This is a genomic window from Dongia sp. agr-C8 (assembly GCF_054658695.1).
The window spans coordinates 112938-168039 of the sequence record NZ_BAAGHZ010000005.1; the positions used below are offsets into that span (position 1 = coordinate 112938).

The 55102-nt window shown below is 65.9% G+C and carries 54 protein-coding genes (2 of these 54 only partly in view); 28 read left to right on the forward strand and 26 right to left on the reverse strand.

Annotation, left to right across the window (positions count from 1 at the left end):
• The 3 genes in view from rbbA to ACYQ4T_RS24840 are tightly spaced (at most 21 nt apart) and all read left to right on the forward strand, a layout consistent with a single transcriptional unit that may run on beyond the window.
• Positions 1-1916, forward strand: the 3' portion of a protein-coding gene (gene rbbA, locus ACYQ4T_RS24830) for a ribosome-associated ATPase/putative transporter RbbA (protein ID WP_459859313.1). Its footprint begins 808 nt before the window's first position; 1916 of the gene's 2724 nt are visible here — the last part of the coding sequence; its start codon lies beyond the left edge, outside the window; the stop codon is at positions 1914-1916.
• Positions 1917-1919: 3 nt separating this feature from the next.
• Positions 1920-3053 carry an ABC transporter permease gene (locus tag ACYQ4T_RS24835; RefSeq protein ID WP_459859314.1) on the forward strand — a complete coding sequence of 378 codons (1134 nt, stop codon included), beginning with the start codon at positions 1920-1922 and terminating at the stop codon, positions 3051-3053.
• Between the two features lie 21 nt (positions 3054-3074).
• Positions 3075-4382 (forward strand): MgtC/SapB family protein, encoded by a 1308-nt coding sequence (locus tag ACYQ4T_RS24840; RefSeq protein WP_459859315.1) that lies wholly within the window; start codon positions 3075-3077, stop codon positions 4380-4382.
• Here the strand turns inward: ACYQ4T_RS24840 and ACYQ4T_RS24845 are convergent.
• From ACYQ4T_RS24845 to ACYQ4T_RS24860, 4 genes are all read right to left on the reverse strand, one after another.
• Complete coding sequence (locus ACYQ4T_RS24845) at positions 4367-4735, reverse strand: VOC family protein (protein ID WP_459859316.1); 369 nt, start codon at positions 4733-4735, stop codon at positions 4367-4369. The two genes, ACYQ4T_RS24840 and ACYQ4T_RS24845, sit on opposite strands and share 16 nt — an antisense overlap.
• Before the next feature lies 1 nt (position 4736).
• Positions 4737-6830, reverse strand: coding sequence for an excinuclease ABC subunit UvrB (gene uvrB / locus ACYQ4T_RS24850; RefSeq protein WP_459859696.1), 2094 nt, complete (start codon positions 6828-6830; stop codon positions 4737-4739).
• 176 nt (positions 6831-7006) lie between these two features.
• On the reverse strand, positions 7007-7213 hold the full coding sequence (locus ACYQ4T_RS24855; protein WP_459859317.1) for a hypothetical protein: 207 nt from the start codon (positions 7211-7213) through the stop codon (positions 7007-7009).
• A gap of 77 nt (positions 7214-7290) precedes the next feature.
• The gene (locus tag ACYQ4T_RS24860) at positions 7291-7566 is read right to left on the reverse strand and encodes a metal-sensitive transcriptional regulator (RefSeq protein WP_459859318.1); all 276 of its coding nucleotides are present in this window, start codon (positions 7564-7566) and stop codon (positions 7291-7293) included.
• Positions 7567-7649: 83 nt separating this feature from the next.
• On the opposite strand from ACYQ4T_RS24860, the gene ACYQ4T_RS24865 reads away from it, so the two are divergent.
• Together ACYQ4T_RS24865 and ACYQ4T_RS24870 are read left to right on the forward strand one after the other, a co-directional pair.
• Positions 7650-10229, forward strand: coding sequence for a heavy metal translocating P-type ATPase (locus tag ACYQ4T_RS24865; RefSeq protein WP_459859319.1), 2580 nt, complete (start codon positions 7650-7652; stop codon positions 10227-10229).
• A gap of 78 nt (positions 10230-10307) precedes the next feature.
• The gene (locus ACYQ4T_RS24870) at positions 10308-11252 is read left to right on the forward strand and encodes a Gfo/Idh/MocA family protein (protein WP_459859320.1); all 945 of its coding nucleotides are present in this window, start codon (positions 10308-10310) and stop codon (positions 11250-11252) included.
• Positions 11253-11445: 193 nt separating this feature from the next.
• Here ACYQ4T_RS24870 and ACYQ4T_RS24875 read toward each other — a convergent pair whose 3' ends face one another.
• The 3 genes from ACYQ4T_RS24875 to ACYQ4T_RS24885 form a co-directional block, all read right to left on the reverse strand.
• Positions 11446-13254, reverse strand: a complete 1809-nt coding sequence (locus ACYQ4T_RS24875; protein WP_459859321.1) for an ABC transporter ATP-binding protein — start codon at positions 13252-13254, stop codon at positions 11446-11448.
• Positions 13255-13441: 187 nt separating this feature from the next.
• On the reverse strand, positions 13442-13579 hold the full coding sequence (locus ACYQ4T_RS24880) for a hypothetical protein (protein WP_459859322.1): 138 nt from the start codon (positions 13577-13579) through the stop codon (positions 13442-13444).
• 121 nt (positions 13580-13700) lie between these two features.
• Positions 13701-15122 carry an aminotransferase-like domain-containing protein gene (locus tag ACYQ4T_RS24885; protein WP_459859323.1) on the reverse strand — a complete coding sequence of 474 codons (1422 nt, stop codon included), beginning with the start codon at positions 15120-15122 and terminating at the stop codon, positions 13701-13703.
• Positions 15123-15210: 88 nt separating this feature from the next.
• Between ACYQ4T_RS24885 and ACYQ4T_RS24890 the strand changes: the two genes are divergently transcribed.
• The 7 genes from ACYQ4T_RS24890 to ACYQ4T_RS24920 all read left to right on the forward strand — a co-directional run bounded on the left by ACYQ4T_RS24890 (position 15211) and on the right by ACYQ4T_RS24920 (position 21141).
• On the forward strand, positions 15211-16101 hold the full coding sequence (locus tag ACYQ4T_RS24890; RefSeq protein WP_459859324.1) for a DMT family transporter: 891 nt from the start codon (positions 15211-15213) through the stop codon (positions 16099-16101).
• Positions 16102-16211: 110 nt separating this feature from the next.
• Entirely contained in the window at positions 16212-17822 is a 1611-nt protein-coding gene (locus ACYQ4T_RS24895; protein ID WP_459859325.1) for a GMC family oxidoreductase, read from the forward strand.
• 31 nt (positions 17823-17853) lie between these two features.
• Positions 17854-19077: a mandelate racemase/muconate lactonizing enzyme family protein gene (locus ACYQ4T_RS24900; RefSeq protein WP_459859326.1), complete on the forward strand. Its 1224-nt coding sequence runs from the start codon at positions 17854-17856 to the stop codon at positions 19075-19077.
• A gap of 100 nt (positions 19078-19177) precedes the next feature.
• On the forward strand, positions 19178-20083 hold the full coding sequence (locus tag ACYQ4T_RS24905; protein WP_459859327.1) for an NAD(P)-dependent oxidoreductase: 906 nt from the start codon (positions 19178-19180) through the stop codon (positions 20081-20083).
• Between the two features lie 22 nt (positions 20084-20105).
• Entirely contained in the window at positions 20106-20288 is a 183-nt protein-coding gene (locus ACYQ4T_RS24910; RefSeq protein WP_459859328.1) for a hypothetical protein, read from the forward strand.
• Complete coding sequence (locus tag ACYQ4T_RS24915) at positions 20288-20635, forward strand: cupin domain-containing protein (RefSeq protein ID WP_459859329.1); 348 nt, start codon at positions 20288-20290, stop codon at positions 20633-20635. Before ACYQ4T_RS24910 ends, ACYQ4T_RS24915 begins: the two co-directional genes overlap by 1 nt.
• On the forward strand, positions 20620-21141 hold the full coding sequence (locus ACYQ4T_RS24920; protein WP_459859330.1) for an O-acetyl-ADP-ribose deacetylase: 522 nt from the start codon (positions 20620-20622) through the stop codon (positions 21139-21141). The genes ACYQ4T_RS24915 and ACYQ4T_RS24920 overlap by 16 nt, the downstream gene beginning before the upstream one ends.
• Here ACYQ4T_RS24920 and ACYQ4T_RS24925 read toward each other — a convergent pair.
• Entirely contained in the window at positions 21134-21877 is a 744-nt protein-coding gene (locus ACYQ4T_RS24925; protein ID WP_459859331.1) for a sulfotransferase family protein, read from the reverse strand. The genes ACYQ4T_RS24920 and ACYQ4T_RS24925 overlap by 8 nt on opposite strands.
• A gap of 180 nt (positions 21878-22057) precedes the next feature.
• Between ACYQ4T_RS24925 and ACYQ4T_RS24930 the strand changes: the two genes are divergently transcribed.
• The 4 genes from ACYQ4T_RS24930 to msrP all read left to right on the forward strand — a co-directional run bounded on the left by ACYQ4T_RS24930 (position 22058) and on the right by msrP (position 26596).
• Positions 22058-23263: an aspartate transaminase gene (locus ACYQ4T_RS24930; RefSeq protein ID WP_459859332.1), complete on the forward strand. Its 1206-nt coding sequence runs from the start codon at positions 22058-22060 to the stop codon at positions 23261-23263.
• 178 nt (positions 23264-23441) lie between these two features.
• Positions 23442-24728: a M24 family metallopeptidase gene (locus ACYQ4T_RS24935; protein ID WP_459859333.1), complete on the forward strand. Its 1287-nt coding sequence runs from the start codon at positions 23442-23444 to the stop codon at positions 24726-24728.
• 247 nt (positions 24729-24975) lie between these two features.
• The gene (locus ACYQ4T_RS24940) at positions 24976-25443 is read left to right on the forward strand and encodes a Dps family protein (RefSeq protein ID WP_459859334.1); all 468 of its coding nucleotides are present in this window, start codon (positions 24976-24978) and stop codon (positions 25441-25443) included.
• 184 nt (positions 25444-25627) lie between these two features.
• Positions 25628-26596 carry a protein-methionine-sulfoxide reductase catalytic subunit MsrP gene (gene msrP, locus ACYQ4T_RS24945; protein ID WP_459859335.1) on the forward strand — a complete coding sequence of 323 codons (969 nt, stop codon included), beginning with the start codon at positions 25628-25630 and terminating at the stop codon, positions 26594-26596.
• Positions 26597-27229: 633 nt separating this feature from the next.
• Here the strand turns inward: msrP and ACYQ4T_RS24950 are convergent.
• A complete protein-coding gene (locus ACYQ4T_RS24950; protein ID WP_395017151.1) occupies positions 27230-28126 on the reverse strand; it encodes a LysR family transcriptional regulator in 897 nt (298 codons plus the stop codon).
• A gap of 54 nt (positions 28127-28180) precedes the next feature.
• Positions 28181-29146 carry a thioredoxin-disulfide reductase gene (gene trxB / locus ACYQ4T_RS24955; protein ID WP_459859336.1) on the reverse strand — a complete coding sequence of 322 codons (966 nt, stop codon included), beginning with the start codon at positions 29144-29146 and terminating at the stop codon, positions 28181-28183.
• A 202-nt stretch (positions 29147-29348) separates the two neighbouring features.
• On the opposite strand from trxB, the gene ACYQ4T_RS24960 reads away from it, so the two are divergent.
• Positions 29349-30917, forward strand: coding sequence for an EF-hand domain-containing protein (locus ACYQ4T_RS24960; RefSeq protein WP_459859337.1), 1569 nt, complete (start codon positions 29349-29351; stop codon positions 30915-30917).
• Between the two features lie 27 nt (positions 30918-30944).
• On the opposite strand, the gene ACYQ4T_RS24965 is transcribed toward ACYQ4T_RS24960, so the two are convergent.
• A complete protein-coding gene (locus tag ACYQ4T_RS24965; protein WP_459859338.1) occupies positions 30945-31781 on the reverse strand; it encodes a sensor histidine kinase in 837 nt (278 codons plus the stop codon).
• A gap of 171 nt (positions 31782-31952) precedes the next feature.
• Between ACYQ4T_RS24965 and ACYQ4T_RS24970 the strand changes: the two genes are divergently transcribed.
• Entirely contained in the window at positions 31953-32468 is a 516-nt protein-coding gene (locus ACYQ4T_RS24970) for an Lrp/AsnC family transcriptional regulator (protein ID WP_459859339.1), read from the forward strand.
• A gap of 106 nt (positions 32469-32574) precedes the next feature.
• Here the strand turns inward: ACYQ4T_RS24970 and ACYQ4T_RS24975 are convergent, their stop codons facing one another.
• The 7 genes from ACYQ4T_RS24975 to ACYQ4T_RS25005 all read right to left on the reverse strand — a co-directional run bounded on the left by ACYQ4T_RS24975 (position 32575) and on the right by ACYQ4T_RS25005 (position 40951).
• The gene (locus ACYQ4T_RS24975) at positions 32575-32832 is read right to left on the reverse strand and encodes a hypothetical protein (protein WP_459859340.1); all 258 of its coding nucleotides are present in this window, start codon (positions 32830-32832) and stop codon (positions 32575-32577) included.
• A 175-nt stretch (positions 32833-33007) separates the two neighbouring features.
• Positions 33008-34090, reverse strand: coding sequence for a calcium-binding protein (locus ACYQ4T_RS24980; protein ID WP_459859341.1), 1083 nt, complete (start codon positions 34088-34090; stop codon positions 33008-33010).
• A gap of 196 nt (positions 34091-34286) precedes the next feature.
• Positions 34287-35057, reverse strand: a complete 771-nt coding sequence (locus ACYQ4T_RS24985; RefSeq protein WP_459859342.1) for a ribonuclease T2 family protein — start codon at positions 35055-35057, stop codon at positions 34287-34289.
• A 9-nt stretch (positions 35058-35066) separates the two neighbouring features.
• On the reverse strand, positions 35067-35540 hold the full coding sequence (gene greA, locus ACYQ4T_RS24990) for a transcription elongation factor GreA (RefSeq protein ID WP_459859343.1): 474 nt from the start codon (positions 35538-35540) through the stop codon (positions 35067-35069).
• A 103-nt stretch (positions 35541-35643) separates the two neighbouring features.
• Complete coding sequence (gene carB, locus ACYQ4T_RS24995; protein ID WP_459859344.1) at positions 35644-38886, reverse strand: carbamoyl-phosphate synthase large subunit; 3243 nt, start codon at positions 38884-38886, stop codon at positions 35644-35646.
• 80 nt (positions 38887-38966) lie between these two features.
• Complete coding sequence (locus ACYQ4T_RS25000; RefSeq protein ID WP_459859345.1) at positions 38967-40298, reverse strand: PQQ-like beta-propeller repeat protein; 1332 nt, start codon at positions 40296-40298, stop codon at positions 38967-38969.
• Between the two features lie 5 nt (positions 40299-40303).
• Complete coding sequence (locus ACYQ4T_RS25005) at positions 40304-40951, reverse strand: tetratricopeptide repeat protein (RefSeq protein ID WP_459859346.1); 648 nt, start codon at positions 40949-40951, stop codon at positions 40304-40306.
• Positions 40952-41169: 218 nt separating this feature from the next.
• Between ACYQ4T_RS25005 and ACYQ4T_RS25010 the strand changes: the two genes are divergently transcribed.
• The 3 genes from ACYQ4T_RS25010 to ACYQ4T_RS25020 all read left to right on the forward strand — a co-directional run bounded on the left by ACYQ4T_RS25010 (position 41170) and on the right by ACYQ4T_RS25020 (position 42933).
• A complete protein-coding gene (locus ACYQ4T_RS25010; protein WP_459859347.1) occupies positions 41170-41565 on the forward strand; it encodes a hypothetical protein in 396 nt (131 codons plus the stop codon).
• 119 nt (positions 41566-41684) lie between these two features.
• Entirely contained in the window at positions 41685-42023 is a 339-nt protein-coding gene (locus ACYQ4T_RS25015) for a DUF2794 domain-containing protein (protein WP_459859348.1), read from the forward strand.
• 40 nt (positions 42024-42063) lie between these two features.
• Positions 42064-42933, forward strand: a complete 870-nt coding sequence (locus ACYQ4T_RS25020) for a hypothetical protein (protein ID WP_459859349.1) — start codon at positions 42064-42066, stop codon at positions 42931-42933.
• 8 nt (positions 42934-42941) lie between these two features.
• Here the strand turns inward: ACYQ4T_RS25020 and ACYQ4T_RS25025 are convergent, their stop codons facing one another.
• Positions 42942-43556, reverse strand: coding sequence for a histidine phosphatase family protein (locus ACYQ4T_RS25025; RefSeq protein WP_459859350.1), 615 nt, complete (start codon positions 43554-43556; stop codon positions 42942-42944).
• Positions 43553-44404, reverse strand: a complete 852-nt coding sequence (cobS, locus tag ACYQ4T_RS25030; RefSeq protein ID WP_459859351.1) for an adenosylcobinamide-GDP ribazoletransferase — start codon at positions 44402-44404, stop codon at positions 43553-43555. The genes ACYQ4T_RS25025 and cobS overlap by 4 nt, the downstream gene beginning before the upstream one ends.
• Before the next feature lie 129 nt (positions 44405-44533).
• On the opposite strand from cobS, the gene cobT reads away from it, so the two are divergent.
• From cobT to ACYQ4T_RS25045, 3 genes are all read left to right on the forward strand, one after another.
• A complete protein-coding gene (gene cobT, locus ACYQ4T_RS25035; protein ID WP_459859352.1) occupies positions 44534-45571 on the forward strand; it encodes a nicotinate-nucleotide--dimethylbenzimidazole phosphoribosyltransferase in 1038 nt (345 codons plus the stop codon).
• A 5-nt stretch (positions 45572-45576) separates the two neighbouring features.
• Complete coding sequence (locus tag ACYQ4T_RS25040; RefSeq protein WP_459859353.1) at positions 45577-46779, forward strand: DNA glycosylase AlkZ-like family protein; 1203 nt, start codon at positions 45577-45579, stop codon at positions 46777-46779.
• Positions 46780-46850: 71 nt separating this feature from the next.
• Positions 46851-47129: a hypothetical protein gene (locus tag ACYQ4T_RS25045; protein ID WP_459859354.1), complete on the forward strand. Its 279-nt coding sequence runs from the start codon at positions 46851-46853 to the stop codon at positions 47127-47129.
• On the opposite strand, the gene ACYQ4T_RS25050 is transcribed toward ACYQ4T_RS25045, so the two are convergent.
• From ACYQ4T_RS25050 to ACYQ4T_RS25060, 3 genes are read right to left on the reverse strand one after another with little or no spacing between them, the layout of a single operon-like run.
• Positions 47126-47413, reverse strand: coding sequence for a GIY-YIG nuclease family protein (locus tag ACYQ4T_RS25050; RefSeq protein ID WP_459859355.1), 288 nt, complete (start codon positions 47411-47413; stop codon positions 47126-47128). The two genes, ACYQ4T_RS25045 and ACYQ4T_RS25050, sit on opposite strands and share 4 nt — an antisense overlap.
• Positions 47410-47877, reverse strand: a complete 468-nt coding sequence (locus ACYQ4T_RS25055; protein ID WP_459859356.1) for a hypothetical protein — start codon at positions 47875-47877, stop codon at positions 47410-47412. The genes ACYQ4T_RS25050 and ACYQ4T_RS25055 overlap by 4 nt, the downstream gene beginning before the upstream one ends.
• Positions 47878-47893: 16 nt before the next feature.
• A complete protein-coding gene (locus tag ACYQ4T_RS25060; protein ID WP_459859357.1) occupies positions 47894-49219 on the reverse strand; it encodes a tyrosinase family protein in 1326 nt (441 codons plus the stop codon).
• Between the two features lie 214 nt (positions 49220-49433).
• Between ACYQ4T_RS25060 and ACYQ4T_RS25065 the strand changes: the two genes are divergently transcribed.
• Together ACYQ4T_RS25065 and ACYQ4T_RS25070 are read left to right on the forward strand one after the other, a co-directional pair.
• Positions 49434-49937, forward strand: a complete 504-nt coding sequence (locus ACYQ4T_RS25065) for a GNAT family N-acetyltransferase (protein ID WP_459859358.1) — start codon at positions 49434-49436, stop codon at positions 49935-49937.
• A gap of 157 nt (positions 49938-50094) precedes the next feature.
• Entirely contained in the window at positions 50095-51333 is a 1239-nt protein-coding gene (locus ACYQ4T_RS25070) for an ATP-binding protein (protein ID WP_459859359.1), read from the forward strand.
• A 21-nt stretch (positions 51334-51354) separates the two neighbouring features.
• On the opposite strand, the gene ACYQ4T_RS25075 is transcribed toward ACYQ4T_RS25070, so the two are convergent.
• Both ACYQ4T_RS25075 and ACYQ4T_RS25080 read right to left on the reverse strand, forming a co-directional pair.
• A complete protein-coding gene (locus ACYQ4T_RS25075) occupies positions 51355-52152 on the reverse strand; it encodes an ABC transporter permease (protein WP_459859360.1) in 798 nt (265 codons plus the stop codon).
• On the reverse strand, positions 52152-52883 hold the full coding sequence (locus ACYQ4T_RS25080) for an ABC transporter ATP-binding protein (RefSeq protein WP_459859361.1): 732 nt from the start codon (positions 52881-52883) through the stop codon (positions 52152-52154). Before ACYQ4T_RS25080 ends, ACYQ4T_RS25075 begins: the two co-directional genes overlap by 1 nt.
• Positions 52884-53093: 210 nt before the next feature.
• Here ACYQ4T_RS25080 and ACYQ4T_RS25085 point away from each other — a divergent pair, with 210 nt between their 5' ends.
• Both ACYQ4T_RS25085 and ACYQ4T_RS25090 read left to right on the forward strand, forming a co-directional pair.
• Positions 53094-54401, forward strand: coding sequence for an ActS/PrrB/RegB family redox-sensitive histidine kinase (locus ACYQ4T_RS25085; protein ID WP_459859362.1), 1308 nt, complete (start codon positions 53094-53096; stop codon positions 54399-54401).
• A complete protein-coding gene (locus tag ACYQ4T_RS25090) occupies positions 54394-54945 on the forward strand; it encodes an ActR/PrrA/RegA family redox response regulator transcription factor (protein ID WP_459859363.1) in 552 nt (183 codons plus the stop codon). The genes ACYQ4T_RS25085 and ACYQ4T_RS25090 overlap by 8 nt, the downstream gene beginning before the upstream one ends.
• A 110-nt stretch (positions 54946-55055) precedes the next feature.
• Here ACYQ4T_RS25090 and ACYQ4T_RS25095 read toward each other — a convergent pair whose 3' ends face one another.
• A protein-coding gene (locus tag ACYQ4T_RS25095; protein ID WP_459859364.1) for a transglutaminase-like cysteine peptidase crosses the window boundary here: on the reverse strand, positions 55056-55102 show its end. Its footprint extends 601 nt past the window's final position; the window shows 47 of its 648 coding nt (coding positions 602-648); its start codon lies off the right edge, out of view — the gene reads right to left on this strand; it ends in the stop codon at positions 55056-55058.

Consider the following 55102-nt stretch of genomic DNA (forward strand, 5'->3'; position numbering starts at 1 on the left):
ATGACGGTGCCCCGGCCATCGTCGCGGAGGGACTGACCCGGCGCTTCGGTGACTTCGTCGCGGTGGATCATGCGAGTTTCCGGATCGAGCGCGGCGAGATCTTCGGCTTCCTCGGCTCCAACGGCTCCGGCAAGACCACCACGATGAAGATGCTGACCGGCCTGCTCGCCGCCAGCGAAGGCAAAGCCGAGCTGCTCGGCCATCCGGTCCAGGCACAGGACATCGCGACCCGGCTCAAGATCGGCTACATGTCGCAAGGCTTCTCGCTCTATGAGGAGCTGACCGTGCGCGCCAACCTCGCGCTGCATGCCCGGCTCTATCGCATTCCCGCCGCCGCGGTGAAGCCGCGCATCGATGCGGCGCTGCAGCGCTTCAAGCTCGAAGACGTGGCGGATTCGCTGCCCGGCAAGCTGCCGCTCGGTCTCCGGCAGCGGCTCCAGCTCGCGGCGGCCTGCCTGCACCGGCCGGAGATCCTGATCCTCGACGAGCCGACTTCGGGCGTCGACCCTGAAGCGCGCGACGACTTCTGGCGCCTGATCCTGGAACTCTCGCGCAACGAGGCGGTCACCATCTTCATCTCCACCCATTTCATGAACGAGGCCGAGCGCTGCGACCGCATCTCCCTGATGCATCGCGGCCGCACCCTGGCGGTCGGAACGCCGGCGGAGATCGTCGCCGCGGAGGGCGCCGACAGCCTGGAACAGGCCTTCATCCAGCAGATCGCCCGCGCCGATCCGGAGGCCGCCGGCGCGACGGCGGCGCCGGCGGTCACGCGCAAGCCGGCACGTTTCCCGCTGCCGGCTTTCCTGCAACGACCGTTGGCCTTCGCCCGGCGCGAACTGATTGAGCTGATCCGCGACCCGGTGCGCCTCGCCTTCGCCTTTCTCGGGCCGATCTTCCTGATGATCACCTTCGGCTTCGGAGTCTCGTTCGACGTCGATCGCCTCACCTACGCCGTGCTCGACCGCGACCGCTCGCTGGAGAGCCGGACCCTGCTGGAGAACTTCCAGGGCTCGCGCTACTTCCTCGAGCAGCCGCCGCTCTACGCCGAGACTGAGATCGACCGGCGGCTCAGATCCGGCGAGTTGAAGATGGCGCTGGAAATCCCGCCGGATTTCGGCCGCGACCTGCTGGCCGGGCGCCAGCCGGAGATCGGCGTCTATCTCGACGGCAGCATGCCGTTCCGCGCCGAGACCATCCGCGGCTATGTCGAGGGCATCGCCGTCGATTATGTCGAAACCCGTCTCGCCGCCAGCACGGCCGCCGTGATGCCGGTCTCGATCCAGCCGCGCTTCCGCTACAACCAGGATTTCAAGAGCGTGGTGGCGATCGTGCCGGGCGTGATCATGCTGCTGCTGATGCTGATCCCCGCCATGCTGACCGCGGTCGGCGTGGTCCGGGAGAAGGAATTGGGCACGATCGCCAATCTCTACGTCTCCCCCGCCGGGATCGGCGAATTCCTGATCGGCAAGCAGCTGCCCTACCTGCTGCTCGGCTTCATCGCCTTCCTGCTGCTGGCCGGGCTGGCCGCGCCGGTCTTCGGCCTGCTGCCTAAGGGCAGCCTGGCGGCGCTGGCGCTGGGCGCGCTGCTCTATGTCGGCGCGTCGACCTCGTTCGGCCTGCTGGTCTCGGCCTTCGTCCGCACTCAGGTCGCGGCGATCTTCGCCGCCTCGATCCTCTGCATGATTCCCACGGTCAACTTCTCCGGCCTGTTCTACCCGACCTCGACCCTGGAGGGGACCGGCCGGATTTTCGGCATGCTGTTCCCGGCCTCCTGGTTCCAGACCGTGAGTCTCGGCGTGTTCGACAAGGGCCTCGGCTTCGCGCATTTCCTGCCGCAGCTCGCCGCTTTGGCCGGCTTCTTTCTCGGCTTTCTCGGGCTGGCGCGCTTGCTGGTCCGGAAGCAGGAGCGCTGACCGATGGACCTCGGCCGGCATGCCATCAACATCTTCCGCCTCGGCCTGAAGGAGATCGCCAGCCTGTCGCGCGACGTGGTGATGATGGTGCTGATCCTCTACACCTTCACCATGGCGGTCTACGACGTGGCCAAGGGCGTCCGCACCGAGGTGCAGAACGCCGCGGTCGCAATCGTCGATGACGACGGCTCGGATTTCTCGCGCCGGCTGTCCGACGCGATCCAGCCGCCCTATTTCCAGCATCCGGTCCGGGTCGGCCGGGACCAGGTCGAGGACCTGCTGAACCATGGCCGCGTCACCTTCGTGCTTCACCTGCCGCCGAAGCTGCAGGCCGATCTGCTGTCCGGCCGCCGGCCGGAGATCGCTATCGAGGTCGATGCCACCGCCATGACCCAGGCCGGCGTCGGCACCGCCTATCTGCAGAACATCGTGATCCGCACCGCGCGCGAGTTCCTGGACGACCAGGACGGCGATGCCGGCCTGCCGGCGACCGTGGTGACGCGCGCGCTGTTCAACCCCAACCTGGAATCGCTGCGCTTCAACGCGGTCATGCAGGTGCTGGAGAACATCACCATCCTGGCGATCATCCTGGTCGGCGCTGCCGTGATGCGCGAGCGCGAGCGCGGCACCATCGAGCACCTGATGGTCATGCCGGTCACTGCGGCGGAGATCGCACTGGCCAAGATCTGGGCCAACGGCCTGGTGATCCTGGTGGCGGTCGCGCTTTCCCTGGTCTTCGTGGTGGGCTGGGCGCTCGGCGTGCCGGTCTCAGGTTCGCTGCCGCTCTTCCTCTGCGGCGCGGCACTCTATCTCTTTGCGGCGACGTCGCTCGGCATCCTGCTGGCGACCGTCGCCAATTCCATGCCGCAGCTGGGCCTGCTGGCGATCCCGATCTTCGTGGTGATGAACCTGCTGTCCGGCACCACCACGCCGATGGAGGCGATGCCGGAATGGCTCGGCATAGCGATGCAGGTCTCGCCGTCGACCCATTTTGTCGCGCTGTCCCAGGCGATTCTCTACCGCGGCGCCGGAATTGAGACCGTCTGGCCGCAAATGGCAGGGATCTTTGGGCTGGGCTTGGCCTTTCTCCTGGTGGCCCTGCTGCGCTTTCGGGCCATGCTCGCCCGGCAGGCCTGACGATAGCGACCAAGGGACCCCATGAGAGAACTGGATCTGGACTGGGAGACTCTCTCCCATCCGCTTGAGCTGCTGGTGGCGCTGGCGGTCGGCCTGCTGATCGGCATGGAGCGCGAGTGGCGCCAGCAGCGCGATGCGGATGAACCCGAGGAGCATGCCGGGCTCCGTACTTTCGGCCTTTTCGGGCTGCTGGGCGGTATCGCCGGCCTGTTCGAGCAGAACGCCGCATGGCTGGTGGCGGCCGCCCTGCTCGCCGTCGCCGCGGTGCTGATCGCGCAGCGGCGCAAAGGCGACCGGAACCTGCCGCTGGAGGACGTGACCACCTTGGCCGCCGCCTTGGTGACCACCATGCTCGGCGCGCTCGCCACCATCGGCATGCCGCAGCTCGCCGCCACCGCGGCGGTGGTGATCGTCGTGCTGCTGCACCTGAAGCCGACCCTGCACCGCTGGATCGGCGCGCTGAGCAAGGACGAGCTCCGTGCCGTGCTGCGCCTGCTGGTGATTTCGCTGGTGATCCTGCCGGTGCTGCCCGATCGGGGCTACGGGCCCTATGAGGCGCTCAACCCGCGCAAGATCTGGTTCTACGTGGTGCTGATCTCGACGCTTTCCTTCGCGGGCTATCTCGCGATCCGGGTGCTGGGACCGAAGCGCGGCTACCTGGCGACCGGCTTGTTCGGCGGCATGGTGTCATCGACGGCGACCACGGCGGCGCTGGCGCGGCTGGCCAAGCAGGACCAGAAGTCGGTGGCACCGCTGGCCGCCGGCATCGCGCTGGCCAACGGCGTCAGCGTCCTGCGCATGCTGGTGATCGTCGTGGCGATCTACCCGCCCCTCGCCGTCGCGGCGGCCTGGCCGCTCGGCTGCTTCGCGCTGGTCGCCCTCGCCTGTGCGCTTCTGCTGTGGCGCTTCCAGAGCGGACGCGGCGAGGGCAAGGCGATGGAAATCGCCAATCCCTTCGGCATCGGGCCGGCGATCAAGCTCGCCGCGATCCTGACCACGGTCCAGCTGCTCGCGGCCTTCCTGGAGGACCGCTACGGCCAGGCGGGGCTGCAGGGCCTGGCGGCGATCGCCGGCCTGGTCGATGCCGATGCCATCAGCCTGACCGTGGCACGCAGCGCTGCCGGCGGCGCCGAGATCGCCCCGGCGCTCACCGCCTTGCTGATCGCGGTGCTGGCCAACGCCGTGTTCAAGTCGGTGGTGCTGTTCTCGGCCGGCGGCAAGATCGCGCTTTGGGGCGTCGGCGCGCTGGCGCTGATGTGCAGCGCCGCCGGGGTCGCCTGGCTGATCCCGATGCCGTTCGAACTGGAGGCCGATCAGCCTTCGGGCTGATGGCAGACCGCCTCGATATTGTGGCCGTCGGGGTCGAAGACGAAGGCGCCGTAGTAGTTCGGGTGATAATGCCCGCGGATGCCCGGGCCGCCGTTGTCGCGGCCGCCGGCGGCCAGTGCCGCGGCATGGAAGGCGCGCACCGCTTCCCGGGTCTTGGCGACGAAGGCGAAATGGATCGTGCCCGGCGCATCGCCAACCCCGAGCCAGAATTCCGGGCGTCCATCGGTGCCGAGCAAGGCCCAGCCCTCGCCCTCCTCGACGATGCTCATGCCGAGCGGCGTCAGGGCGGCGAGATAGAAGGCTTTGCTTTTCGGGAAGTCGGCGACGGTGAAACCGATGTGATCGATCGCCACGCTAGTACTTCCCCTTGCGTTGCCGGAATTTCGGCTTCATCCCCGCCTTGCCCGCGGTCGAGCGCGCCGAGGGCGACAGCGGCTTGCCGTCGAGCCCCATGCCGGCGCGGCCGGCCGCGGTGTTCGGGATCTCGAGGTCGATCGATTCCAGGCGCTTGATCTCGTCGCGGTAGCGCGCCGCCGCCTCGAACTCGAGGTTGGCCGCCGCGTCGCGCATCTTCTTCTCGAGATCGGCGACCGTGGCCTTGAGGTTGTGGCCGACCCGGTGCAGGTCACCGATGACGCCGGTATCCACCGTCACATGGTCGCTCTCGTAGACCGAGCTCATGATGTCGGCGATGCCCTTCTTCACCGATTCCGGCGTGATGCCGTGGGCGGCGTTGTAGGCCTGCTGCTTCTCGCGCCGCCGGGTGGTCTCGTTCAGCGCATATTGCAGGCTGTCGGTCATGTTGTCGGCGTAGAGGATGACCCGGCCCTCGACGTTGCGCGCGGCGCGGCCGATGGTCTGCACCAGCGAGGTGCGCGAGCGCAGGAAGCCTTCCTTGTCCGCGTCGAGGATGCAGACCAGGGCGCATTCCGGGATGTCCAGGCCTTCGCGCAGCAGGTTGATGCCGACCAGCACGTCGAAGGCCCCCAAGCGCAGATCGCGGATGATCTCGATCCGCTCCAGGGTCTCGACGTCGGAATGGATGTAGCGGACCCGCACGCCGGCATCGTGCAGGTATTCGGTGAGGTCCTCGGCCATGCGCTTGGTCAGGGTGGTGATCAGGACCCGCTGGCCCTTCTTCGCCACCTCCTGGCATTCGGCGACGACGTCATCGACCTGAGTCTCGGTCGGCCGGATGATGCAAACCGGATCGATGAGGCCGGTCGGGCGGATCACCTGCTCGGCGAAGACGCCGGAGGTCTGCTTCATCTCCCAGGCGCCGGGCGTCGCCGAGACGCAGATGGTCTGCGGCCGCATCCGCTCCCATTCCTCGAACTTCAAGGGCCGGTTGTCGATGCAGGAGGGCAGGCGGAAGCCGTATTCCGCCAGGGTCGATTTCCGCGCGAAGTCGCCTTTATACATGCCGCCGATCTGCGGGATCGTGACATGGCTCTCATCGACGAAGATCAGCGCGTCTTCCGGCAGGTATTCGAACAGGGTCGGCGGCGGCTCTCCCGCCTTGCGGCCAGTGAGATAGCGAGAGTAGTTCTCGATCCCGGCGCAGGACCCGGTCGCCTCCATCATCTCCATGTCGAAGGTGACGCGCTGCTCCAGCCGCTGCGCCTCCAGCAGCTTGTTCTCGGCGTTCAACTCGGCCAGCCGCAGCTTCAGGTCCTCTTTGATATGCTTCACCGCCTGGTGCAAGGTCGGCTTCGGCGTCACGTAATGGCTGTTGGCGTAGATCTTGATCTCGTCGAGATCGGCGCTGCGCTCGCCGGTCAGCGGGTCGAACTCATAGATCGCCTCGATCTCGTCGCCGAACATGGAGAGGCGCCAGGCGCGGTCCTCCAAATGGGCCGGGAAGATCTCCAGGCTGTCGCCCTTGACCCGGAAGGTGCCGCGGAAGAAGGCCGCCTCGTTGCGCTTGTACTGGATCTCGACCAGAGCGCGGAGCAGCTCCTTCTGGTCGATGCTGTCGCCGCGCTTCAGGGTGATGGTCATCGCCGAATAGGTCTCCGGCGAGCCGATGCCGTAGATGCAGGAGACCGAGGCGACGATCACCACGTCGCGCCGCTCGAACAGGGCCCGGGTCGCCGAGTGGCGCATCCGGTCGATCTGCTCGTTCAGCGAGCTTTCCTTCTCGATATAGGTGTCGGTGCGCGGGACATAGGCTTCCGGCTGGTAGTAGTCGTAATAGGAGACGAAATACTCGACCGAGTTCTCCGGGAAGAAGCTCTTCATCTCGCCGTAGAGCTGCGCCGCCAGGGTCTTGTTCGGCGCCAGAATCAGCGCCGGCCGCTGCACCTGCTGGATCGCATGCGCCATGGTGAAGGTCTTGCCCGAGCCGGTGACGCCGAGCAGCACCTGGTCGCGCTCGCCGGCCCGAATCCCGGCGACGATATCGGCGATCGCCTGCGGCTGGTCGCCCGCCGGCTGGAACTCGGACATGAGCTGGAACGGCCGGCCGGAGGTGGGACCGACCGGCAGGCGCTGCTCGACGATGACGGGTTCGGACTGAAGCGGCTTCTGCATGCGCCCTATATAGTACGGGCGGATTGCAGCGAAAAGGCAGCGGCGGCGGTTCCGGGGCCGCGCGCGCCACGCTGCTGACAGCAGGGTGGCAATTACCCCTTGCGTTGCTCCGGGGTTCTGATCGCCTTCAGGCATTCGGCATAGGTGTCGAGGATCCACTGGCGGTCGGCGTTGACCCGGTCCTTGGCCGGATTGCCGTGCAGCGTGCGGTTCTCCAGGTCGGCGACCAGCAGCATCAGGCGATAGGCCACGCTTTCCGGCGATTCGTCGGTGGGGTGCTCGGTTCCGTTCTCGGACATGCGGCTTTCCTTCGGCTGCGGGGCCTGAGTGTTAGCCGCCGAGGCCGAGCCCGTCTCTGATCCAAATCAAAGGCCGTTCAGCGGTCGGCGCGGCCCAATACCTCGATCAGCTCGGCGATCTTGGCCCGCTGCTCCTTGGGATCGCCGCTGGCGATGGCATGCTCGACGCAATGGCCGACATGGTCTTTCAGCACCAGTTCCTCGATGCGGCGCAGGGCGGCGCGCACCGCGGCGATCTGCGTCACCACGTCGATGCAATAGCGGTCCTCCTCCACCATCCGGGAGAGGCCGCGCACCTGGCCCTCGACGCGGTTCAAGCGTTTCAGGCAGTCGGTCTTGGTTTCTTTCTGCATGCCTTGACATATACCCCTACCGGGTATATTTGACAAGGGGACAGATACCCCCCAGGGGTTATTCGATGCATCAGGAGCTTCCGATGAGCGACCCGCAGGCCGGCCATGACCATACCCACGGCGAAAAGCCGGCAGCCGCGCAGCAAGGCTGCGGCGGTTGCGGCTGCGGCGGCGGTGCCGCCGGCACAGCCCAGCAAGGCGCGCCGGACCAGGCGGCGCCCGCGAAGGCCAAGGATCCCGTCTGCGGCATGGACGTCGATCCCGCCACCGCGAAGCACCGGCACGAACACGCGGGCAAGGCCTATTACTTCTGTTCGGCGGGCTGCCGGGTGAAGTTCGAATCCGATCCGCAGAAATATCTCGCGGCCAAGGATCCGGTCTGCGGCATGTCGGTCGACAAGGCGACCGCGCAGCACAAGGCGGAATACGCGGGCCAGACCTATTACTTCTGCTGCAACGGCTGCCGCAGCAAGTTCGAAGTCGATCCGCAGAAATATCTGGCGCCCCCCTCTGGTTTACTGGGGCCGGCGGTCGCCGCGGCGCCGGCGAACAAGGACGCGATCTTCACCTGCCCGATGCATCCGGAGATCCGCCAGGTCGGCCCCGGCTCCTGCCCGATCTGCGGCATGGCGCTGGAGCCGCTCGACGCCACCGCCGACGCCGGTCCGAACCACGAGCTGATCGACTTCACGCGCCGGTTCTGGATCGGCCTCGCGCTGAGCCTGCCGGTGGTGGCGCTGGAGATGGCCGGGCATGTCTTCGATCTCGCCCATGTCGTGCCGCCGCAGGTCTCCAACTGGATTCAACTGGTGCTCGCCACCCCGGTGGTGCTCTGGGCCGGCTGGCCGTTCTTCCAGCGCGGCTGGGCTTCGGTCGTCTCACGCCATCTCAATATGTTCACCCTGATCGCGATCGGCACCGGCATCGCCTGGATCTACAGCCTGGTCGCGACGATCGCGCCGCAGCTCTTTCCCGCCGCCTATCGCGGCCATGCGGGAACGGTCGCGGTCTATTTCGAGGCGGCGGCGGTCATCACCGTGCTGGTCCTGCTCGGTCAAGTGCTGGAGCTGCGCGCCCGCGAGCGCACCGGTGGTGCCATCCGCGCGCTGCTCGATCTGGCGCCGAAGACCGCGCGCCGCATCGAGGGCGAGACGGAGCTTGAAGTGCCGCTGGATCAGATCGCGGCCGGCGACAAGCTTCGTGTCCGCCCCGGCGAGAAGGTGCCGGTCGACGGCGAGGTGCTCGAAGGCCGGAGCACGATCGACGAATCCATGGTGACCGGCGAATCCATGCCGGTGACGAAAAGTCCCGGCGACAAGCTGATCGGCGGCACGCTCAACACCACCGGCAGCCTGATCCTGCGCGCCGACAAGGTCGGCGCTGAGACCATGCTCGCCCGCATCGTGCAGATGGTGGCGGAAGCGCAGCGTAGCCGCGCGCCGATCCAGCGCCTGGCCGACCAGGTCGCCGGCTGGTTCGTGCCGGCGGTGCTCGCGGTCGCGGTGCTGGCTTTTGCCGCCTGGAGTCTCTGGGGGCCGGAGCCGGCCTATACCTACGGCCTGGTCGCCGCGGTCGCGGTGCTGATCATCGCCTGCCCCTGTGCGCTCGGCCTGGCCACGCCGATGTCGATCATGGTCGGCGTCGGGCGCGGCGCCCAGGCCGGCGTGCTGATCAAGAACGCGGAATCGCTGGAGCGCATGGAGCGGATCGACACCCTGGTGGTGGACAAGACCGGCACCCTGACCGAAGGCAAGCCGCGGGTGATCGAGATCGTCCCGGCCGAGGGCGTGGACGAAGCGCAGCTGCTGCGCCTCGCGGCCGGCGTCGAGCGGGCCAGCGAGCATCCACTCGCCCATGCCATCGTCGCCGCGGCGCAAGACCGCAAGCTCGAGATCCCCAAGGTGCGCGGCTTCGACTCCCCCGCCGGGCGCGGCGCCTATGGCTTGGTCGAAGGCAAGGTGGTCGCGCTGGGCAGCGCCGCCTTCATGGCCGAGCGCAAGATCGACACAGCGCCGCTGGCCGCGGCCGCCGACCGGCTGCGGCAGGACGGCGCCAGCGTGATCTTCGCCGCGATCGGCAACGCGCTCGGCGGCGCGATCGCCATCGCCGATGCGGTGAAGGCGACGACGCCGGAGGCGCTGCGGGCGCTGCGGGCCGAAGGGATCCGCATCGTCATGCTGACCGGCGACAACCGGGCCACCGCCGAGGCCGTCGCACGCAAGCTCGGCATCGACGCGGTCGAGGCCGAGGTGCTGCCCGAGCACAAGCGCGACACGGTCGAGAAGCTCAAGCGGGAAGGCCGCGTGGTTGCCATGGCCGGCGATGGCGTCAACGATGCACCGGCCCTGGCGGCGGCGGAGATCGGCATCGCCATGGGTACCGGCACCGATGTCGCGATCGAAAGCGCCGGCATGACCCTGCTGGGTGGCGACCTGGGCGGCATCGTCCGCGCCCGGAAACTGTCGCGCGCGGTGATGGCGAACATCCGGCAGAACCTGTTCTTCGCCTTCGCCTATAACGCGATCGGCGTGCCGGTGGCGGCGGGCGTGCTCTATCCCAGCTTCGGCCTGGTGCTCTCGCCGATCATCGCCGCCGCCGCCATGGCGCTCTCCTCGGTCAGCGTGATCGGCAATGCGCTGCGGCTGCGGGTGACCGAGCTCTGAGCTTGCGCGGGCGTCGCGTTTGCGTAGACTGCCCGCGCTTTTCACTCTCCCGGGACTTTGCTCCCCTAGGATTCAAGAATGGCCAAGACCTACGCGATCGCCGTCGTCGGCATCGGCAAGATCACCGAGGACCAACACCTCCCCTGCATCGCCAAGAATCCGCGCTTCAAGCTCACCGGCCTGGTGAGCCAGCGCGGCGTGGCGCGCGACGGCGTGCCGACGTTCAAGACCCTGGGCGAATTGCTGAAGTCCGGCGTGGCCGTCGATGCGGTCGCGGTCTGCACCCCGCCCAATGCCCGCCACGCGATCGCGGTCGAGGCGATGGACGCCGGCAAGCATGTCCTGCTGGAGAAGCCAACCACCGCGACCACGCTGGAAACGGCCGACCTGGTCGCGCATGCGGCGAAGACCAAGCGCGTCGCCTATGCGACCTGGCATTCGCAGCACAATGCCGCCGTCGATGAGGCCAAGCGGCTGCTGGCCGGCCAGCGCTTGAAGCGCCTGCATGTCGAATGGAAAGAGGACGTGCGGCGCTGGCATCCGGGGCAGGAATGGATCTGGGCGCCGGGCGGCTTCGGCGTGTTCGACCCCACCATCAACGCGCTCTCGATATTGACCAAGATTCTCCCCGGCCCGCTGTTCGTGACCTCGGCCGAGCTGATCACGCCAAGCAACCGCGAGACGCCGATCGCCGGCAAGGTCACCTTCCGCAGCCCGGCGGCGGGCGCGAGTGCATCTTTGACCGCCGAGGTCGATTGGCGCCAGACCGGCCCGCAGAGCTGGAACATCGACATCGAGACCGAGAGCGGCACCAAGCTGGAGCTCCGCGAAGGCGGCACCAAGCTGAGCGTGGACGGCAAGCAGACCGTCGCCGCGCCGATGGAAGAATACGAGCGCATCTACGAGCATTTCGCCGACTTGCTGGACCAGGGCCAGAGCGACATGCACTACACCCCGCTGCAACTGGTCGCCGACGCCTTCTTCGTCGGCAAGCGCGTGCCGACCGACGCGTTTCATTGGTAAAGGTAGACGGATAGACCCGTCGACCCCTCACCCCAGCCCTCTCCCGCAAGGGGAGAGGGGGACGTGGTCCGCGCTCCGCGCGTAAGCGAGTAAGTCCCTCTCTCGACGCAGCGAATAGAAACCCCCTCTCCCCTTGCGGGAGAGGGCGGGGTGAGGGGTCGATGACTCTAACCAACGACCACTCACCACTGCCTCATGCCTCCACCAGGCCCAGCACCTGGCGGTCGAACAGCTTGCGGTAGACGCCATCCGGTCGCTTGGTGAGCGCCCGGTGGTCGCCTTCCTCGATGATGCGGCCGCGGTCGAAGACCAGGATCCGCTTCAGCGCCCGCACGGTCGAGAGCCGGTGCGCGATGACGATCGCCGTCCTTCCCTCGATCAGCCGCTCGGTCGCCTCGTGGATCAGTGCCTCCGATTCCGAATCCAGGCTCGAGGTCGCCTCGTCCAGGATCAGGATCGGCGCGTCCGCGAGGAAGGCGCGCGCCAAAGCGACGCGCTGGCGTTCGCCGCCCGAGAGCTTCACGCCGCGCTCGCCCACCAGGGTGCCGTAACCCTTCGGCAGGCGCTCGATGAAGACATGCGCATTGGCGAGACGCGCCGCTTCCTCGATCTCCGCCATCGTCGCCTGCGGCCGGCCATAGGCGATGTTCTCCGCCAGCGAGCGGTGGAACAGGATCGGCTCCTGCTGCACGATGGCGATCTGCGACCGCAGCTCGGACTGCGGCACCAGGGCGATGTCCTGGCCGTCGATCAGGATCCGGCCGCCGTTCACGTCGTGCAGGCGCTGGATCAGCTTCACGAAGGTGGTCTTGCCGGAGCCGGAGAGCCCCACCAGGCCGACTTTCTCGCCCGCCGCGATCGTGACGTTGAGGTCGTCATAGAGCGGCTTGTCGTGGCCGGTGTAGTGGAAGCGGACATTCTCGAACGCGATCCGCCCGTCGGTGATGGCGATCGGCCGCGCGTCGCGGCGGTCGGCGATGCCATAGGGCTCGACGCCGATCGCCACCAGCTCCTCCATCTCGTTCACCGCATGCTGCAGGTCGCGGATATACCAGCCCACGTCCCGCAGATAGCCGTGGATGACGAGATAGGCGGTCAGCACATAGCCGAGATCGCCCGGCGTCGCCTCGCCGTTCCACCAGAGCCAGAGCGCGAAGCCGATGATCGCCGCGCGCAAGGCCAGCAGGGCAATGAGCTGCGCCGAGCCGTTGTTGGTGCCGCGGGTCCAGGTGCGGCGCGTGCGCTTGGCCCATTTCGCCGTCAGCCCCGCCAGCCGCATCTCCTCGCGCTGCTCGGCGCCGAAGGCCTTCACCACGGGATTGCAGGAGATCGCATCGGCCAGCGCGCCGCCGACCTTGGTGTCCCACTGGTTGGAAAGCCGCGCCGAGGGTCCGACATAGGCGACCGAACCGAGGCAGGCCAGCACCACAAAGAGCACCGCGCCGACGAAGACGATGGCGCCCATCAGCGGCCAGCGCGCGCCGAGAAGCACGGTGGTGCCGAGCAGCACGACCGCCGATGGCAGCAGGGCCACCAGCAGGGTATCGTTCAGCAAGTCGAGCGCCCAGATGCCGCGGGTGATCTTCCGCACCGTCGAGCCGGAGAAGGTGTTGGCGTGCCAGTCGGTGGCGAAACGCTGCACCCGGTGAAAGGCCTCGCGCATCGCATCCGACATGATGCCGAGCGTCATGCGCACCACGCCGAGGAAGCCCAGATGCCGGAACAGCACCAGCATCGCGCCCAGCGCGATCATCAGCCCGAGCGCTTCCAGCGCCTCGTTCAGCGCCGCGTCGCGATCTGCGAGCGCCAGCGCGTCGATCAGCCGCCCGGCATAGAGCGGCACCAGCACATCGGCCAGGGTCGAGAGCAGCACGCAGGTGCCGATCCAGAACGCCAGCAGCGGCCGGCGCCGCCAATGGCCGAAGGTGAAGCCGAGCACGTTCTTGAACGGTGCAGCGCGGTGGCGCAGTTCGGCGAGGACGGAAAGAAGATTGGTCTTCATGGTCTTGATCCGGCGCCGCCCTTCCGGGGCCGGCAGCCGCTCCACTCCAATGGGTTCGACAAGACGCAGATGCGGGATCAACCACGCATCGGCGCAGGGTCGGCCTGAATCTCAGGAATTTGGTGCGGGGCGGTGGTATTGGCCCCGCGACACCCGACCGTTCCGGTCGGGGCCTGCTCTCTAGGACCTAGTCCCGAGCAGGCATTCGAGATTCCGCGGCATCGAGCGACCCCGGCTTGACCTTCAGCCGACCCATTTCAGCGGTATGGATCGCCAAGGCATACGGGATCTGGCCGAAGTTCACGGACATGATAGCGATACTCATGCTGATCCTCCGGCCACGCGTTGGGTGAAGAGGCCGGAATGTACCGAAATCGCGCGGGATTTGCAACCCAGGCGGTCGCAGGGCTGGCGCTCAGCAGCCGAGCCATCCGGCCGCCGGTGCGTCATGGCTTCGTCTTCATCTCGGATGCCAGCACTTCGGTCAGGCGCGCCGGAATGCTCTGCGCGATGTTGATCCTGAGGAAGCGTTTCCATTGCCGCGACGGGCTGAACACGCTGCCCGGCGCCAGCACCACGCCGCGCGCGATCACCCGCGCCGCCAAGACCTCGGCGTCCGGCGCGTGCTTCGGCAACTCCATCCAGAGGAACATGCCCTGCTCCGCCTCGGTCCAAAGCTTCAGGCCCAGCGCCTCCAGCTTTCGGCGCAGCGGGGGCGTCGCCTTTCGGAGCTTCTCGCGCAAGGCCGCCACATGCTTGCGGTAGCTGCCGTCCTCCAGCAGCCGGTGCACGACCTGGGCCGCGCCCTGGTTGTTGCCGAAAGTGGTGGCGAGCTTCAGGTCGGCGAGATGCCGGATCGTCTCCTCCGGCCCGGCGATGAAGCCGACCCGGAGTGCCGCCGAGATGGTCTTGGAGAAACCGCCGAGATGCAGCACGCGATCGAACCCACCCAAGGCGGCGAGCCGCGGCGTCGGCACCGCCTGGAAGTCGCGGAACACATCGTCCTCGACGATCCGAAAATCATGGCGCTGCGCCAGGTTCAGCAGCCGATGCGCCTGTCCGGGCGCGAGGCTGAGGCCGGTCGGATTCTGCATCGCCTGGTTGGCGAGGTAGAGCTTCGGATGCTCGGTCGCCGCGAGCCGCTCCAGCGCCGCGAGATCGACGCCGTCCTTCGTCATCGGCACCGGCAAAGCCCGCGCCCGATGCGCCCGCAGCACCGCGTGGTAGTTGAAGTAGCCGGGATCATCGACCAGCACCGCATCGCCCGGCTGCAAGAGATGCCGGCAAACCAGATCGACCGCCTGCGAGGCGCCGTCGGTCAGGAGGATGGAGTCGGGGGCCGCGGTGATGTCGAGCTCCGCCAGCCGCATCCTGATCTGCTGCCTAAGCGGCAGATAGCCGAGCGGATGGCCGTATTGCAGCAGCTGCGCGCCCGGCATCGCGGCGATACCCCGTAGCGCGCGACGAATGCCCGCCTCCGGCAGCCATGAGTCGGGGAGCCAGCCGCAAGCCGAATGCACGACGCGATCGTCGAGCGACAGCGACTGCCGCATCATCCAGACCGGATCGACCGCTTCCGGCGCCGCTTGGCCCGGACGGGCCACGCGATCGATCAAGGTGAGCGGTGCTTCGCGTCCGGCGACGAAAAATCCGGATTTCGGCTTGGCGACGATCAGTCCCTGGGCGGCCAGCCGGTCATAGGCCTCGACCGCGGTGAAGGGCGAGATGCGGTTGGCCGCCGCCAGCTTGCGGATCGAGGGCAGCTTCTCCCCCGGCAGCAGGGTCTTGGCCGCAATCGCCGCCCGCAGCGCCGCCACCACCTGCTCCTGCAGCGGCGCGGGCGCGGCGGACTGGAGCTGAAGATCCATCTGTATAGGCCTCTGTAACGGTACAGAATAGACAACTATACCGCATCTGTGGCTGGAGGGGCCAGCCTTGCGGCCGCATCTTCACGCCATGACGATGCAGCTCACCGCCCCGCGCACCGCCGACCACCGCCTCGCCGGCATGATCCACGGCGCGATCGGCATGGCGATCTTCGCCGGCTCGCTGCCCGCGACCCGCGTCGCGGTCATGGGCCTCGACGCGATCTTCCTGACCTCCGGCCGCGCGGCGGGCGCCGGCATCCTGGCGGCTCTGCTGCTGGCCGCCACGCGCCAGAAGCTCCTGGCGCGCGGCGACATCGTCCCGCTGCTGGTGGTGGCCGGTGGCGTCGTGCTCGGCTTTCCGCTGCTGACGGCGCTGGCGCTCAAATCCGTGCCCTCGGCCCACGCCATCGTCTTCGTCGGCCTGCTGCCGCTGGTGACCGCGCTCTTCGCGGTGATGCGCGCCGCGGAGAAGCCGCGGGCAGCCTTCTGGCTCTGGGCGATGGCCGGAAGCGCTGCGGTCTGCCTCTACGCGCTTTGGCACAGCACGGGTGGTTTCGCCGCAGCCGACCTGCTCATGCTGGGTGCAATCGTGGTCTGCGGCCTCGGCTATGCCGAGGGCAGCCGGCTTTCGAAGCGAATCGGCAGCTGGCAGACCATCTGCTGGGCGCTGGTCCTCTCGCTGCCGGTCAGCCTGCCGGCGACACTCGCGACGCTGCCCGGCGACCTCGACAAGGTCGTGCTGCCGGCCTGGCTCGGCTTCGGCTACGTGACCCTGTTCAGCATGTTCATCGGCTTCTTCTTCTGGTACCGCGGCCTGCTCCTGGGCGGTATCGCCCGGGTCAGCCAGATCCAGCTGTTCCAGCCCTTCCTCGGCCTCGCCCTGGCCGCCCTGGTGCTCGGCGAGACCGTGTCGCCGGACATCGCCGTCGTGGCCCTGGTGATCGGCGTCTGCGTCTGGCAGGCCCGGAAGCACGCTTAGCTTTACAAGAACCGCCCGAAACTCATTCCCCGCCCGCCCAAAAACGCATTTCCAAACCCCCGGTCCGGCGATGGATTTTGCTCCCGACCAGCTCGGGATCGCACATCTTCATGGAAACTTTCGACACCATCATCGTCGGCGCCGGTTCCGCCGGCTGCGTGCTTGCGGACAGGCTCTCGGCCGCGGGCCTTTCCGTGCTGCTGCTGGAGGCCGGCGGCAGCGACCGCCGGTTCTGGATCAAGCTGCCGATCGGCTATGGGCGGCTGTTTTATGACGAGACCCTGAACTGGGCCTATCAGACCGAGCCTTGCCCCGAGCTCAATGGCCGCAGCCTCTACTGGCCGCGCGGGAAAGTGGTCGGCGGCTCGAGCTCGATCAACGCCCTGGTCTATTACCGCGGCCTGCCGCACGATTATGACGACTGGGCGCAGATGGGCGCCGCCGGCTGGAGCTGGAACGACGTCCGCCCGGTCTTCGAGGCCAACGAGCGGCGCATGAGCGAATCCGGGATCGCGATCGGCAGCGGCCCCTTGAGCGTCTCGCGGATCGACGCCGACGCGCACCCCTTGAAGGAGCGCTACTTCCAGGCCGCGCGCGAGCTGCAGCTGCCGCTGACCGGCGACATGGTGAACCAACCGGAAGGCGCCGGCCTCTACCAGATCACCACGAAGAAAGGCTTCCGCTGCTCCGCCGCCGATGCCTTCCTGCGGCCGGCGCTGAAGCGCGGCCTGGTGAAGCTCGAGACCGATGCGATGGCGACGCGGATCCTGTTCGAGGGCAAGCGCGCGGTCGGGATCGAATACCGCCGCTACGGCCATCTGTTCCAGGCGCGCGCCAACTTTTCGGTGATCCTCTCCGGCGGCGCGGTGAACTCGCCGCAGCTGCTGCAGCTCTCCGGCATCGGCCCGGGCGCGCTGCTGCAGAGCCAAGGCATCGCGCCGGTGCTGGACAACACCAATGTCGGCGCGCATCTGCAGGACCATCTCGCCGTCACCTATTACTACAAGTCCAAAGTCCCGACGCTGAACGACGAATTGAACTCGATGTGGGGCCAGTTCAAGGCGGCCCTGCATTACGTGCTGACCCGCCGCGGCACCTTGAGCCTCAGCGTCAACCAATGCGGCGGCTTCGTGCGTTCCTCGGCGACGGCGAAGCGGGTCGATATGCAGCTCTATTTCAACCCGATCACCTATCCGTCGCCCAAGCCCGGCGAGGTGCGACGCATCGATCCCGATCCATTCTCGGGTTTCATCCTGTCCTTCCAGCCTTGCCGGCCGACCAGTCGCGGCACGATTTCGATCCGGGACAACGGCATCGACACACCGCCGAAGATCGCGCCCAACTACATGTCGACCGACCAGGACATCGCTGAGGCAATCGCCGGCGGCAAGCTGCTGCAACGCCTGGAAGCCGCGCCGGCGATCAAGGAGATCATCCAGGAGACCATCCCCCCGGTCCTCGGGCCGATGTCGGATGCGGAGCTGCTCGCCGATTTCCGCGCCCGCTGCAGCACCGTCTTCCACCCGACCTCGACCTGCAAGATGGGCGCGAGCGAAGCGGATTCCGTGGTCGACAGCCGCGCCCGTGTCTTCGGCATCGAAGGATTGCGGGTCTGCGACGCCTCGATCTTCCCGACCGTCACCTCCGGCAACACCAACGCAGCCACCATCATGGTCGCGCGCAAGATGAGCGACGCCATCGTCGCCGACAGCAAGTCCTGATATAACCGCCAGATCCAGCGGGGAGCCGATTATGAAAATCAAAGACCTGAAGACCTTCATCGTCGGCAATCCGCCGCCGGGCTTCGGCGGGCGCTATTTCGTGTTCGTGAAGCTGATCACCGACAACGGCATCGAGGGGATCGGCGAGGTCTATGCCGCGACCTTCGGCCCCAAGGTGGTCGAGGCGATGATCAGGGACGTGTTCGAGCGTCACGTGCTGGGCCGCGAGCCGTTCCGGATCGAGGCGATCTGGCGCGAGGTCTATTCCCGCGGCTATTCCCAGCGCCCGGACATCTCGCTGATGGGCGTGCTCTCGGCGATCGAGATGGCGCTCTGGGACATCATCGGCAAGGCGACTATGAAGCCGGTGCATGCGCTGATGGGCGGCAAGATCCATGAACGCTTGCGCAGCTACACCTATCTCTATCCGGACGATAAGCAGGACGCGACCGACTTCTACAACAATCCGGATGCCTCGGCGAAGCGCGCGGCGGAATATGTCGCCATGGGCTTCACCGGCATCAAGTTCGATCCGGCCGGTCCCTACACGATCTACGACCCGCACCAGCCGTCGCTGTTCGACATGGACCAGTCGGAGCTGTTCTGCAAACGCCTGCGCGAGGCGGTCGGCAGCAAGGCCGACCTGCTGTTCGGGACCCACGGCCAGTTCACCACCTCTGGCGCGATCCGCCTCGGCCGCCGGATCGAGGCCTATGACCCGCTCTGGTACGAAGAACCGACGCCGCCGGAAATGCCGGAGGAGATGGCCAAGGTCGCCCGTGCCTGCAAGGTGCCGATCGCAACCGGCGAGCGCCTGACCACCAAATACGAGTTCGCCCGGGTGCTGGAACTCGGTGCCGCCTCGATCCTGCAACCGGCGTTGGGCCGCGTCGGCGGAATCTTCGAGGCGAAGAAGATCGCGGCCATGGCGGAGACGCATTACGCCGTCGTGGCGCCGCATCTCTATGCCGGCCCGATCGAGGGCGCGGCGAACATTCAGTTCGCCGCCACCCTGCCGAATTTTCTCATTCTCGAGAGCATCCAGACCTGGGGCGGCTTCCACGCAGAGATCCTGAAGAAGCCGATCAAGTGGGAAGACGGCTACGTCATCGTCCCCGACGAGCCCGGCCTCGGCGTTGAGCTCGATGAAGCCGTGGCGCTGGCGCATCCCTATACCGGTGACAGGCTGCATCTCGAGGTGCAGACCACCCCGGTCAACTACTCGACGGCCAGCAAGTTCGGCGGCGGGTCTTAGGATAGAGTCGTCATCCGCGGGCTTGACCCGCGGATCTCGCTCCGTCACGGCACCAGATGCCCGGATCAAGTCCGGGCATGACGAAAAGGGAAATTGGAGAATGCGTTACGGATTCATCGGCCTTGGTCATCTCGGCAAGCATCTCGCCTCCAGCCTGGCCCGCGGCGGGTTCCAGGTCACTGTCCACGACCGTGACCGTGCCGCCGCCGAGCCGGTGCTGAAGCTCGGCGCGACCTGGGCCGCCACGCCCGCCGAAGCGGCGAAGGATGCCGACGGCTTGATCACCTGCCTGCCCTCGCCCAAGGCGAGCGAGAGTGTGATCACCGCCGCATTGCCGGGCTTCAAGCCGGGGGCCACATGGATCGAGATGAGCACGGTCGATGAGGACACGCTCGCCCGCCTCGCCGCGCCGCTCTCGGCCCGCAAGGTCGAGGTGCTGGCCTGCCCGGTGACCGGTGGCGTGCACCGCGCGGAGGCCGGCGAGATCACCGTTCTGGTCGGCGGCGAGAAGGCCTTGTTCGAGAGGCATCGCGGCGCCCTCCAGGCGATGGGCGGCGAGGTGATCCATCTCGGCGGCCATCAGCAGGCTTCGGTCACCAAGGTCGTCACCAACATGCTGGCCTTCATCCACCTGATCGCCGCCGGCGAGGCGCTGATGCTGTGCAAGAAGGGCGGCGTCGATCTCGGCACCGCCTTCCGGGCGATCAAGGCCAGCTCCGGCAACAGCTTCGTGCACGAGACCGAGAGCCAGGTGATCCTGAACGGCTCCTACGACATCGGTTTTACCATGGACCTCGCCTGCAAGGATGCCGGCTTCGCCCTGGAGATGGGCCGCCGCTTCGGCGTGCCGCTGAAGCTCGCCGGCCTCATGGAGCAGACCTTCGTCGAAGGCCGCGCGAAATACGGCGGCGGCGCCTGGAGCTCGATGATCGTGAAGCTGCTGGAAGATTCGGTCGGCGAGGATTTGCGCGCCCCGGGCTTCCCGGCACGGCTGGAGGCGAGCTAGGATCAACAACAAGAGGCAGTCGTTGGGCGGACCGAAGAGCTACGTTCTTTCAGGCGGCGACGTGATCTTGTGGACCGAGGACGCGACGATCATGCTGAAGGCCGCTGACACTAACGACGAGCCCGTCACGCTCAGCCGGGAGGAGGCCAAGGCGCTCTCGCAGGCGCTGCTGGCGCTCGCCGCAGGAAATCTGGAGCCAGAGTGATGCAGCGCCCGATCGACATCCCAACGGTCATCAAGACGGATCCCAGCTCTTTCGAGGACTACACGCTCGACGGGCCGGATTATCCAGGGCTGCGCTGGAAGCCGATCACCTTCGACCAGAAGACCAGCCGCGGCAGCTATTACTTCCACATGCTGCCGGGATCGGTCACCAAGCCGCACACCCATCCCAATTACGAAGAGTTCTTTGTGATCGAGGGCGAGGCGATCGAGAGCGATGGCCGGATCTTGAAGACCGGCGACTTCGTCTCGTTCAAGCCCGGCTCGTTCCACAACACCCGCAGCGAGACCGGCTGCCTGATGATCGTGTTCGAATGGGCGCCGGCCTGATGGCGGCGATCACGGCGGTCCGCGCCAACATCGTGACGCTCGAAGTCGACGCCATCGTCAATGCGGCCAACGAAAGCCTGCTCGGCGGCGGCGGAGTCGATGGCGCCATCCATCGCGCGGCCGGGCCGGAGCTCCTGGAGGAATGCCGGACCTTGCATGGCTGCAGGACCGGCGATGCCAAGATCACGCGGGGTTACAGACTGCCGGCGAAGCATGTGATCCACACGGTCGGCCCGGTTTATCGGGACGGCAGGTCGGGCGAGCCGGCGCTGCTTGCTTCCTGCTATCGCCGCTCCTTGGATCTCGCCGCACAACATCATCTGAAGTCGATCGCCTTCCCGGCGATCAGCACCGGCATCTACGGCTATCCGATCGAGGACGCGGCGCGGATTGCGGTCGAGACCGTGCGCGCATCGCTCGATGCCGCGCCGAGTGTCAAAGAGGTGATCTTCTGCTGCTTCTCGGAGAGCGACCTGGCTGTCTATCGGCAGGCGCTGGCTAGCTGAGTATCCAGGTGAGGCCGCCGACGACCGCCGCCGCAAGGACCACACCAAGGCCGAGAATCACGTAAGCCCCGCGGCTGACGTTGGCCTTGATCTTCTGAAACTCGGCGCGGTCGTTGACGTTGGGGAACGGCCCGTCCGGGACCGCGACGCCGAGGAACCGGCACAGCGGACCCCAGCCCTCTGTCGCCGTGAAGATCAGCAGCCGTTCCGGCGGCACGGCCGCCTTCACCTCTTCGACATGCCGGTTGTAGAAAGCCGTGGCCTTGGCGCGGTCGGGCATGGTGTCGCGGTGGAGGTGTTGCCAGATCAGCTTCCGCGACATGGTGCCGAACTTGCGGCCGAACGGGGTCACCGCTTTCAGCAGCTTGAACTGCCAGGTGTTCTCGGTGAAGTAGATCGTCTCCATGACGCTCTCGTACCAGGCATCGGCGCCCTTCGGGTGCAGGGTCAACAGCACCTTGGCCTCCGGGTAGAAGCGGATCAACTCGCGCCAGACGCAGACCGCCGGGTTGTCGACACTGGCGGTGTACTGGCCGAAAACCTGCTCCCAGTCATTTCGGGACCGGTCGGGCGCGTCGGCGACCCGGCGCCAGAAATCGAGATGCGTCTTCTTGTTGGCCGGATTCCCCAGGACTTCGATCATGTGATAGCAGGGGAAGCCGAGCTGCTTCAGCGCGGTGTAGGTCGACATGGTCCCGGTCCGGCCGAAACCGGCCCCGACGATCTGCAGCGGCATTGTTGTTCTCCCCTGGTTCCGGCCATTGTTTCCATACAATTGGCCAGGGAACAATCGGGAGAACAATCGGGGTCAAAACCCAGCAGATTCACCATGACCGGCCCGGATGCCGCATTGCCTAGCGGCCGCTCCGGCGCTATTTTCCGCGCCGTTTGTCCCGCCCCGCCAGAAGTGAGAATCATGGCCGCCTTCCTTGCCGAACGCCTCGACCGGATCCAGCCCTCGCCCACCATCGCCGTCACCCAGAAGGCGCGGCAGCTGAAGGCGGAAGGCCGCGACGTGATCGGCCTCGGCGCCGGCGAGCCGGATTTCGACACGCCCGACAACATCAAGGAAGCGGCGATCGCCGCGATCCGCGCCGGCGACACCAAATACACCAACGTGGACGGCACCGACGCGCTGAAGAAGGCGATCATCGCCAAGTTCAAGCGCGAGAACGGACTCGACTACAAGATGGACCAGATCACCGTCGGGACCGGCGGCAAGCAGGTGCTGTTCAACGCCCTGGTCGCGACTCTCAACGCCGGTGACGAGGTGATCATCCCCGCGCCCTACTGGGTCTCCTATCCGGACATCGTGCTGCTGGCCGACGGCAAGCCGGTGATCGTCGAATGCGGCGAGAACCACAAGTTCAAGCTGACGGCGGAAGCCTTGGAAGCCGCGATCACGCCAAAGACCAAGTGGCTGATCCTGAACTCGCCGTCGAACCCGACCGGTGCCGCCTACAGCGCCGAGGACCTGCGCAAGCTCGCGGATGTGCTGTTGAAGCACCCGCAGGTGCATGTGCTGACCGACGATATGTACGAACACCTGCTCTATGACGGCTTCAAGTTCGCGACCATCGCCCAGGTCGAGCCGAAGCTCTACGACCGCACCTTGACGATGAACGGCGTCTCCAAGGCCTATTGCATGACCGGCTGGCGCATCGGCTATGCCGGCGGCCCGGCCCCGCTGATCAAGGCGATCGCCAAGATGCAGTCGCAATCGACCTCCAACCCGTCGTCGATCTCGCAGGCGGCGGCGGTCGAGGCACTGAACGGCCCGCAGGACTTCATCGAGAAGAACAACGCGGTGTTCAAGGAACGCCGCGACATGGTGGTGAAGATGCTGAACCAGGCGCCGGGCCTGCATTGCCACACGCCGGAAGGCGCGTTCTATGTGTACCCCAGCTGCGCCGGCTGCATCGGCAAGACCACGCCGCAGGGCAAGAAGCTCGCGACCGACGACGACGTCGTGACCTATCTCCTGGAAGCGGAGGGTGTCGCCGCGGTGCAGGGCTCGGCCTTCGGCCTCTCGCCCTATTTCCGCATCTCCTACGCGACCTCGACCGAGGCGCTCAAGGAAGCCTGCACGCGGATCATCAGGGCTTGCCAGGCGCTGAAATAAACCACAGACGTCACCCGCGGGCTTGACCCGCGGGTCTCTTACCGAGTTCGCATTGGATAGAGATGCCCGGGTCAAGCCCGGGCATGACGCTCTTCTTTGCGTGTCCCGGCTATGAGTTTTCGGCCCTGGACACCGGATGGCCGCGTGGCAAGCTGATCCCCTCACTGGGGAGAGCTGCATGTCGCCTGACTCGTCGCGCCCGTACAAGCCTGCCAACCCCTATCCCTTCGCCCGGACGCGACGCACGCCGCCGACCGCGATCATGGACACCGAGGGCCAGGTCGATATGCGGCGGCTCAGGAAGTATCGGCTCGACCGGGTGCGCGCCGAGCTCAAGAAGAACGACTTCGCCGGCATCCTGCTGTTCGACCCGATCAACATCCGCTACGCGACCGGCAGCCGGAACATGGCGGTCTGGACCCTGCACAATGCCGGGCGCTACGCCTTCGTGCCGACCGAGGGCCCGGTCGTGCTGTTCGAGTTCCATGGCTGCGCCCATCTGAACGAGGGCCTGGAGACCATCGCGGAGATTCGGCCGGCCAAGGCCTGGTACTTCTATGCCGCCGGACCGCTGGTCGAGAAGCGCGCCGGGCAATGGGCGGCCGAAATCGCCGACCTGGTGCAGGCGCATGGCGGCGGCAACAGGCGGCTGGCGCTCGACCATTGCGACCTCGCCGGTGCCCGCGCGCTGCAGAAACTCGGCATCGATGCGCATGAGGGCGAGGGCGTGATGGAGTTCGCGCGGCGGATCAAGTCGGCGGATGAGATCGCGCTGATGGGCGTCTCCATTGCGGTCTGCGAGACCGGCATGGCGCGAATGCGCGACGCCTTGGAGCCCGGCATCACCGAGAATCAGCTCTGGGCCAAGCTGCACGAGACCAACATCGCCATGGGCGGTGAGTGGATCGAGACCCGCCTGCTCGCCTCCGGCGGCCGCACCAATCCCTGGTTCGCGGAATCCAGCGACCGCATCATCCGCCCCGGCGAGCTGGTCAGCTTCGACACCGACCTGATCGGCCCCTACGGCTATTGCGCCGATCTCTCGCGCACCTATTTCTGCGGCCCCGGCAAGCCGACGCCGAAGCAGCGCGAGCTCTATCGCCTTGCCTGGGAGCAGATCCATTTCAACATCGACGTCTTGAGGCCCGGCCTCACCTCCAAGGAACTGGTCGAGCGCTCGTTCCAGCTTCCGGCGAGCTGCCTGGAGAACCGCTATTGCGTGGTCTATCACGGCGTCGGCCTCGCCGACGAATATCCGCAGGTCGTCTATCTCGAAGACCTGGAGAGCGGCGGCTATGACGGCCTGATCGAACCGGGCATGACGCTCTGCGTCGAAAGCTATATCGGCGAGGTCGGCGGCGACGAAGGTGTCAAGCTCGAGCAGCAGGTGCTGGTGACCGAGACCGGCTGCGAATTGCTGACCAGCTTCCCGTTCGAGGACGGGCTGATGGCGCGGGAGATATGAACCAAGCCGTCATCGCCGGGCCTGACCCGGCGATCTTTTCGGGAGTTCGCAGCGGCGCCAGATCCGCGGCCCCGTCCGCGAACGCGGACATTCGTCCGCTGCGCCCGCGGATGACGGTCGTGGGTGGGTCAATCGACCACGTCGATCACCCTATACCAAAGATTCCATTGTTCTGCGGCGTCGTTTCCCTTGATGATCCGGTGAAATGAGCCAGATTAGGTCTGCAAATCACACAAAGAGGGATTCCATGTCGATCGACATCGGCATCAAGCCGAAGGACCGCAAGGCCATCGCCGAGGGACTGAGCCATCTTCTGGCCGACACCTACACGCTTTATCTCAAGACTCATAACTTCCACTGGAACGTGGAAGGGCCGATGTTCAACACGCTGCACCTCATGTTCGAGACGCAGTATACCGAGCTCGCCCTGGCGGTCGACCTGATCGCCGAGCGGATCCGCGCTTTGGGCTATCCGGCGCCGGGCAGCTATTCGGCTTACGCCAAGCTTTCCTCGATCAAGGAAGCGAGCGGCCAGCCCAAGGCCGAGGAGATGATCCGGCAGCTGGTCGAGGGCCAGGAAGCGGTCGCCCGCACCGCCCGCAAGGTCTTCCCGACCGCCGAGAAAGCCTCCGACGAGCCGACCGCCGATCTGCTGACCCAGCGCATGCAGGTCCACGAAAAGAACGCCTGGATGCTGCGGAGCCTGCTGGCCTAGGGGCTCGCGGCGGCACGAGATCGCCGGGCCAAGCCCGGCGATGACGGTCAAATTTTGAAGCGTCATGCCCGGGCTTTGACCCGGGCTTCTTTTTCCGGCGGAACCTCACCCCGTCGTGACCTGCGGGGTGTAACCAAACCGCGGATTCCGGCGTAGTATCCCCAGGACCAAACGGGAGTACGCCATGTTCGTTAAAGTGAAGCGCGGTTGGGAAATTCCGGAGAGCGCGGCGACGCCGGAAGGCGTTTATCTGCGCCGGCGCCATTTTCTGGCCGCCGCCGGCATCGCCGTGGCCTCACCCTCGGTCCTTTCCAGTGCCCGCGCCGATGACACGGCGGACCCCTCCGCCGGGCTTTACCCGGTGAAGCGCAGCGAGACCTACAAGCTCGACCGCGATGTGACGCCGGAAGCGCTCTCGACCCATTACAACAACTACTATGAGTTCGACACTTCGAAGGACGTCGCCGCTCTGGCGCAGGCGCTGCCGATCCGACCCTGGACCATCACCATCGACGGCATGGTCGAGAAGCCGCAGACTCTCGACATCGACGCGCTGTTGAAGCAGATGCCGCTGGAAGAGCGGCTGTATCGCCATCGCTGCGTCGAGGCCTGGTCGATGGCGGTACCCTGGAGTGGCTTTCCGCTGAAGAGCCTGGTCGATCTCGCGGCGCCGCTTTCGAGTGCCAAATACCTGCGCTTCGAGAGCTTCAACAATCCCGACGTGGCGCCGGGCATCAGCAGCCAGCCCTGGTCGCCCTGGCCCTATATCGAGGGCCTGACCATCGCCGAAGCAACCAACGACCTCGCCTTCATGGTCACCGGGATGTACGGCAAGCCCGTACCGAAGCAGAACGGCGCGCCGCTCCGCCTGGCGACGCCGTGGAAATACGGCTTCAAGTCCGCCAAGGGCATCGTGAAGATCACCTTCACCGACCAGCAGCCCTTGAGCTACTGGGAGCAGCTGCAATCCAGCGAATACGGCTTCTGGGCCAATGTGAACCCCGAGGTCGCCCATCCGCGCTGGAGCCAGGCCGACGAACGGGTGCTGGGCCAGAACGGCACCGTGCCGACCCAGCTCTTCAACGGCTATGGCGAGTTCGTCGCTTCGCTCTACAGCGGCATGCAGGATCTCGGCGATCGGCTCTACCGCTGAAGCTTGGCCGGCGTTTCGCCGGGCTTCCCAGCTATTCCACTGGCGCAGTGCGGCATCCGCCGAAAGGCGGAGGTCGGCGCTTCCTGTGGCAGTTCTGCAACGCTGAAAAGAAAAATGCCGGGCCCGAGGGCCCGGCAAGTTAAACAGGGAGGCTTTACGTCTGGGAGACGTAGGATCCGAAGACCCCATCTGGGCCTTGCGCCCAGATCCGATTTGAGACTTCCAACCTATTTCTGGCCGTCGGCCTCGAAACTCACGGTCCGCTTCTTCCGGTGCGCCAGCGCTTTATTCGGCGGTGCAAACTTCGTCAGAACCGGGGGACCGAAACTGTTGCGTCGCCGCAACAAGACTGTGCTCCAATCCACACGCGTAAACATAGGTGTTTCTGCCAAGCTAACCAGAGTCAAAAACACAAAGGCCCCATGCAAGTTCCGCATGACTATTTCATCATTTCGCCTCAATGTTTTAGCAGGTCTTTTTCACATCGTTCCAGACGCGAAAAATGCGAAACTCGATAATATCACTCGGGTAGCGCGCGGAAATCGCTGCCGGATTCGACGGCAGTGCAGCAAAATTCCGCCCAAAACTTTCGCAGCTGCGAAGGCAAATCGCCGGGCCGCGGAGGCGCCGGAATCAGCCCTGCATCTTGCCTTCGGCGACCTTGCGGAGGAGGAAATCGCGGAAGACCTGGATGCGTTTCGAGTTCCGGAGCTCTTCCGGATAGACGAAATAGGCATCGATGCGGGGCCCCTGCAGCTCCGGCAAGACCCGGACCAGGTTCTGCGAATCCGTCGCCATGAACTCGGGCAGGCTCGCGAGGCCCATGCCGCTCTGCACCGCGCGGCGGATCGCGTAGACGGAGTTCACCTTCAACACCGGACGACGCGGGCGATCCTTGCGCACGCCGGAGCGCATCAGCCAGTCGATCTCCGGCACCGGCGGCCGCTGGTCCTCGCCGAAGACGATGATGCGATGGCCGTCGAGATCTTCCGGCGTCTTGGGGATGCCATGCCGCTTAAGATAACCTGGCGATGCATATACGTATGTGTGCATGGTCAGCAGATGCCGCTGGATGAGTTCCGGCTGACGCGGCGGCTGCATGCGGATCGCTACGTCGGCCTCGCGCATCGAGAGATCGAGCTCGCGATCCTCGAGCAGCAGATCCACTTCGACGTCGGGATAGAGCTCGACGAACTCCACCAGGCCCGGCGTCAGCCAGGCCGAGCCGAAGGCCTGGGTCGCCGTGACCTTGAGTTGGCCTTTCGGGCGGTCTTTCGATTCGCCGAGCTGCGCCTCGGCCATGGCGAGCTTGGAGAACACCTCATGCGCGGTGCGATAGAGCAGCTCGCCCTGCTCGGTCAGGATCAGGCCGCGGGCATGGCGGTGAAACAGTGCGACGTTGAGGCTTTCTTCGAGGGAGGAGATCTGGCGCGAGACCGCGGACTGCGAGAGATTCAGCGTCTCGCCCGCATGGGTGAAACTGCCGGCCTCAGCGACGGCGTGAAAGATCCTGAGCTTGTCCCAGTCCATCATGGACTGACCCCCTGAAATTCGGCGCGAAGCGCAAAGCTGCGGCTTTCGCTGCTATTCGGCCGCGCGTGCTTCCTCGTGCTCATGCGCGGCCAGGAAGCGCTCGGCTTCCAATGCGGCCATGCAGCCCATGCCGGCGGCAGTCACGGCTTGGCGGAACACCTTGTCCTTCACGTCACCGGCAGCGAAGACACCGGGAATCTCGGTCGCGGTGCTGTCCGGCTTGGTCAGCAGATAACCTTCCGCGTCGAGCGGAAGCTTCCCCTTGAAGAGTTCTGTCGAGGGCGTGTGGCCGATCGCCACAAAGAAGCCGTCGGCCGGAATGTCGGTGGTGGCGCCGGTCTTGACGTTGCGGATGCGCACGCCGGTGACGCCGGCGGGATCGCCGCTGCCGAGGATCTCCTCAACCGTCGAATCCCAGACCACCTTGATCTTCGGATTGCGGAACAGCCGCTCCTGCATGATCTTCTCGGCCCGGAGATGATCGCGGCGATGCACCAGCGTGACCTTGGTCGCGTGGTTGGTGAGGTAGATCGCCTCCTCGACCGCCGTGTTGCCGCCGCCCACGATCACCACTTCCTTCTCGCGGAAGAAGAAGCCGTCGCAGGTCGCACAGGCGCTGACGCCGAAGCCGCGAAACTTCTGCTCCGAGGGCAGGCCCAGCCACTTGGCCTGGGCACCCGTCGCGATGATCAAGGTGTCGCCGTAATAGATGTCGCCCGAGTCACCGACGGCGCGGAACGGCCGGCGCGAGAGATCGACCTCGGTGATGGTGTCGAACTTGAGCTGGGTGCCGACATGCTCGGCCTGCTTCTGCATCTGCTCCATGAGCCAGGGGCCCTGGATCACGTCGGCGAAGCCCGGATAGTTTTCCACATCCGTGGTGATGGTCATCTGCCCGCCCGGCTGGATGCCCTGGACCAGGACCGGTTTCAGGTTGGCGCGCGCCGTGTAGATCGCGGCGGTATAGCCCGCCGGGCCCGAGCCGATGATGAGCGCCTTGGTCCTGATTTCCGCCATTTCCGTGGTTCCTGCGAGTCGTCGCCTTCGTGCGTGGGACTAACATAAGGAGCGCGACGCAGTGACTCAAGTTGGCGTCGTCACAGCGGCTGATTTGCGGCAAAATCACGACAATTTATCGGTGCAAAGCTCGAAACAATTCCTTCTTTACCGGCCAGCGGCCTGCTACAGTTCTTAGCGTCCTTCCATGTGGAGTTCCCGAATGCCCCAGTCTCAAAAGCGCCTCGCCGTCGCGGGTGCGCTCGCTCTCGCTTTGTCCGCCGGAGCCGCCTGGGCCCAGGAGAACGCGCTTGCGACCCTACCCTCCATCGTGGTCCAGCAGCTCCGTCCGGGGGCGGCGATCGAACAGGTCATTGCGCAGGCCTTGGCACCGATCCGTCAGCATGATCTCGACGGCAACGGGCTCGACTCCGCCGACATCGCGACGGCGGAGTCGGTAGAGGCTGCCAACCGCCGCGCGCAGCGCGTTTCCACGGCCTTGCGCTATGACCTCGACGGCAACGGCCAAGTCACCGAGCTGGAGGCGCGCCGCAGCCTCGAATTTCAGCAGGGTCGCCAGATGCAGCAGGGCATCGATCTTGAGCAGCGGCGCACGATGATGGAGCGGCAGCTGGGCCAGATTCTCGCCTTCGACCTCGATCGGGACGGGTCGATCTCGATGTCGGAGATGCTGGCCGCCGAGGACAAGGGCAACCAGTCACGCGAAGCGCTCTATGACTCGTTGCGCCGGCTGCTGCTCGCGGACCCGAACGGCGATGGCCGCGTCACACCGGCGGAGCTGGAAACCATCGTCCGCGCGGCATTCGCCCAGCTCGACGGCAACGGGAATGGCGTGATCGACATGCCGGAATATACCGCCTATCGGGCCGAGCTGCAGGAAATCACTGCCATGACAAAGGCGACAGGCTGCAAGCTGCCGAAAGCTGGACCGGATGAGGAAGTGACACTGGTCGGCATGTATGACGGCAACTATCAACCGACCGTGACCGTAACCGGTCAGGACAATGTGACATCCCTGGCACGGGTCATCATCGAGCCGGGGAACGCGCCGCTTTACGTCGTCTTGTCGTCCTACGTAGGCATGATTTGGAAATTCGAGGGCGAGACCGCTCGCCTGAAGCATGTCGCGGTGCTGGGCGGGCTGGTGAGTGGAGCCGGCAACAATTCCGGAGGATGGGCGGGTTCGGGCGTGCTTGGGGTTGCGAAGGACCGTGTGAGCTTCGTGCCGGCCGAGGCCTGCGGTCGCTATTACGAGACATCGACTGCGGAAGGCAAGGCGATGGTGCGCGCGGTTTCGCAGGCGGCCGGAGCGGGGAAAGTCAATCCGATCTACGTCTATGCGGCGAAGGGCATCATGGTGCCGAGCGGCAAGGTCTTCGAGAAGGACAAGGATAAGGATATCGTCATCACCGGCAGCGACGCGTACATGATGAGCGAAGGCGAAACCCCAAAGCGGCTTGAAGGCGGGCTTTCCAGCACGGCACAAGAGGATTGGCTCGCCAAGGCAGGAGGCGTGGTCACGCTCGATCCGAAAGAACTGGTCGCCGAGGGCAAGGTCGAGGCTTACGAGGTGCTGCCCGGGCAAGACGGCCTTCGACAGTTGATTCTCCAAGGAATCCTAGAGCGCACCGGAAAGGGCTATCGTGTCATCAAGCCGTTGCGACGTTGGCCGGCCGGGCTCACCGGCTCGCACGCCGTGACCTTCATTCTGCCGAAGGGCATTCCCATGCCCCAAGGCAGTCTGGGGCATTCCATCTTGATAACAGAGTGAGCCGCTGAGCGGCGGCCTGGCCCGCGCCTAAGCCCGCTTCAGCCGGATGTGGACCGTGGTGCCGTGGCCGAGATGGCTCATGATCTTGAGGCGCGCGTCCTGGCGCTCCAGCAGCGAGCGGGCGATGGCGAGGCCCAGGCCGGCGCCGCTCTTGCCCTTGGTGAGGCTGTTATCGACCTGGTAAAAGGGCTCGGTGACGCGCTCGATATCCTGCTCCGGGATGCCGATGCCGCGGTCGGCGACGGTGATCACGACCTCCTGGTCGAGCCGGTCGGCCGAGACCAGGATCTGCGGCGCCCCGTCGGAGAACTTGATCGCGTTGTCGATGATCGCCAGCAAGCATTTCGACAGCGCATTGCGATCGGCGATGACATCGGGGAGGTCGGGTGCGATCTCGACGATCGGCACGATCTCGGCATCGGCGAATTGCTGCTGCCGGAGCGCCAGGCAAGAATCGATGACTGGTTCCAGCGCCGTGCGGTCCTTCTCGATGATGTAGGAACCGGACTGCAGCCGCGTCATCTCCAGCGCCTGGTTGACGATGCGCATCAGGTCGTTGGCGTTGTCGTGGGTGATCTGCAGATAGTCGAATTCCTCGGGCCCGACGCGGCCGTTCAGCCGCGACAGCAGCAGCGAGGTGAAGCCGATGATGGCGTTCAAGGGCGTGCGGAGCTCGTGGCCCATGTTGCGCAGCAGGTCGTGCTTGCCGCGGGCGAGTTCTTCCGCCTCCAGCTTGGCGAGACCGAAGGCCTCCTCGGCTTCCGCCAACAGGCGCTCCGCCTCCGCGCGCGCCTCCCGCTCGCGGGCGAGCGCCAGGCGGAGCTCCTCGAGCGGCGGGATGGTTCTGGCGGCGGATGCGATCATGGCCATAGACCCGGTGCCCTTTCCGTCCGGGCGGGGTGGTCTCCGTTAAGACTGGCTTTCATCTTACGCGGCTTCCCGCAGCCCCGATAGAGACGGGGCTCACACCATTTGCGAAAGGAAATTTCTCGTAATATAATTTCGCCAATTCACGCTTCGCTGGTGGAAGATTTCATGCGCCGGGCCAAACTGGACAAGATCGATCTCCGCATCCTCGCCGACCTGCAGGCGGATGGGCGGATGACCAATGTGGATCTCGCGGCACGGGCCGGAATTTCGGCCCCGCCCTGTCTCCGGCGGGTCCGGGCCTTGGAAGAAGGCGGATACCTGAAGGGCTACCATGCCGAAGTCAATGCCGAGGCGCTCGGCTTCGGCGTCACCGTCTTCGCCCATGTGGGCCTCAACAGCCAGGCCGAGAATGATCTAAAGGCCTTCGAGGCCCTGGTCGGCGGCTGGCCGATGGTCCGGGAATGCCACATGCTGGCGGGCGAGACCGACTTCCTGCTGAAGATCGTCGCCCATGACTGGGACGCCTACCAGAAGTTCCTGACCACGCATCTGACACCGGCGCCCAATGTCAGCCACGTCAAGTCGGCTTTGGCGATCCGCACCTCCAAGCTGCTGCCCGGCGTGCCGATCGAGGCCGAGGAGCCGAAAGCCGTCGCGCGCGAGGCCGCCGGGTTCAGCTGAACTGAGATTCTCTTGATATCAGATCGCCGGGTCGAGCCCGGCGATGACGGACAAGTTTTAAGTCGTCACGCGCGGGCTTGACCCGCGCATCTCGTGCCACCGGCGCTCAGGCCCAGACCGGCGCCGGGGCGCAGAATTTGTGTTCCGCCTCCGGGCAGTGTTCCTTGCCGTATTCGAAGCGGAAATCGCTCGGCTGCAACCGGCCGCGATAGACATCCGAGAGATCGACCAGGCTGCCGTCCGGCAGCGCGGCGCGCACGTTGCAGCTCGCACCCTGGACAAACTTCACATCGCAGCCATCGGTGAAGATATCGGCGAAGTTCAGCATCCTGGTCTCGAGCTGAATCGGGGTCTGGATCGACATCCGGGTCTCCTAGATGCGCGTCATGTCGCGCTTGACAATGGGTCGCCCCAACCCGCCCGGCGGTTGGTGACGACGGTCACCGAGGCGCGGTGACGGCCGTCACCAACGCAATGTCGAAAACCCCGGCCGATCACTCGGCCGGGGCTTCGCTTGGTTGGAAGTGGTGGTCGCTGGCTTAGACGATCTGGCTGTAGGTCACGTCGATGCCGGCATTCTGCAGGTCCTGGACGTTGGTCCAGCCCTGGTTCTGGATGCCGTCGAGCTCCACCGTGCCGCCCTTCCAGCTGAACAGGACATCGCCATCGGCGCTGCTGCCGACAAAGAGGTCCACCTTGCTGCCGCCGTACGGATCATAGAAGTTCAGCGCATCGGCGAGCGGGTCGAAGTCGGTGATCACGTCGTTGCCATGCAGCGGGGCGTCGATCATCCACTCGAACTTGTCCGCCCCGGCGCCGCCGGTGATGGTGTCCGAACCGGTGCCGGCGTTGATGAAGTCATTGCCCTCGCCGCCGTTGATCGTATCGGCGCCCTGGCTGCCCATCAGCGTGTCGTCGCCCTTGCCGCCGAGGATCGTGGAACCGCCGGTATTGCCCGAGGCGGAGATGTAGTCGTTGCCGTCGCCGCCGTCGAGGAAGTCCTTGCCCCCGTTGCCGTAGAGGCTGTCGTTGCCCTCGCCGCCGATGATCTTGTTGTCGGCGGCGGTGCCCTGGATATAGTCGCCGAACTTGGTGCCGATCACGTTCTCCATGTTGGAGATGCTGTCGCCCGCTGCGTCGCCGCCGCCATAGACATTACCCAGCATGTTGACGTGCACGCCGCTGGCCGAGGCGGAATAGTCCACGGTGTCCACACCGTTGCCGCCGTTCATCGTGTCGGCGCCGGCGCCGCCGACGAAATAGTCGTCGTTGTCGCCGCCCAGCATGGTGTCGTTGCCGATGCCGCCGTCGAGATGGTCGTTGTTGGCGCCGCCGCTCAGGATGTCGTTGCCGTCGCCGCCCAGCAGCTTGTCGTTGCCGGCGTCGCCCGAGAGATTGTCGTTGCCGGTGCCACCGTCGAGCACGTCATTGCCGCCGGCGCCGGTGGCGGTGTCGTTGCCGCCGTAGAGATACATCGTGTTGTGCTGCCAGTCGCCGTTCACCGTCTCGCTGGCGTTCGATCCGTAATAGGTCGTGTAATACTGCTGAATCATGATCGACGGGTCGAACTGGTTCGGGTCGAGCGGCATGGTGGTGGTCGGCTGGTTGGTCACGAGCGCCATGATCTGGAAGACCTCCTTGGGGGTCGGGTGGAAAGTTGAGGATGCATTTGGTTGACGTTGGTGACGGGTAGTGCCGCCATCCCCGAAAGCCGTTCGACCCCATAGGCAGGCTTGTGCGATCGGTCACACCGCCCGGTGTGAAATCGATGATTGAGTTAAGATCAGAGGATTAATATCGATCGGCCGAGAATGAAGATCAGCGCGGCCAGGCCGGGATAAGGACGTCGGCGGCGCAGTCGCCGCGGGCGGGAATGGCGGGAATGGCGAGGCTTGCGGCCGTCAGCCCGGCGGTGACCTCGCTGCGCTTCAGGCGGATCCGGATTTCCTGAAGGGCAGAGGCGCCCTCGCTCTTGGCGCAATCGAGCATGAGGGCGCGGGCGCTGCCGCGGCCGAAATCGATTTCGAACGCTTCCAGCAATTCCTTGCGCGCAACGATGCGGCCGGCCTGGGCCCCCAGCAGCCGGGCGAGGCCGCCCCGCTCCACCTCACGCAACAGCACGATAGCGGTGGCGAAGTAGTCTTCCGGCGCGAGACCGGAGCAGGTGCCGTGCTTCCACCATTCGTGCCGGTCGAGGCCGACCACGATGCCCGGCATCGCCCGCGCGAGATCGTCGCTGCTCGCTTGCGAGAGCTTCACCGGCGGCATCTTCAGCCAGTTGCCGCCGTCGAGCGCCATCATGGATTTGCGGTTGCCCGCATTGGCGATGCAGAAGGCATCCTCGGCATTGCGCTTGCCGTCGCCATTCGTGTCCCAGTCGGGCCAGAGCCCGTGCAAGGTGAAGCCCGGCTTATCCTTGGGCGCGATCTTGCATTCGGCTTTCTGCGCACGATCGGCGCAGAAGCCCGGCTGCCAGGACAAGGCGAGGGTGAAGCTGTCTTCAGCCGAGGCGCGACCGCCGGCCAGGAGCGATCCCAGCAGAAGGGCGGCAAGAAGAGCGCGCCGGACGCGGCTGAGCAGGCCCGGCACCGCGCCCGCTTACTTGAATTGGACCTTGGCGACCTCGTAGGACTTGGAGCCGCCGGGGGTCGTGACCTCGACGGAATCGCCGACCTTCTTGCCGACCAGTGCGCGCGCCAAGGGCGCGGTGATGGCGAGGCGCTTCGACTTGATGTCGGCCTCGTCCTCGCCGACGATCTGGTAGGCCGACTTCTCGTCGGTGTCCTCGTCGATCAGGGTGACGGTGGCGCCGAACTTGATCACCTTGCCGGAGAGCTTGGAGACGTCGATCACCTCGGCGCGGCTGATTTTGTCCTCGAGCTCGAGCACGCGGCCTTCGATGAAGCTCTGGCGCTCGCGCGCGGCGTGATACTCCGCGTTTTCGGAGAGATCGCCGTGCTCGCGCGCTTCCGCGATCGCTCGGATGATGGCCGGGCGCTCGACCGTCTTCAGCTGCTTCAACTCTTCTTCCAGGCGGCCGTAGCCGTCGGCGGTCATCGGGATCTTGTGCATGTTTTCGAGTTCCGAAACGCAAAAACGACCCCTCGGGCGAGGTCCCTCCGCTTAACCACGCTAAATGGTTAACCGGCCACCAGCACCCGACAGGCCCAGATTATCAGGCAGTCGAAACGTTAAAGTACGATTGGAGGGGAGCGACTTCAAGGTCTCCGCTCGCCAGGGCCCCCACCGCCTCCACCGCGGCGAGCGCGCCCGCCATGGTGGTGTAGTAAGGAATCTGGCCCATCAACGCGGCCTGCCTGAGGCTGAAGCTGTCCGCGATCGCCTTCTGTCCGGCTACCGTGTTGAAAACCAACTTGATTTCGCCGCGCTGCATCGCCTCGACGATATGCGGGCTGCCCTGGTGCACCTTGTTGATGGCGCGGACGTCGAGGCCTTGGTTTCGGAGAAAAGACGCGGTTCCCGGGGTGGCGACGATGTCGAAGCCCATCTCCAGCAGCTTGCGCGCCGCCGGGACCATGCCGGGCTTGTCCTTGTCTTTGAGCGAAATGAACACCGTGCCGTTGCGCGGCAGGCGCTGGCCGGCGCCGAGCTGGGCCTTCAGGAAGGCGCGGGCGAAGCTTGAATCCAGCCCCATCACCTCGCCGGTCGATTTCATCTCCGGCCCGAGGATGATGTCCACGCCGGGGAAGCGCGCGAAGGGGAAGACGGCTTCTTTGACCGCCACGTGGTGCCGCTTGGTGGCGTCGAGCTGGAAATCGCGCAAGACCTCGCCGGCCATGACGCGCGCCGCGATCTTCGCGATCGGCAGCCCGGTCGCCTTGGCGACGAAGGGCACGGTGCGGCTGGCGCGCGGGTTGACCTCGAGCACGTAGATCTCGTCGCCTTTGATCGCGAACTGGATGTTCATCAGCCCGACGACGTTGAGGCCGAGCGCCAGCGCCACCGCCTGGCGCCGAAGCTCGGCGATGACCGCAAGCGAGAGCGTGTGCGGCGGCAACGCGCAGGCGCTGTCGCCGGAATGGATGCCGGCCTCTTCGATATGCTCCATGATGCCAGCGACGAAGACGTCCTTGCCGTCCGAGAGCGCATCGACATCGACCTCGATCGCGTCCTCGAGATAGGAGTCGATCAGCACCGGGTTGTCGCCGGAGACCTGCACCGCGCGGCGGATGTAGCGGCGGAGCTGATCCGGCTCGTGCACGATCTCCATGGCGCGGCCGCCCAGCACATAGGAGGGGCGGATCACCACCGGGTAGCCGACCTCGGCCGCGATGCGCTCGGCCTCTTCGCCGGAACGCGCGATGCCGTTCCTGGGCTGCCTGAGATCGAGGTCATGCAGCAGCTTCTGGAAGCGCTCGCGGTCCTCGGCGAGATCGATCGCGTCGGGCGAGGTGCCGAGGATCGGGATCTTCGCCTTCTCCAGCGCGGCGGCGAGCTTCAGCGGCGTCTGCCCGCCGAACTGCACGATGCAGCCGAGCAAGGTCCCCTTGCGCTGCTCGACGCGGGCGAGCTCGATCACGTCTTCGGCGGTGAGCGGTTCGAAATAGAGTCGATCCGAGGTGTCGTAATCGGTCGACACCGTCTCGGGGTTGCAATTGACCATGATGGTCTCGATGCCGGCCTCTTTCAGCGCATAGGCGGCATGGACGCAGCAATAGTCGAACTCGATGCCCTGGCCGATCCGGTTCGGACCGCCGCCGAGGATGATGACCTTGCGGCGATCGCTGGGGTCCGCCTCGTCCTCGGGCGTCTCGACATTCTCGCCCTCGTAGCAGGAATACATGTAGGGCGTGGCCGAGGCGAACTCGGCGGCGCAGGTGTCGATCCGCTTGTAGACCGGGCGCACCTTCAAGTCGTGGCGCAGCTTCTGCACCGCGTCGGCCGTGGTGCCGGCGAGCTCCGCCAGGCGCGCATCGGAGAAGCCCTTGCGCTTCAGCCTGAGCAGCGCTTCGTGGGTCTTGGGCAGGCCCTGCGCCCTCACCAGCTTCTCGGTCTCGACAATGGCTTCGATCTGGCGGATGAACCAGGGATCGAACTTCGAGGCGGCAAAGATCTCCTCGACGCTCAAGCCGCGGCGCAGCGCCTCGGCGATCACCAGAAGCCGGTCCGGCGTCGCCTTCCCGAGCTGGGCCAGGATCGAGGCCTTGTCGTCCTTCTCCAGCGCGACTTCGTTGAAGCCGGTCAAGCCCGTCTCCATCGAGCGCAGCGCCTTCTGCACCGATTCCTGGAACGACCGGCCGATCGCCATCGCCTCGCCCACTGACTTCATCGAGGTCGAAAGCAGCGGTTCGGCGCCGGGGAATTTCTCGAAGGTGAAGCGCGGCATCTTGGTGACGACGTAATCGATCGTCGGCTCGAAGGAGGCCGGCGTCACCTTGGTGATGTCGTTGATCAGCTCGTCCAGCGTGTAGCCGACCGCGAGCTTGGCCGCGACCTTGGCGATCGGAAACCCAGTGGCCTTCGAGGCCAAGGCCGAGGAGCGCGAGACCCGCGGGTTCATCTCGATGACGATCAGGCGGCCGTTCTCCGGGTTGACCGCGAACTGCACGTTCGAGCCGCCGGTATCGACGCCGATCTCGCGCAGCACCGCGATCGAGGCGTTGCGCATCAGCTGGTATTCCTTGTCGGTCAGGGTGAGCGCCGGCGCCACGGTGATAGAATCGCCGGTATGCACGCCCATCGGATCGACGTTCTCGATCGAGCAGATGATGATGCAGTTGTCCGCCTTGTCGCGGACCACCTCCATCTCGAATTCCTTCCAGCCGAGGATCGATTCCTCGACCAGCACCTCGCCCACCGGCGAGGCCTGCAGGCCGCCCGAGACGATCTTGATGAATTCCTCGCGCGTGGTGGCGATGCCACCGCCGGTGCCGCCCAGGGTGAAGCTCGGGCGGATGATCGCCGGCAGGCCGACCATGTCCAGGGTCTTCAGCGCCTCGTCCAGCGAATTGACCAGTGCGCCTTTCGCACTTTCGAGGCCGATCCGGTCCATGGCGTCGCGGAACAGCTGCCGGTCTTCCGCCATGTCGATGGCGCGGGCATTGGCGCCGATCAGCTCGATGCCGAGCTCCTTCAGCTTGCCCGATTTATAAAGCGCCATCGCGGTGTTGAGCGCGGTCTGGCCGCCCATCGTCGGCAGCACCGCGTCCGGCCGCTCCTTCTCCAGGATCCGCGCCACCACGTCGGGCGTGATCGGCTCGATATAGGTCGCGTCCGCGAGGTTGGGATCGGTCATGATCGTGGCCGGGTTCGAGTTCACCAGGATGACCCGGTAACCCTCCTGCTTGAGCGCCTTGCAGGCCTGGGCGCCGGAATAGTCGAACTCGCAGGCCTGGCCGATGACGATCGGGCCGGCGCCGATGATGAGGATCGATTGGATGTCGGTGCGTTTCGGCATTTCTCTCTAGCGTATCTCTGGTCGCGTCCAAAAACACCGGCGGTGCAAGTTGCTCCGCCGGTTGAATGAGCTATGCCGTCTCATCGCAGGGCGACCAGATCGGCGTCGTCGGAAAGCATGTAGACGGTCTTGTTGGCAACGACCGGCGGCAGATGCGACCGGTCGGGCAGCGTCTGCTTGCCCAGAAGCTTGCCGGTATAGGGCGAGAAGGCGAGCGCGACGCCGCTCGAGCCCGTGACCAGCAGCCGGTCCTCGACCAGAACCGGACCCGACCAGTAGATCGGGTCTTCCTTGTCTTCCATGTCCTCGAAGGGCGGCAGGGCCTGCACCCACTTGATGCGGCCGTCCTCGCGGGTGAGGCAGACGACTTCGCTTGAGCTGGTGATGACGTAGAGGAAGTCACCGGCGACCCAGGGCATCTGCGTGCCGCCGAGGCTGTTGTCCCAGATCCGGCCGCCGCGCCGCAGATCGATCGCCGCCATGACACCGCCGTTGCCGATGGCGATCACCCGGTCGCGGTCGATCACCGGCCGGCCGCGGATGTCGGTCAAGGCCGCGACCGCGTTGCCGCCGGTGCGCCCGGCGAGGTTGTCGCTCCACAGCGATCGACCGGTGACCACGTCGAAGGCCAGGAGATCGCCCGAGGTGTAGGCCGCGACGACGACGTCGCCGAGCACGGCGGGCGTCGCACCGCCGAGGAAGCCCGCGGCCTCCTCGACGCCGGCGTTCGACCACAGCCGGCGGCCGTCGTCGCTGGCATAGACGACGAGCTGGTTGTCGATGGTGACGGTGAAGATGCGGCCGTCGCTGGCGGCGGGCGGGGCTCTCATGGGAGAGGGCGCGTCCACTTCCCAGACCTTCTTGCCGTCCTTCTCGTCGAGCGCGATCAGCTTGGCGAAGGGCGTGGTGACGAAAACCTTGCCTTCGTAGACGGCGATGCCGCCGCCGAACAGATCGTCATCGTCGGTGTCGGGGGTGAGGTCGTTTTCCCAGATCAGCTTGCCGGTCTCGGCGTCGAACACGCGGACCAGGCTCTCGGAATCCAGAGTGAAGACCTTGCCGTCGGCAATCACCGGCTCGGCCAGCAGGCGGTTGGCGCTGTCGGCCGAGCTGCCGATGTTGGCGCTCCAGAGCTGCTTGAAGGCGCCGGTGCCCGCCGACAGGTGGTACATCGCATGGGCCTGGTTGCCGCCGGGCTGCGGCCAGTCCTTGTTCTCATAGGGCCGCGGCAGGCGGACCGGTGTCTCGGCCAGGCTGGGGTCGCTGTTCAGCTCCTTGTTGAGCTGCAGCACCGAGACGCGCTCGCCGGGCAGCGGAATCTTGGTGGGCTCGCAGGCCGCCAGCGCCAATGCCAGGAGACCCGCCGCCAGGGCTGCACCGCATTGCTTCGCAGGGGAACAGCGGAAGGTCACGGTCGTCAGTCCTGCAGCCGTTCGAGCATGATCTCGGCCCGCGCCCCGACGCCTTGCGGCGCGTTCGGCAAGGTGCCCAGCTGCTTCAGTTGCTCATAGATGGTCTTGGCTTTCGCCTTGTCGCCACCGGCCAGCGCCGCCTGGGCCTGCACCTCGAGCGCCGAGAAGCGGTAAGGTTCATTGTCGCCGGTCAGCCCCTCGACCAGCTTCGCCGCGTCCTCCGGCTTGCCGGCGTCGAGCCAGGCAAGGCCGCCGAGAATGGCGGCGAGATCCTTCAGCGCCTTATCGACCGAGCCGTCCTTGGCGATCGCCGCGAACTGCTCCGCCGCCTTGGCCTTGTCACCGTCCTTCAGGATCTGGCTGGCCGCCTGGAACCGCGCCAGGACGGCGAAGCCGCCGCCGTCCTTGGCCAGGGCCTCGAACTGGGCAAGGCCTGCCTTGGGATCCTTTTCCAGGGTCTGGAGGGCCTGGAGGTAGGCGGCGCCATTGGCCTCGATCCGCTGCTGCTTCCAGTATTTCCAGCCGGAGAAGCCCGCCGTCGCCGCAACCGCGATGATGGCAAAGCCAATGAGGTGATTCTGGTACTTCTTCCAGAAAGCGAGGGCCTTATCCCGCCTCAGGTCCTCGTCAACTTCCTGAAAGATATCAGCCACTTAAACTCCCTCGGGCGAAGCGGCCGGGACCGGAATCGCCCTGAATCAGGAGGGGGGTCGGCCGAAATCGGGCGGTAACATAGCGACTTGGTCCCTCGAGTGCAAACCGGCTGCAAACGCGCCCTTGCGGCCGGATTTGTGGCTGAATCAGCCCCCGGCGCGGAGATTGGAACGGAACTTGCTTTAACCTCTCCGACCCATTGGAAGGATGCCCGGTGATGCGTGCCCGCACCCCGTTTCGACGCCTGTCTATTCTCCCCCTGCTGCTCGCCGCCGGACTTGCCCTCGGGTTGCCCCTGGGCGGATGCCAGACCATCGGCGTGCTGCCGGCGGCGGGAATTGCCGCCACGGTCGAAGGCGTCGCCCTCAACGCCTCCGGCAAGACGGTGTCGGACCACTTGGTCTCGGCCATCACGGGCGACGATTGCTCGGTGCTGCGCTACACCAAGGACGGCAGATATTGCCTGTCCGATGCGGAAATCGCCGCCGAGCAGGCGCGCCTGCACCGGCCCTATGAAGGCACCTGCTACAAGGTCCGCGGCAACGTCGCCTGCTACGACCAGGCCGACGCCGAGCACACCTCCGAGACCACGGTCTACGTCTATCATCCGTGACGGCGCGACTGTCGCGCAGGATTTTCGGCGCGAGACTCTTTACGGCCGGGCACGAATACGGCAATGATTCGGTCATCATGCGTGGCACGGCGATTCGCTTGCGCTGGCGGGGAGGCTGATTGGCGCAGCTCCTTCTTCTGTCCGAATACCGGCGAGACGGCCGCAGGGTCTTCTTCGACCGCGAGGACTTGAACCATTTGCTCGGCGTCTACAGCCGGCAGGTCGCCCGGGGCGTCTGGCGGGATTACGCCATCGACCACCGCTCCAACATGGCGATCTTCTCGGTCTTCAAGCGCAGCCAGGAACAGGCGATCTTCACCGTGACCAAAGTCCTGCTGCGCGGCGACAAGGAGCCCAACTACGTGCTCCTCTCCCGCAACCGCCAGATCAAGTCCAGCCGCGACCTCAAGCAGATCTGCGACGTGCTGCAGCGTCAGCTGACGGTGGTCGAAGGTTAGACCGCCCGTGTCTGGCTTGCCGAGGATGCGGCTCGGTCGGTTGCTTTCCGTCTTAGGGCTTGCGGCTTCGCTGCTGTGCGCGGCCGACTTTGCCCGGGCCGAGGATCCGGCACCCCGCGCGATCCTGGCCCTCTTCGAGACCGCGCGGCTCAGCCTGCCGCAAGGCCCGCTGCCGGACGGCTTGCGCTTCGTGCTCTACGATGACGGCCAGATCATCACCCGCACCGGCCCGACCGAGGCCGAGCCGGATCCGGCGGGTCGAGGCGTCACCTACGGGCTGATCGACCGCGACGCGGCGGAGGGTCTGCGCCGCGAAGCCGCAGCCGATCTGAAGGGCGTCGCCAAGCCGCAATCCGGCATCGCCGCGGCGGCGGAAGTCGGCAGCACCATCCTCGAAGTCTGGGACGGCGCGCGCTATCAGCGCTTCAGCGCCAATGCCTGGCCCTGCGCCATGGAGGGCCGCGTCTTCGCCGGCGGCTGGCAGCGCAACCGCGACGCGACCGATCCGCAATTCCTGAAGGTCTGCGACCGCCTGCTGCAATACCAGATCGCCGCGCCGCACGAATGGCTGCCACGGACCGTGAAGTTGATGATCAGCGCCATGGCGGATCCGCCCGCGCAACAGGCGCCTTGGCCGAAGGACTGGCCGCCCGCGCCGTCGGATCTGCGCCCCAAGGCCGCCGTCGCCCTGTGCGCGCCGGTGAGCGCCGATTCGAGTTCCTTCTCACACGGACTGATCACCGCGCAATGGGACGAGACCGGCCGGACGGCTCTGGTCATCGATGCCAGCCACGCCGCGGTCATCTGGGATTGGTATTTCGATCTGCCCGCGCCGATTCCCCTGGCGGGCGACAAGGGCGAAGCGGAAAAGCCGGTCGGGAGCGACTGCGCCTCGGTCGCGGCGCCCTGAATCGCCGCTCAGGCGTTGACGCAGCCGATGCTCCAGACCACCCCGCTCGCGTCGGCGATGCGGTCGAGCCGGGTCAGGGACAAGGGATCGACCTGGAGCGCCAGGGCCCGGGCCGGGCCGAGGCCGAGTGCCTGCGCCACCGCGGCGCGGATCGAGCCGCCATGGCCGACGACGACGATGTCGGCATCGGGATGCGCGGCGGAGCGACGTTCGACGGCACGGGCGACGCGCATCATCACGTCGGCGAAGCTTTCCCCGCCGGGCGGGCGCGTGGTGCCCGGCGCGATCCAGAACTTCTTGTAGCGGTCGGCATCGGTCGCCTCGAGCTCGGCATAGGTCCTGCCCTGCCAGTCGCCGAAATCCTGCTCGGCCATGTCACGCTCGACCTCGACGGCCGCGCCGGTGATGCCGCAGGCCTTGTGCAAGACGTCGAGAGTCTGTCGCGCGCGGCGGAGCTGGCTCGACATCCAGACCGGATTCTGCGGCAGGCGCACCGCGACGCGGGCGATCAGCTCATGGTCGCTGCAGTCGGCTTCGAGGTCGAGCTGGCCGGTGACGCGGCCCCCTGCGTCCTTGACCGGCGCATGCCGCACCCACCACCAGCGTGTCACCGTGCGGGTCATGTCAGCAGCGAGACCAGGTTGACCAGGACGGCGATCTCCGCGACCTGCTCGATCGCGCCCAGGACGTCGCCGGTATAGCCGCCGAACTGCCGCTTGGCGATCGCGCCGACCAGGGCGGCGGCGACGATGGCGACGATAAGGGCCACGATCGCCGCCGGCAGGTAGACGGCGAAGAAGCTGATCACCAGGCCGAGGCCGAGTGCCACATAGACACCTTGCGCCGAGGGCCGTCCCGCCATCACCGCGAGGCCTTGCGCGGTCGCCAGCGGCAGCGACCGCATGGCGAGCGGCAGCACGGCGCGGGACAGCACATGCGCCGCCACCAGGGCGGTGATGACGCGATCAGGCGTATAGAGCTGCGCCAGGGCGACGGTCTTGACCCCCGTCGCGAAGATCAGGGCCAGCACGCCGAAGCTGCCGATATGGCTGTCCTTCATGGCGGCCAGCTTGCGGACCCGGTCGCCGCGGCAGCCGAGCCCGTCGGCGAAATCCGCCCAGCCGTCCTCATGCAGCGCGCCGGTCAACGCGGCGGTCGCGGCCACGGCAAGGAATGCCGCCAGCAGACCGGACAACCCGAGCTTGACCGCGATCCAATAGACCAAGCCGCCCGCGAGGCCGACCACCAGGCCGGCCAGCGGGAAGGCGCGCGACGCTTCGCCGAGCCGGGTCTGCAGGCTGGACGATTCAATGCCGGGAGCGGGCTCAGGCGTCTTCGGCGCCATGAAGCCGACGGGGAGACGCGTGAAGAATGACAAGACCAGGAAGAGGTCCCGCCACCATGACGTGAACAATCGGGCAAGGCCGATGCCGCGCCGCGCGGGAGAACGCCCTTCCGTGCTGCTGCTCATCCGCCCACGATCCAACGACTGCGATTCCTGGTGGCGCTTCACCCGAACTGATAACCCGTTTATAGGACAGGCGGTCGCGGCGGAAAAGCCGAATGCCGACCCCCAATCGTCCAGAAAGACCCGATCCAGATGCCTGCTTCCGCGCCTGAAAAACGTCCTACCAACGATCTCGCCGACATGCGCCGGATCGTCGCCGACTTTCCCGGCCCCGATCTCGACGCGGCGAAGGCGACCGCCGCGCGCGAAGCGGTGCTGACCAAGCCGGCCGGCGCCCTGGCGCGCCTCGAGGAAATGACCCAGTGGATGGCGACCTGGCAGGGCAAGACGCCGCCGACGGTCGAGCACCCCCGCGTCGCGGTCTTCGCCGGCAATCACGGCGTCGCGGCCTTGGGCGTCTCCGCCTTTCCGGCGGAAGTCACCAAGCAAATGGTGTTGAACTTCACCAGCGGCGGCGCGGCGGTCAACCAGCTCTGCAAGAACGCCGATGCGGACCTCCGGGTCTACGAAATGGCGCTCGACCAGCCGACCGCCGACTTCACGCAGGCGCCGGCGATGAGCGACGCCGAATGCGCCCGCGCCATGGCCTATGGCATGACCTGCGTCGAGCCCGGCATCGATCTCCTGGCGCTCGGCGAGATGGGCATTGCCAACACCACCAGCGCCGCGGCGATGGCCGCCGCCCTGTTCGGCGGCAACGGCGCTTCCTGGGCGGGCCCCGGCACCGGCGTCCATGGCGCGCAGCTCGCCCGCAAGGCCGAGGTGATCGATCTCGGCCTGAAGCGCCATCGCGACGTTCTGAACGATCCCTTGAAGGTGCTGCAATGCCTCGGCGGCCAGGAACTCGCCGCGATCACCGGCGCGGTCATTGCCGCGCGCATGGCCAAGGTGCCGGTGCTGCTCGACGGTTTTGCGACCACGGTCGCGGCGTCGATCCTCTACCGCATCGACCCGCAGGCGATCGACCATTGCTGGGTGGCGCATTGCTCGGCCGAGCCCGGCCATCGCCGGCTGCTCTCCGCGATCAATAGGGTGCCGTTGCTCGATTTCGGCATGCGGCTCGGCGAAGCCTCCGGCGCGGCCCTGGCGATCCCGCTGTTCCGCGCCGCCGCCGCCTGCCACAGCGGCATGGCGAGCTTCGCCGAAGCCGGCGTCAGCGACAAGAGCTGACGCCGATGCAGAAGACCGCGCCGAAATCGCTCGCTGAAGTCCGCGCCTTTCTCGCGGACCGGCTGGGGTTGCGTGGTCCCTTCTGGCGCGCCGTGGAATCGATGGACCGCGCGGTCGATCTCGGCATGATCCAGATCGATTCCATCATCCGCACCGGCTTGCGCAACCACGAGATCGTCTGGGCCGCGCGCTCGGACGCCCCGGTCGCCGACTTCTACAAGATGGTCTATGGCGAGAGACGGATGCTGGAGACGCATTACCCGATCTTCGCCACCAGGCGCGACTGGCTGCCGCAATTCCTGCAGGACTTCCACAAGGCGGTGGAAGGCGGCATGCATTACGAAGAGCTGAAGCCGGTGAAACGCAAGCTCATCAAGCAGATCCTCGCCAATGGCCCGGTCAGCCCCGGCGAGCTCGAGGCCGAGCGCATCATCGGCGGCTTCAACACGGTGAAGGCCACCACGAAGGCGCTGGAGCACCTGTTCTACGAAGGCAAGGTCCAGGTCAGCGGCCGCACCAAGAACTTCCATCGCCAGTTCGACGTGACCGAGCATGTGGCGCCGGAGCTCCTGAAGCATCCGAGATTCAAGAAGTCCGACCATGAGCGTTTCATGGTGGAATCGGCCTTGGGCGTGCTGAAGATCGCCAGCCGCAACCAGCTCGCCCAGCGGGTCAACCACCACTTCGGCAACTGGCGCGGCCCGGGTCTCCCGGAAAGTCGCAAGCTGGTCGATCGCTACGCCAAGGAAGGCCTGCTGGAGCCGATCACGGTAAGAACCGAGGACGGCGAGGAGACCTGGTTCATCCTGTCCAAGGATCATGCCGGCTGGGAATCCTCGGCGAAGAAGGCGGATGACCGCGTGCGGTTGATCGCGCCGCTGGACAATCTTCTCTTCAACCGCGACCGCTTCACCCAGCTCTACGGCTTCACCTACAAGTTCGAGGCCTATACGCCGGTCCGGCAGCGCCGCTTCTATTTCGCGCTGCCGATCCTCTGGAAGGACGACGTGGTCGGCCTGATCGACGGCAAGCGCGAGAACGGCAGATGGCTGGTGACCGGCCTCGACATTACCAAGCCGGTCGATGCCGATGCCCTGCGCCAAGGCCTGCACCGCTTCGCCCGCATCGCCGGCGCTGAGAAGGTGATGGCCGGCCGCAAGGTGGCGGAGAAGTGGCGCCGATCACTCTCCGGCAAGATTGATTCCTGAACCGGGTTCGAGATCGGCACGACGAAGGTCGGCTGATGCATGTTGCTTCGGCTGAACCCAAGGAGATATCGATGATCACCCGTTTCGCCGCCAGTCTGATCGTTCTTTCCGCGCTCAGCGCGCCGGCTTTCGCCGGCTGCGACCAGGCCCAGGCCGTGGACAAGATGACCAAGGTCGCGACCGCACTGGGCCAGAAGGCCGGCGAGGCGCAGACCGCCGAGGACTCGCAGAAGATCGTCGCCGCCAACGAGAAGGTGAACCAGGGCGGCGAAGCCTTGGGCAAGGGCGACTACGACAAGGCCTGCGCGATCTACGACGAGGTTGCCGCGGAGAACGGCATCAGCCTCTAAACCGCGTCGAAGGCCCAGAGCCGCGACCGCTTCTCCGCCGCCGTCAGCTTCTTGAAGGCATTTTCGGCGCGGCTGGCGGTCGAGCGGTCGGGATAGGCCATAGCGCCAATGAGATGCACCGGGCGATTGGCACGGGTGTATTTCGCACCCCTGCCCGCCCGGTGTTGCTCGAAACGCGCGGCGGGGTCGATCGCGATGCCGGTATAGAGCGCGCCGTCGGCGCATTCGATCACGTAGAGGAACCAGGGCTGGGACATCGCCGGGCGATCCGACGTCTTGCTCATTTTAGCTCGAGCAGCGATCCACTCAGTATGCAGACTCGCGGTGCCTGCACCGTCACTTCGCCGACGACTGCGGCAAACTGGAACTCGGGTTGAATCGACCCTTTCTGGGCGAGGGCAAGAACGACACTCTGCCCGACACGACCGGACGGCGTGTCCTTAGGCAGCACTGTGATGATCTGCAGGGGCTCGCCGATCGGCCCGCCATCCGAGGCATCGGCACGATGCAGCGCCACGTCAACGGGTATCGGCTTCGTCTCGCCGAAGTCGACCGCCAGCATCAGCCTGAAGACCAGAGTGGTTTGCAAACCGGCTTCCTGCTGCGCGCTCCATTGCTTTTCTTGGGTTTCGTTCAGCGCAACAGAGATCCATGGATCGCACTTCTGGCCGGCTTGCCCACAGCCCGCAGCAAAGTTCATCAAGGTCAGCGCGAGCGCTGCGCGCATCCAAACAGACGACAGTTTCATTCGCTGCTTGATAAGCTCAGGCGGTCATGAGGTCAACTCTCACCGGTCGATAGATGCGGCCCGCGCCCTCATTCTGGTCCTCTAGTACGAACTGCACATTGATAGACGAAACCGCGGCCGCATCCTGTTCGCCGATCCGCGCCAAAGCTGGCGTCAGGTCGACAATTGCCCTGAATCCGCCGAGGTCCTCGTCATGGTGGTGGCTGGCCCCGAAGCCGGAGATCGCTGTGACGAAATGCGGATCAGATTCCGGTGTTTCCGGAGTGAGGTATCCGCAGTTGACGAAGACCCGGACGGAAGCACCGAGCGGGATCGGCGTATCGGAGACAACCCGCGCCGAGAGCGACCTCTGCGTGCTCGCGGCTTCGGGTCCGGCGAAGTTCGCCGTCAAAGGCTGAGGTAGGCGCGATCGAATGCCGACCGGAAGATCCGGCGTCGCGGCCACCGCTCCGAAGGCGCGTAACCTGAGATCCGCAGGCAATCCGCTGATCAACGCGGGGCGCGTATCGGGCGGACTGTATAGCTTGTCGAACCGGTAGCCGAGCGACTTAGTAGTCCTGACATCCGCCAGGATTGGAGCGACACGCGTACCGTCGCGCTCGGTGAAGTCGCCTTGTGCATACTCGGGGGGTGCCGGCCGGTCTCCGTCTACGACCTTGCATACATGGCTCGACCACGCCGGCTCTGAGGGATCACCGCCATTGGGGACGCCATTCTTGGTCTGAACTGCGGTCCAGCTCTCCCAGTGCCGGTCAATGTTGCAATGATGAAGCCAGAAGATCGGGTCGAGCGGTGACATATAGTTGCCCATGTCGAATCCGTTGCCAGTGGCCGGGTCATAGCCCAGCCAGCCGTGAACGAAATTATGCGGCCCGCCCTCCAGGCCGCCCGCTCCGCCGGTCTCATCGGTTTGGTTCGGAGAGGGACCGCCGCCAAAGGTCGTAAACCCCGCTTCAGCGCCGTAGGCACGGACCAAGGCTGCCTCATCCACCCGATTTCGCCGCGGGGCGGCACCAGCGCCCACCGCTCGGGGGTGATAAAGCGGACTCTGGGGGTCCAAAAAGACGGCTGGAAGGGTCGGATTGGCCGTCCAGTCCCAGTACGGCAGCGCGAAACTTTCGTCTTCGGAGTAGTGCCGGATAAGCGCCTCAAACTTCGCCTCATACACGCGGTGCCACGGAAGAAACCACCAATTCTGATGCGTGCAACGCATGTTGTGGATCTCGGCTTGCTTACGCCAGCCCCGACCATCATTGGGCGAATCCTGGTCTAAGCGCTTCATGGCGGCAACCGCCTTAGCGTAGGCCGTCAACACGGGGCCGTCCGGCGGCAGCTCGTGCACGGATCTTCTCTCTAGCGGTTCCTGGGCCAAGGCGCTTCGAGCAGACCATCCGGCAATCGGCAACGCAGCCGTCGCACTTAATACTGTCCGTCTTGAAATCATGGCTGCTCCCCGCTCATCTATCTTAAGTTAATCTATATCATCATATTATTCTTTATAGTTGTATTGGTGAAAGTTGTCAATGTGCTGCTGCGTAAGGCATACCTGATCCACCATGCCCTTCACGATCCGCCCCGAGCAATCCATCGACGATGCCGCCGGCATCGATGCGCTGCTGCGCGCCGCCTTCCCCGAGGCGGTGGAAGCGGACCTGGTGCAGCGGCTGCGCGCCGACGGCGATCTCGCGCTGTCGCTGGTGGCCGAGGAGAACGGCGAGATCATCGGCCAGGTCGCCTTCGTGCCGATCACACTCGACCCCGATCCCGGCTATCGCATCTGGGGCCTGGCGCCGATCTCGGTCCTGCCGCAGCGCCAGGGCCGGGGCATCGGCAGTGCACTCACCGAGGCCGGGCTCGCCCGGGCCGAGGAAGCCGGCATCGGCCTGGTCCTGGTGCTGGGCGACCAGAACTATTACGGCCGCTTCGGCTTCGACACGATGCTGGCCGAAGGGATCGAGGTCGCCTGGGCCGGTCCCTATTTTGCCGGCCTCACCTTGATCGACACCGCCCGGCCGCGCGGAAAAGCCACCTATCCCGCCGCCTTCGCCGAGCTCGGCTGAGCTTTACCGCTTCTTAAGCGAGGCCGCGCTAAATAGGCGCCTGCGGGCGCGCGCCCGCGCCCCGTCATCAATAAATTCCTTTTAAATCAATTATTTAGCTTGAAGTTTCACGCCACTGTCATCGATCTTCTGCTTCACTGGCGGAATGGATGACTCAGTGCTCACCCTGCTCGATTCGAGCTTCGACCTGCCGGAGGCGCTGCCGCCGGTGGAGATCGCGCAGCCGGAGTTCGGGCCAGTGCGCTCGGCCTTCGTCATGTGCGCGGGCGATCTGGTCGCGCCCGGCCCGACCGTCGGCCCGGAAGCGACCGGCGGCGAGGTGCTGACGATCCTGAAGCGCTCGCCGCTGACCTCGATCGTCGCGGTGGTCGATGACGACGGCGCGGTCTTGGGCGCTTTGGAGCGCGACCGCATCCTCTCCGCCTTCGCCCAGCCGCTCTGGTACGACGTCTACAATCGCCGCCCGGTCTGGCCGCTGGCCAACCGCCGGCCGCTGCTGGTCGATCGCGCGGTGCCACTGGACCAGATCAAGCAGCTGATCGCCCGTGAATATCCCGGCGCGATCCAATCCGGATTCCTGGTCGCCGAGGCAGGCCGTTTCGCCGGCTTCGGCGCCATGGCGCAATTGCTGGAGCTGACCGTGCACCAGGCGCAGCGCCGTCTGGTCGAGCTCGACAATGCCCGCAACGCCGCCGAAGCGGCGGCGGCGGCGCGGTCGCGCTTCCTCGCCACCATGAGCCACGAATTGCGGACGCCCTTGAATGCGATCATCGGCTTCTCCGATCTCCTGCTGATGCAGGTGATGCGGAACGAGCCGGCAGAGAAGCTCGGCGAGTATCTGGACGATATCGGCTCCAGCGGCCGGCACCTTTTGCAGATCATCAACGACATCCTCGATTTCTCGAAGCTGGAGACCGGCGCGGTCACGCTCGATCTGGCCGAGTTCTCGCTGGAACCGATGATCGCCTCGGCGGTCAGGATCGCCCGCGGCCAGAGCCAGACCAAGGAAGTCGAGCTCATCGCCGCGCCGATCGATCCCGCGATCGTCCTGCACGGCGACGAGCGCAAGCTCCGCCAGGTGATGCTGAACCTGATCTCCAACGCGGTGAAGTTCACGCCCCATGGCGGGCGCGTCGACGTCTCCACCCATGTCGATCGAACGGGCGCGCGGGTGATCGCGGTCAAGGATACCGGCGTCGGCATCTCGCCCGAGGACATCGAGCGCGTGTTCGAGCCCTTCGTGCAGGCCGACGGCAATCTCGACCGCGCCAGCAGCGGCACCGGCCTGGGCCTGCCGCTGAGCCGCAAGCTGGTCGAACTTCATGGCGGGACATTGCATCTCGAAAGCCGGCCGGGCGAGGGTACCACGGCGGTGGTGACGCTGCCCGCAAAGTAAGATGTCATGCCCGGCCTTGGGTTACTCCCCGACCTGCAGCAGCAGGCCGAGCGCGCGGGCGCGGGAGAAGCTCCAGAGATAGATGCCGTAGCCGATCAGCAGATAGACCAGGTTGAGGCCGAGGGCCGCGCCGAACAGGTCCCATCGGAACAGGTGATCGAACATCTGCGCCCGCATGCCCTCGAACACGTAGGACGAGGGCAAGAGGTGTGCGACGACCTGCAACCAGCCGGGCAGCACCGAGACCGGATAGTAGACGCAGGAGACCGGCGCCAGCAGGAAGACCACGAACCAGGCGAGGTTCTCCGCGGCGACGCCGAAGCGAAGGATCATCGCCGTCACCAGCAGGCCGAGGCTGCAGCCCATCAGCATCAGGCAGAAGAAGAAGGCGCCCAGCGGCAGGCCGAGGCCGAAGATCGAATAGTGATAGAACGGGATCGCCAGCACCATCGCCGGCACCACGCCGATCACGCAGCGGATCAGCGCCATGACGAACAGCGATGCCACGTGCTCGCTCGGCGTCAGCGGGCTGCAGTAGAGATTGGCGAGATTCCTGGACCACATCTCCTCCAGGAAGGAGAGCGAGAAGCCGAGCTGGCCGCGGAACAGCACGTCCCACAGCATCGCCGCCGCCAGCAGCACCCCGAAGGCGCCCGCCACCCAGGAACTGTGCTGGTAGAGGAAGGTCGAGATGAAGCCCCAGATCACCATCTGCATGGTCGGCCAATAGGCCATCTCCAGCAGCCGCGGCCAGGAGCTCCGCAGCACGTAGAAGTGCCTGAGGCACATGGCGCCGACCCTGCCGAAGGAGAAATGCATCAGGCGCGCTCCTCCGCATGGCTCTGTCCCTCGGAGGCCGGCGCCCCGCCGGCGCGGCGCTCGCGGGCGATGTCGAGGAACACCTCTTCGAGATTCTGCCGGCTGTAGCGGAACAGGAGATCGTCCGGCGATCCGGCATCGACGATCTTGCCCTGGCGCAGCATCAGCACCCGGTCGGCGAGGCGCTCGACCTCGCCCATGTTGTGCGAGGCCAAGAGGATCGCGCAGCGCGTCTCCTGCTGATAGCGCTCGAGATAGTGCCGCACCCAGTCGGCGGTATCGGGGTCGAGCGATGCGGTCGGCTCGTCGAGCAGCAGCAGTTCGGGCCGGTTGATCAGCGCCTTTGCCAGCGCACCGCGGGTCTTCTGCCCGGCGGACAACGAGCCGACCCGGCGATCGAGCAGGGATTCGAGCTCCAGCGCCTTCGCCAGCTCGGCGATCCGCCGCTTCGCATCCTTGAGGCCGTAGAGCTTGGCAAAGACCATGAGGTTGTGCCGCAGGGTCAGGCGATGCGGGAGATCGACATAGGGCGAGGAGAAATTCATCCGCCCCAGCACGCGGTGCCGATGCCGCGCGAGATCGAGGCCGAACAGCTGGATCACCCCGCGCGTGGGCTTCAGCAGGCCCAGCAGCATCGAGATCGTGGTGGTCTTGCCGGCGCCGTTGCCGCCCAGCAGGGCGACGGTCTCGCCGCGCCGGACCTCGAAGTCGATGCCGTCGACCGCCGCCACTTCGCGGAAATGCTTGGCCAGATCTTTGACCGAGATCAGTGCGGACGCCGATTCGGCCGGGATATCCTCTGAAGGATTCGTCGGATGTTCAACCAATGTACCACCTTGCCGCACTTTCTTAGCCGATCGGCCGAAGGCTTGCAAAACCGGGGTCCAGGGGCTCTATTCGGGCCCATGGATGCCGCGCTCGGTAACCCTGAACGGAACGCAGTGCGGCCGAAACGGCTGCCGAAGCAGCGCGGCCGGATCCGCCTGCGCACCATTGTCTTCATCCGCTGGATCGCCGTCGCGGGGCAGCTCTCGACCTTGCTGTTCGTGCATTTCGGCATGGGCTACCCGCTGCCCCTGCTCTGGTCGCTGGCGACGGTCGCGGCCCTGGCCGCCGTCACCGCCGGCGCGCAGCTCCGGCGCAGCGCCTCGCATCGCCTGACCGATCGCGAATCGGCGCTCTATTTCGCCTTCGACATGGTGCAGCTCTCGGTCCTGCTGTTCCTGACCGGGGGCTTGAACAACCCCTTCGCCATCCTGATCCTGGCGCCGGTGACGGTCTCGGCCACCACTTTGAGCTATAGGAGCACGCTCAGTCTCGCGGCGCTCGCCATCACCTGCATCAACGTGCTGGCGCTCTATCACCTCCGCTTGCCCTGGAGCGAGGGCGGCTACGCGCTGGCGCCCAATTTCATCTGGGGCTTCACCATCTCGCTCGGTCTCGCGGTCATCTTCATCACCTCCTATGTCTATCGGGTGGCGCAGGAGACCCGGCGGCTCTCCGATGCGCTCTCGGCGGCGCAGGCGGCGCTCGACCGCGAGCAGAGCCTCTCGTCGCTGGGCGCGCTGGCCGCCGCGGCGGCGCATGAGCTCGGCAGCCCCTTGGGCACCATCTCGCTGGTCTCGCGCGAGCTGCAGCGGGAACTGGAACCGGACGACCCGATTCGCGAAGACATCGACCTGCTGGTGAGCCAGAGCGCGCGCTGCCGCGAGATCCTGGCCGAACTCTCGCGCCGGCCGGAGGAGCAGCCGGATCATTTCAACGCCATGCCGGCGCCGCTGTTGATCGAGTTGGCGGCGGAGGGCCATCGCCGCCCGGAGGTGGCGCTCCGGATCGAGGAGCAGGCCGATCCCGCCGATCCGGTGACGCCGCTGCTGCCGCGCCGGCCGGAGCTGATCCATGGCCTCGGCAACCTGCTGCAGAACGCGATCGAGTTCGCGCGTGAAGAGGTCAAGGTCACGATCGCATGGAACGCCGCCGAGATCAGCATTACCATCAACGACGACGGCAAGGGCTTTCCCCGGGAGCTGCTGGACCGGCTCGGCGATCCCTATCTCTCCTCCGGCACCGACCTGAAGAAGACGGCGGAGCGGAAAGGCGACCATATGGGCCTCGGCATCTTCATCGCCCAGCAATTGATCGAGCGGTCCGGCGGAGCGGTGAGTTTCGACAACAATTCCTATGGCGGCGCCGAGGTGATCGCGACCTGGCCCCGCAGCGCATTCGAAGGAGCATCCGAAAATGACTGAGACAGCGGTGAACACGGGGGAGAAGACGCTGCTGATCGTCGATGACGACGCGCCCTATCGCCAGCGACTGGCGCAGGCGATGGAGAAGCGCGGCTTCAAGGTGACCCAGGCCGAGAGCTGCGAGGCGGCGATCGCCGCCGCCAGGGCCGAACCGCCGCGCTATGCGGTGGTCGATCTCCGCCTGACCGACGGCAGCGGCCTCGACGTGGTGCCGCTGATCCGCAAGACGCGCGAGGATTGCCGCATCGTCATGCTGACCGGCTACGGCAACATCGCGACCGCCGTGGTCGCGATCAAGGCCGGCGCCATCGACTACCTGCCGAAGCCGGCCGACGCCGACCAGGTCGAAGCGGCCCTGCTCGACCGCAAGGACGCGCTGCCGCCGCCGCCAGAACAGCCGATGACCGCCGACCGCGTCCGCTGGGAGCATATCCAGCGGGTCTACGAGCAATGCGACCGCAACGTCTCGGAAACCGCGCGCCGCCTCAGGATGCATCGCCGCACGCTGCAGCGGATTCTGGCGAAATACGCGCCGAAGGGGTGATCCTCGCAACCGTCATCCGCGGACTTGATCCGCGGATCTAGTGCCGTCTGCGCGAGATGCCCGGGTCAATCCCCGGATCCAAGTCCGGGGACGGGCATGACGATTTGGAATTACTTGCTCGGCAGGTGATACCACCACTGGTTCTCGTTCAGCGACA

Coding starts and splice junctions, on each gene's coding strand:
- ACYQ4T_RS25090 (WP_459859363.1), top strand. CDS start 54,394: ATGACTGAGACAGCGGTGAACACGGGGGAGAAGACGCTGCTGATCGTC.
- ACYQ4T_RS25025 (WP_459859350.1), bottom strand. CDS start 43,556: ATGACCCGCACGGTGACACGCTGGTGGTGGGTGCGGCATGCGCCGGTC.
- ACYQ4T_RS25045 (WP_459859354.1), top strand. CDS start 46,851: ATGATCACCCGTTTCGCCGCCAGTCTGATCGTTCTTTCCGCGCTCAGC.
- ACYQ4T_RS24855 (WP_459859317.1), bottom strand. CDS start 7,213: ATGTCCGAGAACGGAACCGAGCACCCCACCGACGAATCGCCGGAAAGC.
- greA (WP_459859343.1), bottom strand. CDS start 35,540: ATGCACAAGATCCCGATGACCGCCGACGGCTACGGCCGCCTGGAAGAA.
- ACYQ4T_RS24895 (WP_459859325.1), top strand. CDS start 16,212: ATGGAAACTTTCGACACCATCATCGTCGGCGCCGGTTCCGCCGGCTGC.
- ACYQ4T_RS24840 (WP_459859315.1), top strand. CDS start 3,075: ATGAGAGAACTGGATCTGGACTGGGAGACTCTCTCCCATCCGCTTGAG.
- trxB (WP_459859336.1), bottom strand. CDS start 29,146: ATGGCGGAAATCAGGACCAAGGCGCTCATCATCGGCTCGGGCCCGGCG.
- ACYQ4T_RS24900 (WP_459859326.1), top strand. CDS start 17,854: ATGAAAATCAAAGACCTGAAGACCTTCATCGTCGGCAATCCGCCGCCG.
- ACYQ4T_RS24935 (WP_459859333.1), top strand. CDS start 23,442: ATGTCGCCTGACTCGTCGCGCCCGTACAAGCCTGCCAACCCCTATCCC.
- cobS (WP_459859351.1), bottom strand. CDS start 44,404: ATGAGCAGCAGCACGGAAGGGCGTTCTCCCGCGCGGCGCGGCATCGGC.
- ACYQ4T_RS25050 (WP_459859355.1), bottom strand. CDS start 47,413: ATGAGCAAGACGTCGGATCGCCCGGCGATGTCCCAGCCCTGGTTCCTC.
- ACYQ4T_RS24865 (WP_459859319.1), top strand. CDS start 7,650: ATGAGCGACCCGCAGGCCGGCCATGACCATACCCACGGCGAAAAGCCG.
- ACYQ4T_RS25040 (WP_459859353.1), top strand. CDS start 45,577: ATGCAGAAGACCGCGCCGAAATCGCTCGCTGAAGTCCGCGCCTTTCTC.
- ACYQ4T_RS24905 (WP_459859327.1), top strand. CDS start 19,178: ATGCGTTACGGATTCATCGGCCTTGGTCATCTCGGCAAGCATCTCGCC.
- ACYQ4T_RS24875 (WP_459859321.1), bottom strand. CDS start 13,254: ATGAAGACCAATCTTCTTTCCGTCCTCGCCGAACTGCGCCACCGCGCT.
- cobT (WP_459859352.1), top strand. CDS start 44,534: ATGCCTGCTTCCGCGCCTGAAAAACGTCCTACCAACGATCTCGCCGAC.
- ACYQ4T_RS24835 (WP_459859314.1), top strand. CDS start 1,920: ATGGACCTCGGCCGGCATGCCATCAACATCTTCCGCCTCGGCCTGAAG.
- ACYQ4T_RS24930 (WP_459859332.1), top strand. CDS start 22,058: ATGGCCGCCTTCCTTGCCGAACGCCTCGACCGGATCCAGCCCTCGCCC.
- ACYQ4T_RS24940 (WP_459859334.1), top strand. CDS start 24,976: ATGTCGATCGACATCGGCATCAAGCCGAAGGACCGCAAGGCCATCGCC.
- ACYQ4T_RS24965 (WP_459859338.1), bottom strand. CDS start 31,781: ATGATCGCATCCGCCGCCAGAACCATCCCGCCGCTCGAGGAGCTCCGC.
- ACYQ4T_RS24980 (WP_459859341.1), bottom strand. CDS start 34,090: ATGGCGCTCGTGACCAACCAGCCGACCACCACCATGCCGCTCGACCCG.
- ACYQ4T_RS24880 (WP_459859322.1), bottom strand. CDS start 13,579: ATGAGTATCGCTATCATGTCCGTGAACTTCGGCCAGATCCCGTATGCC.
- ACYQ4T_RS24860 (WP_459859318.1), bottom strand. CDS start 7,566: ATGCAGAAAGAAACCAAGACCGACTGCCTGAAACGCTTGAACCGCGTC.
- ACYQ4T_RS24920 (WP_459859330.1), top strand. CDS start 20,620: ATGGGCGCCGGCCTGATGGCGGCGATCACGGCGGTCCGCGCCAACATC.
- ACYQ4T_RS24950 (WP_395017151.1), bottom strand. CDS start 28,126: ATGGACTGGGACAAGCTCAGGATCTTTCACGCCGTCGCTGAGGCCGGC.
- carB (WP_459859344.1), bottom strand. CDS start 38,886: ATGCCGAAACGCACCGACATCCAATCGATCCTCATCATCGGCGCCGGC.
- uvrB (WP_459859696.1), bottom strand. CDS start 6,830: ATGTCCGAGTTCCAGCCGGCGGGCGACCAGCCGCAGGCGATCGCCGAT.
- ACYQ4T_RS25075 (WP_459859360.1), bottom strand. CDS start 52,152: ATGCATTTCTCCTTCGGCAGGGTCGGCGCCATGTGCCTCAGGCACTTC.
- ACYQ4T_RS25055 (WP_459859356.1), bottom strand. CDS start 47,877: ATGAAACTGTCGTCTGTTTGGATGCGCGCAGCGCTCGCGCTGACCTTG.
- ACYQ4T_RS24970 (WP_459859339.1), top strand. CDS start 31,953: ATGCGCCGGGCCAAACTGGACAAGATCGATCTCCGCATCCTCGCCGAC.
- ACYQ4T_RS25065 (WP_459859358.1), top strand. CDS start 49,434: ATGCCCTTCACGATCCGCCCCGAGCAATCCATCGACGATGCCGCCGGC.
- ACYQ4T_RS24870 (WP_459859320.1), top strand. CDS start 10,308: ATGGCCAAGACCTACGCGATCGCCGTCGTCGGCATCGGCAAGATCACC.
- ACYQ4T_RS25010 (WP_459859347.1), top strand. CDS start 41,170: ATGCGTGCCCGCACCCCGTTTCGACGCCTGTCTATTCTCCCCCTGCTG.
- ACYQ4T_RS24925 (WP_459859331.1), bottom strand. CDS start 21,877: ATGCCGCTGCAGATCGTCGGGGCCGGTTTCGGCCGGACCGGGACCATG.
- msrP (WP_459859335.1), top strand. CDS start 25,628: ATGTTCGTTAAAGTGAAGCGCGGTTGGGAAATTCCGGAGAGCGCGGCG.
- ACYQ4T_RS24890 (WP_459859324.1), top strand. CDS start 15,211: ATGACGATGCAGCTCACCGCCCCGCGCACCGCCGACCACCGCCTCGCC.
- ACYQ4T_RS24960 (WP_459859337.1), top strand. CDS start 29,349: ATGCCCCAGTCTCAAAAGCGCCTCGCCGTCGCGGGTGCGCTCGCTCTC.
- ACYQ4T_RS24975 (WP_459859340.1), bottom strand. CDS start 32,832: ATGTCGATCCAGACCCCGATTCAGCTCGAGACCAGGATGCTGAACTTC.
- ACYQ4T_RS24885 (WP_459859323.1), bottom strand. CDS start 15,122: ATGGATCTTCAGCTCCAGTCCGCCGCGCCCGCGCCGCTGCAGGAGCAG.
- ACYQ4T_RS24915 (WP_459859329.1), top strand. CDS start 20,288: ATGCAGCGCCCGATCGACATCCCAACGGTCATCAAGACGGATCCCAGC.